The organism is Thermogemmatispora tikiterensis (assembly GCF_003268475.1).
Lineage (GTDB): Bacteria > Chloroflexota > Ktedonobacteria > Ktedonobacterales > Ktedonobacteraceae > Thermogemmatispora > Thermogemmatispora tikiterensis.
Genome location: NZ_MCIF01000002.1, coordinates 288,570 through 346,240, shown reverse-complemented (window position 1 = coordinate 346,240; position 57,671 = coordinate 288,570). Strand labels below are relative to the sequence as shown.

At 60.7% G+C, this 57,671-nt stretch carries 48 protein-coding genes and 3 pseudogenes; 24 read left to right on the top strand and 27 right to left on the bottom strand.

Translation table 11 applies throughout. The annotated features are described in order from the left end of the window. Positions 1-156: 156 nt before the first annotated feature. Complete coding sequence (locus A4R35_RS25190; protein WP_189361206.1) at positions 157-567, top strand: hypothetical protein; 411 nt, start codon at positions 157-159, stop codon at positions 565-567. Positions 568-666: 99 nt separating this feature from the next. On the opposite strand, the gene A4R35_RS01595 is transcribed toward A4R35_RS25190, so the two are convergent. The 8 genes and pseudogenes from A4R35_RS01595 to A4R35_RS01550 form a co-directional block, all read right to left on the bottom strand. Next, positions 667-1,164 (bottom strand): DUF427 domain-containing protein, encoded by a 498-nt coding sequence (locus A4R35_RS01595; protein WP_112425907.1) that lies wholly within the window; start codon positions 1,162-1,164, stop codon positions 667-669. Between the two features lie 265 nt (positions 1,165-1,429). Then, entirely contained in the window at positions 1,430-1,654 is a 225-nt protein-coding gene (locus tag A4R35_RS01590) for a hypothetical protein (RefSeq protein ID WP_112425905.1), read from the bottom strand. A gap of 942 nt (positions 1,655-2,596) precedes the next feature. Further along, positions 2,597-3,691, bottom strand: a complete 1,095-nt coding sequence (locus A4R35_RS01575) for a tellurite resistance/C4-dicarboxylate transporter family protein (RefSeq protein WP_112425899.1) — start codon at positions 3,689-3,691, stop codon at positions 2,597-2,599. Between the two features lie 94 nt (positions 3,692-3,785). After that, entirely contained in the window at positions 3,786-4,145 is a 360-nt protein-coding gene (locus tag A4R35_RS01570) for a hypothetical protein (RefSeq protein WP_112425897.1), read from the bottom strand. After that, a complete protein-coding gene (locus tag A4R35_RS01565) occupies positions 4,142-4,696 on the bottom strand; it encodes a QcrA and Rieske domain-containing protein (RefSeq protein ID WP_112425895.1) in 555 nt (184 codons plus the stop codon). The genes A4R35_RS01570 and A4R35_RS01565 overlap by 4 nt, the downstream gene beginning before the upstream one ends. 303 nt (positions 4,697-4,999) lie before the next feature. Then, positions 5,000-5,500 (bottom strand): annotated as a pseudogene (locus A4R35_RS25185) (4Fe-4S dicluster domain-containing protein); the annotation flags it as partial. 68 nt (positions 5,501-5,568) lie between these two features. Next, positions 5,569-7,857: a molybdopterin oxidoreductase family protein gene (locus A4R35_RS01555; RefSeq protein ID WP_112425893.1), complete on the bottom strand. Its 2,289-nt coding sequence runs from the start codon at positions 7,855-7,857 to the stop codon at positions 5,569-5,571. Between the two features lie 64 nt (positions 7,858-7,921). Next, positions 7,922-9,070, bottom strand: coding sequence for an MFS transporter (locus A4R35_RS01550; protein ID WP_112425891.1), 1,149 nt, complete (start codon positions 9,068-9,070; stop codon positions 7,922-7,924). Between the two features lie 445 nt (positions 9,071-9,515). On the opposite strand from A4R35_RS01550, the gene A4R35_RS01545 reads away from it, so the two are divergent. Continuing rightward, a complete protein-coding gene (locus tag A4R35_RS01545) occupies positions 9,516-10,544 on the top strand; it encodes a universal stress protein (protein WP_112425889.1) in 1,029 nt (342 codons plus the stop codon). A gap of 148 nt (positions 10,545-10,692) precedes the next feature. Here A4R35_RS01545 and A4R35_RS01540 read toward each other — a convergent pair whose 3' ends face one another. Then, entirely contained in the window at positions 10,693-13,488 is a 2,796-nt protein-coding gene (locus tag A4R35_RS01540) for a bifunctional acetate--CoA ligase family protein/GNAT family N-acetyltransferase (protein ID WP_112425887.1), read from the bottom strand. Between the two features lie 328 nt (positions 13,489-13,816). On the opposite strand from A4R35_RS01540, the gene A4R35_RS01535 reads away from it, so the two are divergent. Continuing rightward, positions 13,817-14,089, top strand: coding sequence for an SHOCT domain-containing protein (locus tag A4R35_RS01535; RefSeq protein ID WP_112433928.1), 273 nt, complete (start codon positions 13,817-13,819; stop codon positions 14,087-14,089). 176 nt (positions 14,090-14,265) lie between these two features. On the opposite strand, the gene mgtA is transcribed toward A4R35_RS01535, so the two are convergent. Beyond that, positions 14,266-16,869, bottom strand: a complete 2,604-nt coding sequence (gene mgtA, locus A4R35_RS01530) for a magnesium-translocating P-type ATPase (RefSeq protein WP_112425885.1) — start codon at positions 16,867-16,869, stop codon at positions 14,266-14,268. Positions 16,870-17,167: 298 nt separating this feature from the next. On the opposite strand from mgtA, the gene A4R35_RS01525 reads away from it, so the two are divergent. Both A4R35_RS01525 and A4R35_RS01520 read left to right on the top strand, forming a co-directional pair. Next, complete coding sequence (locus tag A4R35_RS01525) at positions 17,168-19,240, top strand: heavy metal translocating P-type ATPase (RefSeq protein WP_112425883.1); 2,073 nt, start codon at positions 17,168-17,170, stop codon at positions 19,238-19,240. A 280-nt stretch (positions 19,241-19,520) separates the two neighbouring features. Further along, the gene (locus A4R35_RS01520) at positions 19,521-21,308 is read left to right on the top strand and encodes a bifunctional aminoglycoside phosphotransferase/ATP-binding protein (RefSeq protein WP_112425881.1); all 1,788 of its coding nucleotides are present in this window, start codon (positions 19,521-19,523) and stop codon (positions 21,306-21,308) included. 351 nt (positions 21,309-21,659) lie between these two features. On the opposite strand, the gene A4R35_RS01515 is transcribed toward A4R35_RS01520, so the two are convergent. Continuing rightward, a complete protein-coding gene (locus A4R35_RS01515) occupies positions 21,660-22,091 on the bottom strand; it encodes an ester cyclase (RefSeq protein WP_112425879.1) in 432 nt (143 codons plus the stop codon). Between the two features lie 186 nt (positions 22,092-22,277). On the opposite strand from A4R35_RS01515, the gene A4R35_RS01510 reads away from it, so the two are divergent. After that, positions 22,278-23,402 carry a helix-turn-helix transcriptional regulator gene (locus A4R35_RS01510; RefSeq protein WP_223258140.1) on the top strand — a complete coding sequence of 375 codons (1,125 nt, stop codon included), beginning with the start codon at positions 22,278-22,280 and terminating at the stop codon, positions 23,400-23,402. A gap of 112 nt (positions 23,403-23,514) precedes the next feature. Here the strand turns inward: A4R35_RS01510 and A4R35_RS01505 are convergent, their stop codons facing one another. Then, positions 23,515-24,420 carry a universal stress protein gene (locus A4R35_RS01505; RefSeq protein WP_112425877.1) on the bottom strand — a complete coding sequence of 302 codons (906 nt, stop codon included), beginning with the start codon at positions 24,418-24,420 and terminating at the stop codon, positions 23,515-23,517. A gap of 364 nt (positions 24,421-24,784) precedes the next feature. Here A4R35_RS01505 and A4R35_RS01500 point away from each other — a divergent pair, with 364 nt between their 5' ends. The 4 genes from A4R35_RS01500 (at position 24,785) to A4R35_RS01485 (ending at position 27,358) form a co-directional block, all read left to right on the top strand. After that, positions 24,785-25,270, top strand: coding sequence for an OsmC family protein (locus A4R35_RS01500; RefSeq protein ID WP_223258139.1), 486 nt, complete (start codon positions 24,785-24,787; stop codon positions 25,268-25,270). A gap of 93 nt (positions 25,271-25,363) precedes the next feature. Then, positions 25,364-25,780: a DsrE/DsrF/DrsH-like family protein gene (locus A4R35_RS01495; RefSeq protein WP_069802348.1), complete on the top strand. Its 417-nt coding sequence runs from the start codon at positions 25,364-25,366 to the stop codon at positions 25,778-25,780. A gap of 98 nt (positions 25,781-25,878) precedes the next feature. After that, positions 25,879-26,130 (top strand): sulfurtransferase TusA family protein, encoded by a 252-nt coding sequence (locus A4R35_RS01490; protein WP_112425875.1) that lies wholly within the window; start codon positions 25,879-25,881, stop codon positions 26,128-26,130. Between the two features lie 34 nt (positions 26,131-26,164). After that, complete coding sequence (locus tag A4R35_RS01485; protein ID WP_112425873.1) at positions 26,165-27,358, top strand: NAD(P)/FAD-dependent oxidoreductase; 1,194 nt, start codon at positions 26,165-26,167, stop codon at positions 27,356-27,358. A gap of 140 nt (positions 27,359-27,498) precedes the next feature. Here A4R35_RS01485 and A4R35_RS01480 read toward each other — a convergent pair whose 3' ends face one another. Then, complete coding sequence (locus A4R35_RS01480) at positions 27,499-28,569, bottom strand: universal stress protein (protein ID WP_112425871.1); 1,071 nt, start codon at positions 28,567-28,569, stop codon at positions 27,499-27,501. A gap of 427 nt (positions 28,570-28,996) precedes the next feature. Here A4R35_RS01480 and A4R35_RS01475 point away from each other — a divergent pair, with 427 nt between their 5' ends. Then, a complete protein-coding gene (locus A4R35_RS01475; protein WP_112425869.1) occupies positions 28,997-30,160 on the top strand; it encodes a baeRF3 domain-containing protein in 1,164 nt (387 codons plus the stop codon). 192 nt (positions 30,161-30,352) lie between these two features. Here the strand turns inward: A4R35_RS01475 and A4R35_RS01470 are convergent, their stop codons facing one another. Then, complete coding sequence (locus A4R35_RS01470; protein ID WP_112425867.1) at positions 30,353-31,141, bottom strand: phosphate signaling complex PhoU family protein; 789 nt, start codon at positions 31,139-31,141, stop codon at positions 30,353-30,355. Positions 31,142-31,662: 521 nt separating this feature from the next. Between A4R35_RS01470 and A4R35_RS01465 the strand changes: the two genes are divergently transcribed. From A4R35_RS01465 to A4R35_RS01450, 4 genes are all read left to right on the top strand, one after another. Next, entirely contained in the window at positions 31,663-32,715 is a 1,053-nt protein-coding gene (locus tag A4R35_RS01465) for an NAD(P)-dependent alcohol dehydrogenase (protein ID WP_112425865.1), read from the top strand. A 489-nt stretch (positions 32,716-33,204) separates the two neighbouring features. After that, positions 33,205-36,216 carry a helix-turn-helix transcriptional regulator gene (locus tag A4R35_RS01460; protein ID WP_112425863.1) on the top strand — a complete coding sequence of 1,004 codons (3,012 nt, stop codon included), beginning with the start codon at positions 33,205-33,207 and terminating at the stop codon, positions 36,214-36,216. Between the two features lie 289 nt (positions 36,217-36,505). Beyond that, positions 36,506-36,781: a hypothetical protein gene (locus A4R35_RS01455; protein WP_112425861.1), complete on the top strand. Its 276-nt coding sequence runs from the start codon at positions 36,506-36,508 to the stop codon at positions 36,779-36,781. Positions 36,782-36,834: 53 nt separating this feature from the next. Then, positions 36,835-38,049, top strand: coding sequence for an NAD(P)/FAD-dependent oxidoreductase (locus A4R35_RS01450; RefSeq protein WP_112425859.1), 1,215 nt, complete (start codon positions 36,835-36,837; stop codon positions 38,047-38,049). Between the two features lie 128 nt (positions 38,050-38,177). On the opposite strand, the gene A4R35_RS01445 is transcribed toward A4R35_RS01450, so the two are convergent. Further along, a complete protein-coding gene (locus A4R35_RS01445) occupies positions 38,178-39,275 on the bottom strand; it encodes a MarR family winged helix-turn-helix transcriptional regulator (RefSeq protein ID WP_223258138.1) in 1,098 nt (365 codons plus the stop codon). Between the two features lie 197 nt (positions 39,276-39,472). Between A4R35_RS01445 and A4R35_RS01440 the strand changes: the two genes are divergently transcribed. The 9 genes and pseudogenes from A4R35_RS01440 (at position 39,473) to A4R35_RS01400 (ending at position 48,241) form a co-directional block, all read left to right on the top strand. Next, positions 39,473-40,174: an ABC transporter ATP-binding protein gene (locus A4R35_RS01440; protein ID WP_112425855.1), complete on the top strand. Its 702-nt coding sequence runs from the start codon at positions 39,473-39,475 to the stop codon at positions 40,172-40,174. A gap of 59 nt (positions 40,175-40,233) precedes the next feature. Beyond that, positions 40,234-40,962, top strand: a complete 729-nt coding sequence (locus tag A4R35_RS01435) for an ABC transporter permease (RefSeq protein WP_112433922.1) — start codon at positions 40,234-40,236, stop codon at positions 40,960-40,962. A 1,080-nt stretch (positions 40,963-42,042) separates the two neighbouring features. Continuing rightward, positions 42,043-43,362, top strand: a complete 1,320-nt coding sequence (locus A4R35_RS01430; RefSeq protein ID WP_189361204.1) for an aromatic ring-hydroxylating dioxygenase subunit alpha — start codon at positions 42,043-42,045, stop codon at positions 43,360-43,362. A 62-nt stretch (positions 43,363-43,424) separates the two neighbouring features. Then, positions 43,425-43,934 carry a 3-phenylpropionate/cinnamic acid dioxygenase subunit beta gene (locus A4R35_RS01425; protein WP_112425851.1) on the top strand — a complete coding sequence of 170 codons (510 nt, stop codon included), beginning with the start codon at positions 43,425-43,427 and terminating at the stop codon, positions 43,932-43,934. A gap of 325 nt (positions 43,935-44,259) precedes the next feature. Further along, positions 44,260-45,072: a 3-(cis-5,6-dihydroxycyclohexa-1,3-dien-1-yl)propanoate dehydrogenase gene (gene hcaB, locus A4R35_RS01415; protein ID WP_112425849.1), complete on the top strand. Its 813-nt coding sequence runs from the start codon at positions 44,260-44,262 to the stop codon at positions 45,070-45,072. Positions 45,073-45,205: 133 nt separating this feature from the next. After that, positions 45,206-46,192 (top strand): VOC family protein, encoded by a 987-nt coding sequence (locus tag A4R35_RS01410; protein WP_112425847.1) that lies wholly within the window; start codon positions 45,206-45,208, stop codon positions 46,190-46,192. Positions 46,193-46,316: 124 nt separating this feature from the next. After that, positions 46,317-47,198 (top strand): alpha/beta fold hydrolase, encoded by an 882-nt coding sequence (locus A4R35_RS01405; protein ID WP_112425845.1) that lies wholly within the window; start codon positions 46,317-46,319, stop codon positions 47,196-47,198. Positions 47,199-47,443: 245 nt separating this feature from the next. After that, positions 47,444-47,746: pseudogene (locus A4R35_RS25180) on the top strand (GntR family transcriptional regulator); the annotation flags it as partial. A gap of 45 nt (positions 47,747-47,791) precedes the next feature. Then, positions 47,792-48,241 carry a GntR family transcriptional regulator gene (locus tag A4R35_RS01400; RefSeq protein ID WP_223258486.1) on the top strand — a complete coding sequence of 150 codons (450 nt, stop codon included), beginning with the start codon at positions 47,792-47,794 and terminating at the stop codon, positions 48,239-48,241. Positions 48,242-48,388: 147 nt separating this feature from the next. Here the strand turns inward: A4R35_RS01400 and A4R35_RS01395 are convergent, their stop codons facing one another. The 12 genes and pseudogenes from A4R35_RS01395 to A4R35_RS01340 form a co-directional block, all read right to left on the bottom strand. Continuing rightward, positions 48,389-48,640 carry a hypothetical protein gene (locus A4R35_RS01395; RefSeq protein ID WP_112425841.1) on the bottom strand — a complete coding sequence of 84 codons (252 nt, stop codon included), beginning with the start codon at positions 48,638-48,640 and terminating at the stop codon, positions 48,389-48,391. A 280-nt stretch (positions 48,641-48,920) separates the two neighbouring features. After that, positions 48,921-50,243, bottom strand: a complete 1,323-nt coding sequence (locus A4R35_RS01390) for an NAD(P)/FAD-dependent oxidoreductase (protein ID WP_112425839.1) — start codon at positions 50,241-50,243, stop codon at positions 48,921-48,923. A gap of 322 nt (positions 50,244-50,565) precedes the next feature. Beyond that, positions 50,566-51,738, bottom strand: coding sequence for an epoxyqueuosine reductase (locus A4R35_RS01385; protein WP_112425837.1), 1,173 nt, complete (start codon positions 51,736-51,738; stop codon positions 50,566-50,568). Further along, positions 51,689-51,910, bottom strand: coding sequence for a hypothetical protein (locus A4R35_RS25175; RefSeq protein WP_112425835.1), 222 nt, complete (start codon positions 51,908-51,910; stop codon positions 51,689-51,691). Before A4R35_RS25175 ends, A4R35_RS01385 begins: the two co-directional genes overlap by 50 nt. A 33-nt stretch (positions 51,911-51,943) precedes the next feature. Next, entirely contained in the window at positions 51,944-53,017 is a 1,074-nt protein-coding gene (locus A4R35_RS01375) for an alcohol dehydrogenase (RefSeq protein ID WP_223258137.1), read from the bottom strand. A 38-nt stretch (positions 53,018-53,055) separates the two neighbouring features. Further along, positions 53,056-53,643, bottom strand: a complete 588-nt coding sequence (locus tag A4R35_RS01370) for a luciferase domain-containing protein (protein ID WP_146747077.1) — start codon at positions 53,641-53,643, stop codon at positions 53,056-53,058. Positions 53,644-53,694: 51 nt separating this feature from the next. Further along, the gene (locus tag A4R35_RS01365) at positions 53,695-54,720 is read right to left on the bottom strand and encodes an aromatic/alkene monooxygenase hydroxylase subunit beta (RefSeq protein ID WP_112425831.1); all 1,026 of its coding nucleotides are present in this window, start codon (positions 54,718-54,720) and stop codon (positions 53,695-53,697) included. Continuing rightward, positions 54,717-55,016 carry an MmoB/DmpM family protein gene (locus tag A4R35_RS01360; protein WP_223258136.1) on the bottom strand — a complete coding sequence of 100 codons (300 nt, stop codon included), beginning with the start codon at positions 55,014-55,016 and terminating at the stop codon, positions 54,717-54,719. Before A4R35_RS01360 ends, A4R35_RS01365 begins: the two co-directional genes overlap by 4 nt. Positions 55,017-55,022: 6 nt before the next feature. Then, on the bottom strand, positions 55,023-55,403 hold the full coding sequence (locus A4R35_RS01355) for a Rieske 2Fe-2S domain-containing protein (RefSeq protein WP_223258135.1): 381 nt from the start codon (positions 55,401-55,403) through the stop codon (positions 55,023-55,025). Next, positions 55,390-55,641 (bottom strand): toluene-4-monooxygenase system B family protein, encoded by a 252-nt coding sequence (locus A4R35_RS01350; protein WP_112425827.1) that lies wholly within the window; start codon positions 55,639-55,641, stop codon positions 55,390-55,392. The genes A4R35_RS01355 and A4R35_RS01350 overlap by 14 nt, the downstream gene beginning before the upstream one ends. 134 nt (positions 55,642-55,775) lie before the next feature. Next, positions 55,776-57,278 carry an aromatic/alkene/methane monooxygenase hydroxylase/oxygenase subunit alpha gene (locus A4R35_RS01345; protein WP_112425825.1) on the bottom strand — a complete coding sequence of 501 codons (1,503 nt, stop codon included), beginning with the start codon at positions 57,276-57,278 and terminating at the stop codon, positions 55,776-55,778. A gap of 128 nt (positions 57,279-57,406) precedes the next feature. After that, positions 57,407-57,671 (bottom strand): annotated as a pseudogene (locus tag A4R35_RS01340) (catechol 2,3-dioxygenase); the annotation flags it as partial.

The window sequence follows — 57,671 nt, the reverse complement described above, 5'->3', positions numbered from 1 at the left end:
GGAAAGGGCAGGCTTCGCTGCGTCCTGTCCTGCCGCTGACATCAGTGCCCATCTAGCACCACTTTCTACTATCATAATTTTTAATCTATTTGACCGTTTTTTGCTTTGACCAGTGATTCGAGACATCATCTTGCTCTATAACCTGGCAAGATCCTCGTGAACATTGGTCCCCTGCTCTGCATCGCCATCGGGGAGACCTTTGGCCTGCTGGTAGCAGGCATCAATTTCTCCCCGCGAGCGATGATCAGCCTGTCAAGTGTGATGAGCGGCATGCTAATGACGGCCTGTCTTGATTCGAATCTCTTCAGCTTCAACCTCTTCTGGAGAAGATTTCTGAGGCCCCACGGGAGATCTATGACTGGAGCTGCGCTCTCCCTACCTCTAGGCATCAGTGCCATGCTCGCGGGATCGCTGGTTGGCCTACTCAACGGAGCTGCGGTGACGCGTGTGCGCATGCCTCCCTTCATGTTCATCCCAGTGACGATGATCTCTTCTCTGACGCGTTGGCGATCTGACTTACCAAGTCGGAGACGATCAGCTTCCTACCATGCAGTTTCAGGCTGTTAGGTGATGATACGTTGGGTATTGTCCCCTTTCAGAGCTGAGTCACAATAGAGTAGGTCCCGCCCACCGGGGGCAGCTCTCCGGAGCCATGAACGGCTCAGCTTACCACCCAGCCGTTCCTGCTCCCCCCTTGAATGGTCCAATTATCCGGCTGGTGATCCAGCCGCCGTAAAAATCGCCGGGCTGGGCCTGCACCTTCTCACCGTTAACGTAGCAGGCATCCATTTTGCGCGGGTAAAAGGCAACATAGCCGGCCAGCTCCTCGTAGCCTGGGGCTGGGTCAGGATAATACCACGCACAGTCTGGCGCGCTCCTGCCATTCACCGTCAGGGTATAGTAGTTGGCTCTCCCCTTGAACTCGCAGAAGGTATGGCGGTCGCTCGGCTGGAGATACTCCATACGAATATCCTCTGGCGGAATATAGTAGACGGGCGGATGACTGGTCTCGAGGACGCGCCTCGTACGCCGACTCTCAGCAATCGTCACTCCATTGAAGACGACCTGAACGAGATCGTCACATTCCTCCAGGCGTGGCGGTCGCGGATAGTCCCAGACCGATTCCTGTCCCGGAGCAGAGCTCCGATCACGCTGTTGATCCATCGCTCTCTTCTCCTCTCGGATATGACGGGGTTCCTTCTTCGTGAAGACGCAGCGAGCCACTCCTTCGGGTAACATAGAGTATATGATACGCGACTCCAGCGACTCGGGCCACGGCGTACCTTGCTCCAGGCCCGAAGCCGCTGGCCTCCCGTCTGCTTATGCAGGCACGCGATCAAGCTTGCTGGACCTGGGCATTGAAGCACGTCTTGCTGACATCATGATAGAGGCCAGGCTAGCTTGCATCAAGGTAGCTCATCTGCTACATCTACACGTCACCAGCGCTACAGGTGCTCAACACCACGAGCAGGTAGAGCAGCAGCTGCAGATCAGACCCCACCCACGGAGTCAGTTCTCGCCCTTCAAGGGAAGAAATATAGCTCGTGTCTCCAACCCTCCCTCCTCGCCGATGGTTCATCAGAACATCAATCACACTGACGCCGTTCATGTCATCAGTGCGTAGGGTATCGACACTACAGGTAACCCAACGCATCTAGGTGTCTCCTCTCCCATCTTGACCACACACCCGCTGGAGTGCTCCAGATCAGCCATATGGCCAGGTTCATGGGTCGCCAGACGACCGACCGCACCGCACTGGCCAACTGCTCACAGAAGCCTCTGCTCCGATCCAGGTGGAGTCGGCGAGACCCTCCCAGTTGACGTTCCCATTCTCTGCATCCCCCAGGCTGCTCCTTGAGCAACTGACCTGGCTGAAGCAGATAGATCAGCGCAGGGCAATGCGTCCCGCCAATCCGGCCATCCTTCCAGCCGGCCTGCTCTATCGCTCGCATCCCATGCTCCCTGGCACTGGACGCCAGGGCTGGCGCAACAGGTGCCTGGGAGCAGCCTGGCGAAGCCAGATGGCCCCTGCCAGAGAACGGGCGGACACAGGCCAGTCGCAACACCAAGCCCAGCCGGATGCCCTGCCTCCTCCTCCCGCCAGGGACCAGCCTATCCTGCCTCTGGTCGTTGCAGCAACAGAAATCAATGCCGGGAAGTACCAGGGCCTGGGCACGGCCTGGCTCCTCAAACGCGAGCAAGAGCAGAGCCTTGGCCACGTCCACGCGCTCTATAGGAGGAGCAACAGGCAGGGCCAGACACGATCTCGTTCCCTTGCAGCAGGCTCCGCGAGAAGCACGGCCTGTCTCCACGAGAACACAACCATGAAAGGAGCTCCACGATCCAGGGAGTCACGACGAGCAGCAGGCTGCGCCCAGCCCAGCAACAATAAGCAGTGGCACCACGCCCGCGCAAGCCAGCTAGACCAGCATACAGACCAGATAACCTGCCAGACTGATAGGATGATCGGGTTGCCCCAGATTCAGGCAGACGATGAGTGTCACCAGGAGAGACGAGCGCCGCCCTGAACCACCCCTGGCAGGGCCAGCGGCCCTCTCCAGCCTGGCGCAAACGCTGCTCTCGCCCCATGTCCCTGTCAGGAAACAGCTGCTGGCTGCGCTGGCTGCTCCTGGCCCGCCTGCCTTCGACGTACCGCCCGACCAACGGAGAACACCCAGCCTCCCATCACCAGCAGCCAGGCGCTCAAGGCGATCCAGGTACAAGGGGTGGCCAGCGCACGCAAGAAGGCCAGCCCGGGCAACTGCCCCAGCAGGTGCAGCGCCGTCGCATACATCCCCAGCGGAAATACCATGCTCCAGAGCGCTGGCTCATAGCGCACGGGCTGGCGCCTCACCCCGTATTTCCAGATGCCAATGAGCACTAGCAGCGGCAGCCACCACGTACCCCAGGCCCACATCATCAGCGTGAACCCGGTGATGTAGGGCTGGACACTCACCAGGAGCGGAACCGGATGCGGCGCCTGCAACAAACGGACACCGGCTACGGTCGTGATCGCCATTGCTCCCATGTTGATCCAATAGGGAGGCGTCAGATCGGCAGGCTGGATCTTCGCGAAGCAGAACCGATAGACGATGAAGGTGATGAAGATCAGATAGAGCAAGACCCCCAGGGTCCAGAAGGCATACGCGGTCAACTGGAGCAGCGGCGCCTGATCGGGCCAGAAAGCACTCAGCACGATCCAGTTGATTGCCAGCGATTCGGTCCCGACAATGGTAATGAGCCAGCCACCGTTGACCGACTGCTCCAGCGGTCGGTCGTTGCGAAAGAGCAGGACGGCAAAGGCCCAATAGGTCAGGAAGAACCAGATCCCAGCCGCCCACCCTGTCAATATCACAGGAAGCGCTACCCAGTGGCTGAGAGCAGCGCGCGTGGCCAGCACCCCCGGAGCCGCAACTGCTGTGAAATAGCCAAAAAGCTTCCCGGGATCGGTCGCATCCTGGAAAACAGCTCTGGGATAGCGTATCAGCCGCAACCCATAGACAACGAGCAAGAAGAGAAAGAGGCCACCGCCAAGCCAGCCCAGCACTGCTGAGAGGAGGAAGACCTGGCCGAGGAACAAAGCGACCGAGACGATGCCTGTGGCCATCACGCAGGCAAAATAGCCGGGGTAGAGCTGTTTGACCCAGCTCCACCACTGCGCTCGATAGACAGTGAAAGAACGCCGTTGCACGTCCTGTTCTCCTCTGCACAGATGCACTGGTTGCCTTACCAGGTGATCAGCATCCCGCCTGCTGAGATGAAAGGCGCTCCTGACTGCTTCACCGTCATTTCTCAGCCAGCTGACGGCTCGGCCAGAGCGTGATCACGAGTGCCAGAAGGAAGGCCAGCAGGCTCGCGATGGCCAGCCAGAGCAGCAGCCGTGTCCGCCCCGAGAGCAGCTCGTAGAGAGCATCGGTCACCAGCCAGAGCTGTACCATGACAATGAGCGCGACGAGCAAGACCTGTGCCTGGACGATGGCCGCCCGCCCCGGAATACTCAGATAGCGTGGACCAGGCAGCAGGCCATGCCGCCCGCGCGGAGGGGGCTGAACTGGTGGGTCATCTGGATTGGCGCGGGCCGGTCTGAATGAACGATCCAGCGGAAGTCCTGTCGGCTCTCCCCATTCGTTCGCTGTCTGACTCATCGCAGCACCATCCTCACAGCGTAGATGGTTCCCTGCCGCTCCTCCAACTCGATGATAGGCAGTGGGCGCGTAGGAGGCCCGGCCAGCACATCACCCGTGGCGGCATCAAAGAGACCCTCATGGCAGGGACAATACAGTCGACGGCTCTCCGGCTGGTAGGTCACCGCACAGGAGAGATGTGTGCAGACATCGCTGTAAGCCACCAGTCCCTTACCCGGCAGATTGATCAGAATGCCTTGCGCGTATTCGTCCGGGTAAGCAAACACTTTCCAGCCATTCTCTACCAGCTCGTCTACACGGGCAATGGGGACAACCTTTGCGGGACTTCCCTCCGAAACTGCTCCCACGAGCGCCAGGGTGCCCGTTGCCAGACAAAGGGCGCCAGAGCCTGCCAGCAGGAAGAAGAGGGTATCGCGCCGCGTGACTACCTCATCTTCGCTCCAGACATATGGGAACTCCTGGCGCCATTCGACGGCAGGTTCAGGAGGGTGAGGCGCCGACCCGGGCTGACCCTGGCGCCGGACCCGAAAGCGATGTGTTGCTGATTCCATAGGCAGAATCTCCTTCCGTCTGCGTTACTGGCATGGTCGACAGGCAGGTTATCTGGCTGCATCCCTTCCGGCAGGCCCTGCCGGACTGGCTGGTACCGGAGCAGGGGCCGGCTCACGTGGCGTCCAGGGCTGAGCAGGCGCAGCCCGCTCAGGGAGGCCAGCCGTTCGAGCATCCACCCAGTCAGCAGCGTTGCGGCTCGCTGTTGCTGCGGGGGCCTCCTGTCCGAGACCCAGCGAGGCCTTGTCCAGGAGTGCGAGCAGATCGAGAGCCTCGTCATCCTCGGTGAGCACCACGTAGTTGCGGGTTCGCACACGCTGGCGACCAAAATAGAAGACATTGACAGGTTTCGCCCCCTGTTGTCCCCGGCCTGCCGCCAGCCACTCCTCATAGGTGCCATAGAAAATGGCCTGGGTCGGACAGACCGTGGCACACATAGGACCTTTGCCCTGGCTGGTTCGGTCGTAGCAGAGGTTGCATTTGCGCATATAGTGCCCTTGAATATCAAACTTGGGTACCCCGAAGGGGCAGGCGTAGCCACAGTTTCGGCAATAGATGCAGCGCGTTTCATCAGCCTGATGCACCACCCCATCGGGACTTACAAGAATAGCTTGGGCCGGGCAGACCTGGGCGCAGGGCGCCAGCGGGTCCTCGCAATGCATACAGACGGTCGGCGAGGAGGCCACCGTGTTAGCGCGCTCGATGTAATCGATGTAGATCATGCTCTCGCCCCGATGGGTATCACACTCACGGCAGGCGGCTACACAGGAGCGGCAGCCGATGCAGCGCGAAGGATCGAGGAACATTTGCTTGATGGTCACCGTTTCAGGCACGCTCTTTCTCCTCCTTCCTTCTCTTCTTCGCTTGCTCGCTCCTAGCGCGGTTGCGGCGTGGCCCGGCGGGCCGCGGCAGGTAGCTCACGTCGCCGTTCTTGTGCCCGGGCGAGGTCTTCTTGATTGAGCGCCTGGGCCCACTCCGGTGGTCCCGGGGCCTTCTCGATAGCCGCTGCGCAGACCTTGAACTCCGGGATCTTCATCATTGGCTCTAGCACCGGGTTCGTGAGCTGGTTGACCGCCTGGCTCTGTCCATAATGGTAGGGGATAAAGAGCGTGTCGGGGCGGATCGTGCGCACGACCAGGGCCGGGGCCGTCATCTCGCCACGGCGTGTGCGCACCGTCACCCAGTCCCCGTCGGCGACTCCCAGACGCTGAGCCGTCTGCTCGTGCAGCTCAACCCAGGGATAGGGCGCCATTTCACGCAGGAAGGGAATGCGCCGTGTCTGGTTCCCCGAGAGATAGTGGTAGATCACCCGCCCCGTGGTCAGGACAAAGGGATAGGTCTCGTCCGGCTCTTCCGCTGGCGGAATGTAGGGCACCGCATGGAAGCGCGCTCGCCCATCAGGGAAGCCAAAGCGCTCCTCGTAGAGGCGCGGCGTCCCCGGATGCTCCTCATCCGGACAGGGCCAAAAGACGCCTCCCTGTTCCTCGATCTTCTCGTAGCTGATTCCCCAGTAGTCGGACTTGGCCCCGCGCGTGCAGAGGCGCAGCTCATCAAAAATGTCGCGCGGCGAGCGATAGGCAAAATACTGGCCCTTGCCCAGGCGCCTCGCCAGCTCGCAGATCGTTTGCCAGTCCTGCCATCCCCCAGGTGGATCGACCGCCTGATTGTACTTGATGACGCGTCCTTCGAGCGAGGTTGTGGTGCCCTCTTCTTCGGCCCACAGGTTGCCCGGCAGCACCACATCGGCCAGCTCAGCAGTCTCTGAGAGAAAGGGATCGATAACGACAAAGAAATCCAGGCTGCGGAAAGCTCGCTCGGCGGTATGCAGGTCGGGTAACGAGACGAGCGGATTCGAGCAGATCAGCAAACAGGCGCGGATCTCTCCCCGCAGCATCGCCGGGATCATCAGGGTGGCAGGATAGCCAGCATGAGGCAGCTCATCCTCGCGAATGCCCCAGACCGAGCAGATATAGGCCCGATCCTCGGGATCTTCAATCTCACGGCACCCTGGCAGTTGCGTGGCCTTCTGACCGACTTCCCTTCCTCCCTGGCCATTGCCCTGGCCCGTCAGCGTGCAGTATCCGGCACCTGGCCGGCCAAAGTTGCCGGTGGCCAGGGCCAGATTGATTGCCGCCAGCCCGTTATCGACTCCTTTGCTCTGGTGCTCCAGCCCGCGCGCCGTATAAATCAGGGCTGCTCGCGCTCGCCCGTAGAGACGCGCCGCCTCGACGATGGCATCCGCTCGCAGGCCGCAGACGCGCGCCACTCGCTCTGGGGGATATAGCTCAGCGAGCGCCCGCGTTTCTTCCCAGCCGACCGTGCGCTCGCGGATGAACGCCTCGTTGCTCAGCCCTTCTTTGATGAGGACATGCAGCATGCCAGTGAGCAAAGCCAGGTCCGTTCCAGGACGCAGCGGCAGGAACATATCGGCGGTGCGGGCAATTGGCGTCTGGCGCGGGTCGGCCACAATAAGCTTGCAACCACGATCACGCGCCTGCCAGAGATAGCTCGTGATGATAGGGAAACATTCGCCCACGTTGGCCCCGATGACGAAGATACAATCAGCGTGGAGCATGTCGCTGATCGGGTTGGCTGCCCGATCTATACCCAGCGCGCGCTCGTTGGCGCCGGTGGCAGAAGACATGCACAGTCGCCCGTTGTAATCGATATGGCGAGTCCCCAAGGCGACACGCGCGAATTTCCCCATTAGATAGCATTTCTCATTGGTCATCGTCGAGCCGCTGAAGACAGCTACAGCGTCCCTGCCATAGGCCCGCTGCACCTCCTGGAAACGCTGGACGATAGTATCAAGCGCCTCTTCCCAGCTTACAGGCTCCAGCGAACTCTTTTTTCCCCCCTTGCGCATCAGCGGCTGCCTCAGCCGATCGGGATGGTGTACGAGCTGATAGGCATTGGTCCCCTTGGGGCAGAGCATGCCATGATTGAGGGGAAAATCCTCCCGTGGCTCGACCCCGACCACTTTGCCATTCGCCACCTTCAGATACATCCCGCACTGTACCCCGCAGAAACAGCAGTGCGTGGGAACATAGCGTTCGACGTCGAGGCTGGTTTCCCAGGCCGTTGGGACACTGGTCGCAGCATGGAAATCGAAGGTCTCTTTCTGGCGCTGCCGTCGCCGAAAGATGCTCTTATCGACAGACATAGCGAACCCCTCTTTCAACAACGCAGTGGAGCCAATCTTGCTCCATTTGGCCTGGCCTGACAACTTACAGAAAGCGATTGCCCTCGGGATCAATGGCGGCTAGCGTTGCCTGCCCACGCGCGATACGCTTGCACGCGGGGCAAAGATCCTGCCACCAGAGCGCCTGCTCCGGCCTCGAGGCAGAGCTATCGCGATGCAGCCTATAGTCCTCGCCTACCTCCAGCAGCGTTTTCTTAAGATCCTCGATGAAGCGAGCCGGGGCAAAAGCCTCTCCACAGCGTGCACAGCGCTGCCACGCTGTCCCTTCACCAGTTTTCCAGTACAGCTCGATCCCCACCGTGGCCGGACGCTCGATCAGATGGAAGAATTTGCCAAACGGCAGAGAGATGAGCCAGAGCACCACCACGACCTCATGGCTCAGCGAAAGATACCAGTAGTAGGCTCCTCCTAGCCAGGCACTATCGGCGGTGAGCGCCAGCCCGCTGACCACAATGGCCAGCAACAACGCCAGAGGGACGATGTCAAAGCCAAAGCGTTGGATACTGATCAGAGCCAGGTCGTGAAAGCGACGGTGAAGAGCCAGAACCAGCCCAACCAGCAGCAGCAAGGCTGTGATATCGAGCGCATGATAAATAAGGAATCCGAGGACCGACTCCGGGCGAAACGAAAAGAGGGGAAAGCCAAAGAACCAGAGGAGGTGCTCGCCCGTCGGCGTCAGCGTCATACGAATCCAGCCAAAGGTGAGTGGGAAGGTGATGCAGCAGGACAGCAGCACTCCCCAGAAGATGCACTGATGCATGATCCAGCGATAGATGCTGCGACGGCGGATAAATTGCTGGGAGAAGAGATCAAGGATTGATAGCGGTATCAGCGTCGTGTAGCGTCGGAAGTTCTCGTAGGAGAAGAAGAGCCGCCAGCTGCGTCGCCAGTAGCGTCCAGTCGGGGGACGAGCCAGCCAGAAGCTGTACTTATAAGTCACGGCAGCAGTGGCGAAGATGGTGGCCACCACGTAGCCGATGAGAGCCGCGTCAAACCAGTGAAAGCCGCGCGATCCAAGGGCGATCAGGCCAGTCAAGGCGGCAGCGGCCAGCACCCCGTACAGGATGCAGCGGGTGCGCAATCCCGGCTGAAAACGAGAGCGGACCACCGTGGTCTGCGGATGGGAAGGGCCAGGCTCCGGAGGATGCTGCTGCAGAGGAGCGGCCTGACTCACGATCTTCTCCTTTCTTATTGCGTTGCCTGCTCCAGAGAGACTCGAGCCAGCGCGAGGACGACAACGGATGAAAGAGCTGCTTCCTGTGATACGGCTCAGCCACGAGCGACCGGACCGGGCGTCTTTCTCTCTTGTCTTTGTAAGACAACTATAACACGCCGTTCGGGTCTGAGACGCGGGGAGAACGTCACGCTTCCGTCACACTTGCATCCTGCCAGTGGATGGGCGGTGGATGCGCCGCTCTTCTCCCTCTGGCCTCATCCTTCGGAGAGAGTAAGATCGGCAGTGGCCAGAGGGAGCGAGGGCTGTGATCCTGCTGTGAGCCCCACCGTCACGGTTGAGACCGCTTTGTGTGCTCGTTCTGCGATACTGCAGGCAAGAGACAATAGGCTGGGCGAGCTGGCTGAGCAAGGGCCAGCGCCCTGTGAGAAACAGGAGGTCATGGATGTTTCACCGTATTCTTGTCCCGCTGGATGGCTCGCAGCGCGCAGAGCAGGCCCTCCCGGTGGCGGCCCGGCTGGCACGTGCCAGTGGAGGCAGCCTGATTCTGGCCCGCATTGTGCAGACTGGTACTGCGCTGCTCTGGGCCCCGACCGCGCTTGATCCAGTGACAATGCACTCATGGCTGGAGAGCGCCACGGAAGCGGCAGAGGCCTATTTGCAGCACGTTGCCGCCCTGCCGATTCTCCATGACGTGCCCACAGAAAAGATCGTGCGTTCGGGGCTCCCCGCCGATCAGCTGCTGCGTCTTGGGCCAGAGGTAGGCGCCGACCTCCTGGTGCTTTGCAGTCATGGCTATCGAGGTCTGCAGCGCTGGGCCCTGGGTAGCGTGGCGCTCAGGCTGATTCGTCACGCACTTATCCCTGTCCTGGTGCTCCGTGCTCACGGTGAGATGCTGGCCGGTCCGCAACCGGGATACGAGCGCCCCTTTCGGGCCGTGGTACCGCTTGATGGTTCCGTTCGGGCCAAGGCTGCCCTGGAGCCAGCTGCGGCTCTGATCCATGCGCTGGCTGCTCCGGCCCCTGCCGCTCTGCATCTGCTAGCGGTTGTGGAGGCCGATGAGGAAGAGCCTGCTGATGAGGCGGCCCAACACGAGCGCGAACGGCGCCTGGCCCGGGCCCGACGCTATCTGGCGACCACCGTGGAACAGATCCGCGCCGGGCTTGTCGCCCCCCAGGTCGCTGGCCTGCAGCTTGAGCTCACCTGGTCGGTGCATACCGGCTCTGATGTAGCGCAAACCATCCTTGATGTGGCTGAGCAGGGCCAGGACCTGGCAGACACGCCTCTGTCCCGGGGCTGTGATCTGCTGGCCATGTCCACCCACGGCAGAGAGGGTCTGCAGCGCTGGCTCCTGGGGAGCGTGACCGAGCGGGTGCTGGCCCGGACCCGCCTGCCGCTGCTGATCGTTCGTCCCCAGGGAATCGAAGAGGCGCCGCGCACACCCTGGGGCACGCTGCAGGACGACCTTGACTGAGCGGTCGCCAGCTGCAGCGACAACTGACGCAAGGGAGCTCCAGCCCCTGGCCCCGGTGGGCCAGTACAGACTTTGCGAGGCCGATCCGCTGCCAGCTCCCTTGCGCGCGCTTTCTTCCCTTCCTCACGGGAAGCGTTCTCTGCCCTGATCAGCTCCCTTCTGGCAATAGGGAGGTTGCCTGCATCAGCTGCTCCTCGCGATTGTAGGTCAGCTGGAAGCCAAGCTTGCGACAGATCCGCAGCATGGCCTGGTTCTCTGGCAGTATGCGGCCCTGCAAGCGTCGCAAGCCCTCCTGCCGGGCGATCTCCAGCAAGCGCCGCAGCAGCTCGGTTCCCAGTCCCTGCCCCTGCACCTGATCGGCAATCAGCAGCGCAAACTCGGCCTCCTCTCCCCCGGGCAGCTTGATCAGACGCCCGACCCCCAGCAGAGTCTCTGCCGTCCCTGTGCCAGCGCCCGACGGCTCCTCCCGAGCCACGGCTACCAGGGCCAGCTCTCGATCGTAGTCGATGAAGCAGCGATCTACCAGCCGCTCATGGGCGATGCGTTGACTCAGACCAAGGACATGCAGCCAGCGCAGATAGACACTGCGCTCCGAGAGCCGTTCGTGGAAGCGCACCATCAGCGGCTCGTCTTCCGGGCGAATCGGGCGGATCGTCACCGGTGTGCCATCAGGGAGCTGCCAGCTCCCGATGTAGTGGCTTGGGTAGGGACGAATCGCCGGGCGCGGCAGTGCTATTTCGGGCACATCAATCGAATGCAGCACGATCCGGGCATCGAGCGCAAGCAGATGATCGCCTGCCGCCAGCACGGGGTTGATGTCGCACTCCCTGATCAGCGGCTGCTCGACCAGGAGCAGGCTGAAACGCACGAGCAGGCGTTCGAGTGCCGTCAGATCCACCGCTGGCAGGCCAGCAGCCCCATGTTGGAGGGCGGCAAAGATGCGCGTGCGCTCCAGCAGGCGTCGCGCCAGCGTCGTGGTCAGCGGCGGCAGCGCCAGAGCGGTATCGCGTTGCACCTCGACCAGGCGTCCGCCGCTGCCAAAGAGCAGGACCGGCCCAAACTGGGGGTCGCAGAAGCTGCCCACGATCAGCTCGTAGCCCTCCAGCGTGACCATCGGCTGCACCGTAACCCCCTGCATCTGCCCGGCTCCCGCCTGGCGCTCTGCAGCCTCGGCGATGGCCCGGTAGGCCTGCCGTACCTCCTCAGCCGTGCGTAGGGCGAGGCGGACGCCCCCCATACGGCTCTTGTGGGTGATCGTAGGGGAGAGTAGCTTCAGGACCACCGGGTAGCCGAGCTGCTCCGCCTGCTGGACCACCTCGTCTTCGGTGAGCGCGATGCGGGTCTCGACGGTCGGTATGCCGTATGCCTGAAGGACCGCTTTCGCCTCCGGCTCGCTGAGCAGCGTGTGCCCGGCCTGGCGGGCCGCCGTTAGCCAGCCGGCGACCTGCGCGCGCCGACCGGCGCTCTCCTCGGGATCGTCCACCACACTGGGCGTCTCGTAGAGGCCCTGTAGATGCTTGCTGGCGCGCCACATGGCGCAGAAAGCGCGGGCCGCCGTATCCGGGGAAGCAAATGTCGGAATGCCGGCGCGCGTCAGAATCTCGTGGCCCGCTGCCACGCTGCTGCCTCCCATCCAGCTTGCCAGCACGGGCCGGGTGCTACCTGCCACGGCCTTAACTACGCGCTCGGCGGTACGGGTGGGGTCGCTCATGGCCTGGGGGGTCAGAATGACCAGCAAGCCATCGCTGGCCGGCTCACGAGAGAGGATGGCGATGGCCCGGGCATAGCGTTCGGGATCGGCATCCCCCAGGATGTCTACCGGGTTCTGGCGACTCCAGTAGGGGGGGAGCAGCGCATCGAGGGCGGCCCGTGTCTCCGAGGAGAGCGGGGTCAGCGTCCCCCCGGCTTTCGCCAGCGCATCGGCAGCCAGCACACCGGCACCGCCCGCGTTGGTCACGATGGTGAAGTGTGGCCCCTGGGGGCGGGGCTGCCGCGCCAACACCTCTGCCATCGCGAACAGCTCGTCGATGCTCTCCACCTGCAGCAGGCCGCAGCGACTACAGGCTGCCTCGAAGATCTCCTGGCGCACGGCGATGGCCCCCGTGTGGGAGATGGCAGCTTGCAAAGCCTCGGGAGTTTGACCCCCTTTCAAGAGGATCACGGGTTTGCGCCGTGCCACGGCCCGGGCCGCGGAGAGGAAGGCCCGAGCGTCGCCCACGGTCTCCAGATAGAGGAGAATGCAGCCGGTATGCGGATCATCCCCCAGGTAGTCGAGCAACTCCCCCCAGCCGAGGTCGAGCATCGAACCGACCGAGACAAAGGCGCTGAAGCCGATGTGCTCCTGCAGGCTCCAATCGAGAATGGCGCTGCATAAGGCCCCGCTCTGGCTCAGGAAGGCGATCTGTCCCGGCAGGGCCATCCCGCTGGCGAAGGTCGCATTCAGCCCCAGGCGCGGGTTCATCAGGCCCAGACAGTTGGGTCCCAGAAGCCGCAGTCCGCCGCGTCGCGCCTCTTCGAGGACCTGGCGCTCCAGGGCCTGGCCAGCTGGACCTCGCTCGCGAAAACCAGCAGTGAGAATGATCGCCCCTTCGACCCCGGCGGCCACGCAGTCGGCAATCACCGAAGGGACGGTCTCCGCCGGCGTAGCAATCACGACCAGATCCACCGGCGCTGGAAGATCCGTGACGCGCGGGTAGGCGCGCCTGCCGAGCACACTGGAGCGATGGAGATTGACCGGAAAGACGGAGCCGCCAAAAGGAGCAGTGGTCAGATTCGCGAGCACGGCTCGCCCGACGCTGCCTGGGCGCTCAGTGGCTCCAACGACGGCGATACTGCGAGGCGCAAAGAAGACACGCAGGGGGTGCGAAAAGGGCAGGTCAAAGAGTGTGGTCGGCTGCCCCTTCGACGCTGCTGACCCCCCCGGCAGGGGTCGGGGCTGGGGCATGGCGGTTGCTCCTTTCCTCAGCATGTGAGAGCGTACTTGTATCCTGTTGGTCTCGACCACCAGCCTAGCGCGTCCAGCTCACGATCCGCTCTCTTCCCTGGCCGCCTTCCTCTCAGTTCTATCACGACGGGCCGCCAGAGGGGCAAGAGACAGCGCGCCGCATGCTTCTCCTCAACTCACCGGCATCCTGTGAGGGCATTGTGAGTCAATTGGGCGGCGCAGTGAACAGGTTGAGAGCGTGGGAGCGGATTATAGTATCTGAAGCAAGGCAACGAGTGCGCCTGGCTTGTTCAAGGAGAGGAAACGCTCAAGAAATGAGGTGATCCTGATGATGTGGGGCTTTGGCTGCGGAGGCATGCTTTGGATGTGGCTCGGGGCCGTTCTCTGGCTGATCTTGCTGGCGGCCCTGGCCTGGACCCTGTTCCGTCTGGCCAGAGGGAAAGGCTGGTTCTCAGGAGGACCGTCTCGCCTGTATCCCTCGGGGCCGAATCGCTCTCCCTTGCAGATTCTGCAGGAGCGCTACGCGCGCGGAGAAATCGACGCCGCGACCTTTGACGAAATGCTAGCCCGTCTGCGCTCTTCTGAGGAGAGCCGGCAATGATCCCGGAGGAAGAACCAGCAACGGCGAAGCACAGACGTTTATCGGGCAGGCATCTTGTCTTGGACACTGCAGATAGCTGGTCCGCCCGTGCGCCGCCGTCAGCTTTGCAGAAGATTCCATCGCTGCCTCTGCAGAGCTGACGGCGTTTGATTCTGGTCAGGAGCCGCTGGCGCCGCTCAGGGTTGCGCCTGACCCGGTAGGCCAGTTTGCTGGCCGGTTGGCAACAGGCGCCCCTTTACCAGCTCGACCAGTGCCAGGTAGGTCAGGGTGGCCACTGCCAGGAAGAGGAAGTAGCCGGCAGGCAACGGCACAAAGCCCAGTGGAGCGGCCAGCGGCGTCCAGGGCAGCAGCAGCCCGCAGCCGACCACTGCCAGGGTGGTGAGCGTCAACGGCAGGCTGGGACGACTGCGCAGTGGATGACCAGCGGTACGGATCACGAAGATCACCAGGGTCTGCGTCGCCAGGGACTCGATGAACCAGCCGGTGTGAAAGAGGGCCTCGGAGGCATGAAAGACCGCAAGCATGACAAAAAAGGTCAAGAAATCGTAGAGCGAACTGATGGGTCCGACCAGCAGCATGAAGTTGCGGATCAGGCCGATGTTCCAGCGCTGCGGCTTGAGCATCAGGCTGGCATCGACGTGGTCGGTGGGAATGGTGACCTGCGCCAGGTCGTAGAGAAAATTATTGAGCAGAATCTGGGCCGGCAGCATCGGCAGAAAAGGCAAGAGGAGAAAGGCTCCGGCCATGCTGAAGACGTTCCCAAAGTTGGAGCTGGTACCCATCAGAAGGTATTTCATCACGTTGCCGAAGGCCCTGCGCCCCTCCAGAATGCCTGCGTGGAGCACCTGCAGGCTCTGCTCCAGGAGGAGAATGCTGGCGGCCTCCCTGGCGATGTCGACGGCACCGGCGACCGAGATCCCTACATCTGCCGCGTGCAGCGAGGGCGCGTCATTGATGCCATCGCCCAGGAAGCCCACGACATGACCACGGCGTTTGAGGGCCAGCAAAATGCGACTTTTCTGTGCAGGTGAGACACGAGCGAAGAGCGTGACATGTTCCACTGCGCCAAGTAAGGCGGCATCGCTCATGCGTTCTAGCTGGCTGCCTACCAGCACGCGCGCTGGATCTAGCCCTACCTGGCGACAGATATGACGAGCTACCAGCTCGTTATCGCCTGTGACGATCTTGACCTGAACGCCGTCCTGGGCCAGGGCGTCAATGGCCTCAGCGACACCGGCCTGGGGTGGATCGACAAAGGTCAGCAACCCCAACAAGGTCAGGCCCTGCTCGTCCGCCTGGCTATAGCGCTCCTGCTGAGGCAGTTCCCGATAGGCCACGGCGAGCACGCGCAGCCCTTCCTGACTGAAGCGCTGATGGAGAGCTTCAGCCTCACCTCGCAGGGCAGCTGTCAGCGGCTGGGCTACGCCATCCAGCTCGCAGCTAGTGCAGAGCGGAAGAATATGCTCGGGGGCCCCCTTGATAATGAGGAGCCGTCTGGCGGTGTTGGTCCGCTCGACGATGATGGAGAGGCGGCGCCGCTCAAAATCAAAGGGGATCTCGCCACACTTGCGATAGGCGGCCAGCGAGAAAGCGCCGCTGCGTTGGATCGCTTGATCAAGCGGGCTGTTGAAACCGGTCTGGAGGGCACTGTTGAGGTAAGCGAAGAAGAGGGTACGCTCGGAGGCCTGCCCCCCTAGATCACAGGCCTCTTGTAGCGTCATCTCTCCCCTGGTCAGAGTACCGGTTTTATCCGTGCACAGGATATCAATGCTGCCAAAGTTCTGGATCGCCTCCAAATGCTTGACAATGACCTTGCGCCTGGCCATGCGCACGGCTCCCTGTCCCAGGGTAATGGTGACGATCATCGGCAGGAACTCAGGCGTTAGCCCAACTGCCAGAGCCAGAGCGAAGAGTACGGACTCGAAAAGCGGGTGACGCAGAAGGACACCGGTGAGAAACACAAAGAGCGTTAGAAAGAAGACTGTTTCCAGAATGAGGAAGCTGAAGCGGCGGAGGCCGCGCTCAAACTCGGTTTCAGGCGGACGCTGAGCCAGACGAATGGCCACATCCCCGAAGGCTGTCCGTGGACCTGTGGCTACCACGAGGGCAAGGGCGCTGCCACTCACCACGGAGGTGCCGAGGAAGACCCAGCTGGGGGCTTCGGCGGGATGGGCCGGCGTGATTGCTGTCTCCTCGGCCCATTTAGCGACCGGCAGCGATTCACCTGTGAGCGCGGCCTGTTGTACATGGAGATCCAGGGCCTCTATCAGACGAGCATCTGCTGGCACCAGGTCACCGGCGGCCAGGCGAATGACATCGCCGGGAACCAGCAGCCGGCGGGGGAGATCTTGCCAGCGGCCATCGCGCAAGACGTGAGCCACAGGGGCGACAGACGAACGCAGGCGCTCGACGGCCCGCTGAGAGCGATAGCTCTGCAAGAAGTTCAGCACCAGGCTCAGGAGGACGATAATCGCAATGATGAGAGCGTTGGTCAGCTCGCCGAGCAAGGCGGAGACCAGGCTCGCCAGCAGCAAAACGGCGACTAACGGGTTGAGGAAGAGCCGTACGAGCTGGACCACCCCCGAGCTGGTCCGCTCAGCCGCGACCTCGTTGGGACCGAATTGGCGCAAGCGGCGACGCGCTTCTTCCTCGGCCAGTCCTTGCTCTGAGGAGCGCACTTCGGCCAGCAGCTGGCTGAGCGATTGGCTGTAGCGTGGACTAACGGCAGCTATTGTGGTCGTGATCGGCTCCCTCTGGGAGGAGGGCGGTAGACCGGGCATAAACGTTTCTCCTTCTTCTTCCCTTGATAGTCTGGTAGTAACAGAATCACCTCGAATCTAGCAGGCCGTCATCACGGTTGGCTCACGGCCATCTCAAGGATGGTTACAGCGCTATCACAATGCCCCTCTGAGGCGGGTCAGCGAAGCCGGGCCAGACAGGGTGGAAAGCGCTCCGTGAGATAGGACTGGCAGGCTGTGATGGACGTGTGACCACTGGCATGTATCCTGGTGGTGAGAAGCAACGTCCATCGGAGTGGAACATTGCCCCTCCACTACAGGAGAAAAAGGATATCCAACTATGCCAGTAGTCCATCGGCGTCAGCCTGCCCTTCAGCAGTCTCAGCCTGTCCCAGACCCAGAGCGCGGGAAGAGAGCGACGACTCCCGTGCAGCCACTCCTTGCCCAGGCGGCATCGGTTCAACCGCCGCCGCGCTTCAGCTTCAAAGCCCTGGGGGAGTTGTCGCGTCATTATCCTCTGCCTTCCGCAGCGCTCTTGCTGCTCCTCGTCGCACTCCTCTGCTGGCTGAGCGGACGCGCCGACCTTGCGCGCTGGGTGCTCCTGGTGATCACGGTGATGGGAGGCATTCCCCTGAGCTGGCAGATGCTGCGACAGCTCAGCCGTCGGGAACTGAGCGTCGACCTCATCGCGATTCTCGCCATCATCGGGGCGCTCCTGGCGGGGGAATATCTGGCTGGAGCTTTTGTCGTGCTGATGCTCTCTGGGGGCGAAGCCCTGGAGGCGTATGCGCTCCGGCAGGCTCGTCGCTCTCTATCAGCCCTGGCCGAGCGCGCGCCGCGCATCAGCCATATCTGGCGTGGGCAGGAGCTGGTCGATCTACCCGCTGAGGACATTGAAGTGGGCATGGTGGTAGTGGTCAAGCCCGGCGAGCTGATTCCTGTAGATGGCGAGGTAGTAGCTGGTTCTTCGTACGTGAGTGAGGCCGATCTAACGGGCGAGCCACTGCCGCAACCGAAGGCCGTGGGGGCGACCGTGCTCTCCGGCAGCCTCAATCTCGATCGCCCGCTCGAAGTGCGTGCTACCCGACGCAGCATTGAGAGCAAATACGCTCAGATTGTGCGCCTGGTCGCCGCGGCTCAAGAGCAGAAAGCTCCTCTTCACCGCCTGGCTGATCGCTACAGCGTCCTCTTTACCGCTGTAAGCCTGTCGCTCGCTGCACTGACCTGGCTGCTTACCGGGAGCGGTATCACGGCCCTGGCTGTGCTCGTGGTAGCCACGCCCTGCCCTCTGATTCTGGCCACGCCGATTGCCATCATGTCCGGCATCGACCGAGCGGCCCGGGCTGGCCTCATTGTCAAAAGCGGCGCGACTGTGGAAGCTCTCGGTGAGGTACAGGTGGCCGTGTTTGATAAGACCGGGACCTTGACCCTGGGGATGCCTTCCGTCTCCAGGCTCTGGCGAGCACCGGCGTCGGAAGTGCCTGCTGAGGCTCCCATCCTCGATGAGGCGACCTTGCTGCGCCTGGCGGCCTCAGTGGAACAGCTTTCCTCGCATATTCTGGCGCGGGCCATTGTCGAATCCGCCCGCGCGCAAGGGCTGGTTCCTGGACTAACTGAGCAGTTCCAGGAGGTCTTTGGCAAAGGTGTCGCGGGGCACGTCCATCTGACTGCGGCGCCGGAGGAGCCGGTCTATGAGGTCACAGTGGGCAACCGTACCTTTCTGCGTCAGCGCGGAATCCCGCTCCCGCCGGTCCTCTTGCAGGCCCGCGAGCAGTGGACGGCAGCCGGCCAGATCGCCAGCTTTCTGGCCGTTAATGGTTACTGCCTGGCGCTGATCGTTCTGGAGGATCGACCCCGGGCTGATCTTGCCCAACTCATGGCTGATCTCAAGCAAGCAGGTATCGAGGAAACAGTGCTTCTGACCGGCGACGGCGAGGAGGTGGCCCAGCGGATCAGAGCGCTCGCCGGCATGGACCGCGTGGTAGCGCACTGCTTACCGGAAGAGAAAGTCCAGGTCATCCGCGATTACCTCAACAAAGGGCGCAAAGTATTGATGGTCGGCGATGGGGTCAACGATGCGCCCGCGCTGGCCACCGCCACCGTGGGGATTGCCATGGGACAGCAGGGGCTGACCGCAGCGGCCAGCGTCGCGGATGCCGTGCTCCTCTCCGAGGATGTACGGCGCATTGCCACCGCTGTACGGCTTGGGCGCGGTGTCATGGGCATCGCCCGCCAGGGAATCTGGGTGGGCATGGGATTGAGTGCGACAGCGATGCTGCTGGCGGCCTTTGGCTGGATACCGCCGGCTGTAGGCGCCATTCTGCAAGAGGGCATTGATGTTCTGGTCATTTTCAATGCCTTGCGCGTGAGCCGCATCCCGCTAGAAACCGGGCAGGACAGGCGGGTACTGTGAGCGCCCTGTGAGCATTTGCCGAAGCCTGGAGAGGTAGCCGTGCAGTGCAGGTGCTATGGTTCTATTGGCAGGAGCAGAACGAATGGCCTTGCTCCTCTTGTCTCGGGTTGGAAGGCGCTGCCAGCTGGCTTCTACCGGCGGAGTGGCTCAGGACCGGTGCGACGATGGAGCCGTAGCGACCAGGTAGGAGGGATAGTCTGGCAGCGACCTTCCTGCCTCCTGTCAGTCAGGTTGCCGTCTTGAGGACATCGTGTTGCTGAGCCATCTGAGGAGAAGCACCATGCCAGCGCCATCGGTCATGCAGGCAGCAGAGGCCATGATCACCACTATTCTGGCCGGGAAGGTGCCAGCGCCTGCCGCAGGCGCCCAGCCCCAGTCGATGCCCGCCGCTTCAGCTCCTCAGCTAGTGCAGACTCACGCTTCCATAGTTGTGCTCCTTCCTGATCTGGTCTATAAACTGAAGAAGCCGGTGAATCTGGGCTTTCTCGATTACTCGACGCCGATGCTGCGCCGCCAGTGGTGTCGGGAGGAAGTCCTTGTGAATGCCCCGCTGGCGCCCGGCGTCTATCTGGGCGTAGCCCCCATCGTGCGTACCCGGCGAGAGGAGATGCATATCGGCCCGATCTTCTCGCCGGAGAGCGTACCAGAGCCTGCCTCTTCCCTCGAAGGCGGCACGGTTGTTGACTATGCGGTAGTGATGCGCCATCTCCCCGAGACAGCAACCCTGGCCGGCTGGCTCCAGAGCGGTCGCCTCTCGGCGGCGATGCTCGAAGCGGTCGCTCGACGTCTGGCCGCCTTCCACGCCGAGGCCCGCGCAGATGACGAAGTACGCCGCTATGGCCAGCCGGAGCTGTTAGCTTTCAACTGGCAGGAGACTCTGACCCAGCTTCAGCCCTACCTTGGTCGCACCCTGGATCGCTCAACCTACGAGCAGATTCAACGCTACGTCGAGCAGTTTCTTGCGCAGCGCCGGGCGCTGTTGCTAGGGCGCATTGCCCAGGGGCGCATCCGCGATGGGCACGGAGACCTCCGCCTCCAGCACGTCTACTGGCTGGAGTCTCCCCCCGAGGCCGGGCAGCAGGAGCCACAGCTTCTTTTTCTGGACCGGATCGAGTTCAATACCCGCTTTCGTTATGCTGACGTCGCCGCCGAGGTAGCTTTCCTGGCAATGGAGCTGGAGTACAGCGCACGAGTGGACCTGGCGGATGCTTTTGTCGATGCCTATGTCAGGGCCACAGAAGATGAGAGCTTACGTGAGGTGCTGCCCTTCTATCTGTGCTATCGCGCCTGCGTGCGTGGCAAAGTGGCCTCGCTGCTGCTGGATGAACCCGAGGTCCCTCTAGAGGAGCGCGATCAGGCTCAGCAGCAGGCGAGCGCCTTATTGGCTCTGGCCGCTCATTATGCCAGCCGACCTGCCGGGGCAACGCTGGTCATGATCGGCGGCTTGATGGGTACGGGCAAAAGCACGCTGGCGCGAGCCCTCCACCAAACGACTGGGGCGGCGCTCTTCTCGTCCGATGTGATCCGCAAGCGCCTGGCGGGCCTCGCTCCCGGTGAGACACGAGCTGAGGCTTTTGGGGAGGGAATCTATGCCCCGGCCTGGGGAACACGTACCTATCAGGCGCTCCATGCCCTGGCCATCCTGGCCTTGCAAGAAGGGCGCTCGGTGATTCTGGATGCCTCCTTTCTGCGCCGCGAAGATCGGCAGATCATGGCCCAGGCCGCTGCCACTCAGGGCATTCCCACTTTCTTCATCGAGTGCTTTTGTCCAAAGGAAGAAGCTTTAGCACGGCTCCGCCATCGCTGGGGCCAGCGCCAGCGAGTCGCCACCTCAGGCTCAAGCAGCAGCAGCGGCGAGGCATCGCTGCAATCGAGCACCGTCGAGGCCTCTGATGGGCGGCCAGACCTCTACGATGCCCAGTGTGCTCACTGGCAGCCATGCCTTCCGGCGACGGAAAAGATCACAGGGGTGCCATTCCGTACCGACCGCCCGCTGCCAGTGCTGCTTGCTCAGTTGCTCGACATCCTGGGGCAGCCACGCCTGGCCTGTCGACTCGTGCAACCCTAGGCACATGGCGCGTGCTCGCAGAATCGCAGCCGTTGGTCTCTTCTCGTGCCAACGGCTGCGATTCTGTCAGGCGGCAGGTGGCATCTCTCTGATTGGGGACGGCCCGGCTCGCTGCTTACTCGTTGATCACTGGCCCATCTGCGGCGGTGCCTGAGCGGCGCCGTCGAGGATCTGTCTTAAGGCTCGGGGGGAACAAGCAAGATGGGGAGGCGCACTAAATAAACCGGCGAAACAACTGCGGGAAATTAGTGCAGTTAGCGTACTCAAAAGTGCCAGAATTATCCGCAGTAATTACGCCGCTCTATTTAGAGAACCTCGACAAACCTGTGGATACCAGCAACGATGGATCGATCAGGCTTCAGCTTGTTCAGGTGGCGGTATGGCACCAAGCTGGTGAAGCATGCTCAACCCATCGAACAGCCCGCGGAACTCCACGATCTTGCCAGAAGTGAGGCGGTAAAAGACGAAACCGGGCACCGTGACCTGCCTGCCGGTCGGTGGGACCCCCAGGAACTCGCCTCGGTGGGTGCCCCGTCCTGTCCAGCGCTCGCCGACCCGATCATCTTCGGCGATCAGCTCTTCCTGGGTGGAATACCAGTCGGGGAATGCGCTGCGCAAGGTCACAGCGAACGCTTTGAAGCTCTCCTTGCTCACTTGTCCTCTTCCAGGAAGAACGATCGTCGCATCGGCAGTCATGAGTTCATCTGCCGCAGCTATGTTCCCCTGGCTCCAAAACTCCTCGACAAAACGGCTCACGACCGCCTTGTTCTCATCCTGTGTCATGGGAGGTTCTCCTTTGCTTTGCTTTTCTCTTCATTTGTGGAACCAGCTCCACTGCACGAAGCATACTGGAAGCCGTGTCGTGGGGCAATCCCAGAAAACTGGGATGATGTTGCGCATGCGCAGCGTGTATAATGGGGTGTGAAAAGGAATCGCGAGCAGGAACAGGCGAGCGGAGGGAGCAGGACAATGCAGAGGCAAAGCGCAGAGCGGGTCAGGCGTGAGATCATCCGGTTATGTCATGCCGGGCTTGATTCCCGCACGCTGCGGCTCGAACTGATCAAGCAACTGCGCAAGGTGATCCCCATCGACGTGTTCTTCTTCACGACCGCTGATCCGGCAACGCTGCTCTTCACGGGGGCGGTGGTGGACGAGATTCTGGAGCGCGCCACGCCCCAATTCCTCCAGAACGAATTCCTGCAGGACGATGTCAACAAATTCTCCTGGCTGGCCAGAAGCGCCACGCCGATTGGTGGGCTGATCCAGGCTACTCGAAGCGAATTGGAGCAGAGTCCACGCTACCGGGATATCCTGGCTCCCCTGGCCTTAGGCGACGAATTGCGCGCGGCCTTGATCACAGGGGGTACCTGCTGGGGCTTCATGTGTTTGCATCGCGATCGGTCGAGTCCCCATTTCACCACCGCCGAGGCGGCTTTCCTCGGACGGCTCACACCCCACATGGCTGAGGGACTGCGCACGGCCCTCTTGCTCAAGAGTACAGCACGATCACACGTCCCGGACGAGCCGGGTTTGCTCTTGCTGGCCGAGGACCTGTCGGTGGTGGCAATCACCCCGGCTGCCGAGCGGTGGCTCGTGGAGGTCGCCGAGGTGGATTGGCCACGCAAGCAGGCCCTCCCCTCTGCTGTCTCTGCCGTGGTGGCTCGCTTGCAAGCGATTGAGCAGGGGATGGATGCCGAGGGGACTTTGATGCCCAGGGTGCGCCTGCGCACCGTTTCTGGCCACTGGCTGGTGCTCCATGCGTCGCGGTTGTCGGGGCCGAGCATGCCAGGACCGATCGCCGTGATCTTTGAGGTGGCACGACCAGTGGAAATTGCACCGCTGATCGCGCAGGCGTATGATCTCTCCCGGCGCGAGGGGGAGATCATGCAGAGTGTGTTGCGCGGGTGGTCAACGGCAGAGATCGCCAACGCCTTCCACATCTCGTCCGATACGGTGCAGGACCACCTCAAGGCGATCTTCGAGAAAGTCGGCGTGCGCAGCCGGAGAGAGCTGGTCGGGCAACTCTTTGCCCAGCAGTACCAGCCACGGATCCTGTCGAGCCGCGACCTGGGTGCGGATGGTTGGTTCACCTAGCCTGTCAGGCCGGGAGAGTGGCGACGGCTTGATCTTCTGCGCCTCATTCTGTGGGTTTGCGTCGTCGGCTGTGCAAGTGGGTACATCGAATTCGGAATGCATTCCATCTTGCTCATAGTTTAGCCGCTTTTCGCGTTGCGGGGTTATTCGGATAGGCTCTTAAGAGCAGCAAGTCGGGTGTGCCCGTGCTATCCTGGCCAGGAAACGGCTCATCGGGATGGACCGCTTGTCCAATAGCATGCACCACGTCAGGATCAACAGCGACGGACCAGGTGAGCGCCGGAGGCTGCACTGTGGCCGCGCTGCGTCTCCAGAGCCGTTCCAGCTCCTTGCCTGCCTGCGACAAAGCCTCCTCAGCCTGGCGAAGACGCTGCTGCTGCAGCCAGCGCGCTCCTTCCTGTTCACCCTGGACAGGGACAGGCACGACGACACGCAACAGATGCACCGAGATTTCGGCCCGGGTGGCCAGCGCTCGCATCAAGGCGATCGCCGGTACCAGAGCAGCCCCTGCCCAGAGTGACCCATCGAGGGGAGCCAAAAGCCGCCAGCGACGTCTGGTCTGCATATCAGCCTGACCGAGGCACGGGCTATCTTCGCGCCATATCAGGAGAGGAACGGGAGCGTGGCGTATCAGCTGGGCTGTGACACTACCCACTGCCCAGGGATTGGGACCATGACAGGCCAACACCAGCAAGTCGGCCTGCGTCGCTTCAGCTTCACGCAGGATGGTAGAAGCCGCTTTCCCGGCCCTGGCCCGTGTCTCCACAGGCAGGCCTGTGAGTGCAGGGTCGCGAGCCTGCTGCTCAAGGTACGCTTGCGCTTGAGCAACGGCGGTGAACGTGGCAGCCTCCAGCACCTGGTGACTACGGAAAAACACAGGCCATCGCTCAGGCTGCAGATCAACTGCCTGAAACAGCAGAACGCTTCCGTGAGCCGCAGCCGCCAGATGCGCTGCGATGCCTATGGCTTGCTCAGCGCGCCGCGAGCCATCGAGAGGAACGAAAATGCGCTGAAACATGCTCTCTTCCTTCCACCCCTGCTAGCGGCCTTCCCCATGTCGTGAAGGAAGCCACAGGGGTTCGATTCGACCTTTCTTCCCTTTCCCTCATAGCATGACTGCTCCCCTTCTCAGGACTCTCTCAACTCCTCCCTCTGCTCCTCACAGACAGCGCTCACTCCTGGACCACTCCAGGACCCTTCCCCTTGCCTGGCTGGAAAGGAAGGGAGCCAGCGCGGGCAAAGATACCAGTGGCTCCTCTGCTGGCCGTTGTGACCGCCTTGAGAAGGCTGGCCAGACCCTCGTGATGGCCTGGTGAGCTACGGCGCCTATACTGCTCTAGCGAGAGAAGGCTAAGACCTCTCTCAAGGGAGGAAGAAGACCAATGGCAGAACGAATGACGGCCCAGATCAAACTCGTCGAGGGCCTGAGCTTTGAAGCCGAAGCTGGCTCCGGCCACCATCTCAGGCTAGATACTGCGCCGGAGCACGGTGGCCACGATGCAGGCTTTCGTCCGATGGAGCTGCTGCTCATCGGATTGGCCGGCTGCAGCGGGATGGACGTGCTCTCCATCTTGCGCAAGCAACGTCAGCAAGTGATCTCCTACGAGATCGTCGTCGAGGGGATTCGCTCAGCCACCCATCCGAAAGTCTTTAGAGAGATCAGAGTGGAGCATCTCCTCACGGGAAGGCAGCTCCAGGCCGAGGCAGTGGCCCGAGCACTCGATCTTTCAATACAGCGCTATTGCAGCGCCGAGGCCATGCTGAACAAAGTCGCGCGCATTACCCATACCTTTCGGCTGCTTGACGTGGACACGGGACGAGAGGTCGTCGCGGAGGCAGCCGCTAACAAGAATACCACGGCACAGTGAGTATGCAGCCCACGCGGCCCACCTGGCTGACCTGAATGCTCGTCCCTGGTCGGGACAAGCGAGATAAGTAAGAAGGAAGGAGTCACAGGCATCATGGAAAATCGCATGTCGCTGATCGTCTTCTCTGGAACAGCGGACAAGCTCATGGCCGTTGCCACATTGACCAGTGGAGCTGTCGCGATGGGGCTGGAGGTCGAGCTGTTCCTCACGACGTGGGGATTGCAGGCCTTCCGTAAGGGAGCAGCCCAGGCCACTGTGAGCGTTAGCAAAGACGCCGGCGATCTCGGGCCTGTCCTGCTGGAGCAGATGCGTAAAAAGCAGGTTCCTGGCTGGCTAGAGACACTACAGCAGGCGCGCGAGTTGGGTCAGGTGCATGTCTATGCCTGCGCTATGACCCTGGAGCTGCTCGACATGAAGCTGGAAGATCTCGAGCCGATAGTCGAAGAGGTTGTCGGTGTAGCGAGCTTCATCGAACGTGCCAGCGAGAGCCGCATCACCCTGTTCATCTGAGGCCTGCCTGTCTGTCTGCCTGCCCCACTTCCTTTACCCTGCCTGAGCGGAGGCAGCGGGCAGAATAGCAGCAGATGAGAGCCAGAAAGGAGGATACCATGCTAGAGAAGCCGGGAGAAATCCAGGTTGATAAAGAAATCGATGCGCGGGGCAGCTTCTGCCCCGGCCCCCTCATGGAGCTGATACGGGGGATCAGAGCCATCCCGGTCGGAGGAACACTGGCGCTCCTCTCCAGCGATCCAGGCTCGGCCCGCGATGTTCCGGCCTGGGTACAGAAGGCCGGCCACGAATTGCTGGGGGCTTTCCCGGAGCAGGGATATACCCGTTTCGTTGTCCGCAGAAAACGCTAACGCCAGGCAGACCGAGAGAGAGGAGGGCCTACCTATGCCTCGACAGATTATCATCATCGGTGGAGGAGTCGGAGGGACGATCACGGCCAATATGCTGGCGCGGCAGTTACGCCCGCATGAAGCCGAGATCACCCTCATTGATAGCACGGGAAGGCATGTCTACATGCCTTTCTGGCTCTATATGCCCTTCAACGACAGCGATCCGCAGAGCCAATTGCTGGTCCGTGATGAGCGGACATTGTTGCACCAGCGCGTTCACCTGCTGATCGGGCAGGTGGAACAGATCGATGTGGCCAATCATCAGGTGCACGTCTCCCAGAGCAGCGCCCTCGAACCAGCCAGCGGAAAGAGGGAGAGCGTCCTTGTCTACGACGATCTGGTGCTGGCCACAGGGGCGCGGCTCGCCTTCGCCGATCTGCCAGGATTGGAAGAGGGGCCGGGGGTATGGCATCATTTCTACGATACCGAGGGAGCGCTGCGGCTTCGTCAGGCCCTGAGCACTTTTCCCGGCGGGCGCATCGTGATTGCAGTAGCCGGTATCCCCTACCGCTGTCCTCCTGCCCCCCTGGAATTCACCTTTCTGCTCGACGACTGGCTTCGCCAGCATTGCCTCCGGGAGCACACCGTCATCGAGTACCTCTATCCGCTCCCGCGCGTCTTTACCATCGAGCGGGTGGCGGAAATGGTGGCTCCTTTGCTGGAAGAGCGTGAGATCGCCACACGGGTCTTCTTTACGCCGGAGGCTATCGACCAGCAGCGCCGGGTGATTCGCTCGCTGGAAGGCGAAGAGGTCCCCTTCGACCTGCTGATCCTGGTCCCTCCGCATCGTGGGGCGCAGGTCATCGAGGCATCCGGTTTGGGAGATAGCCAGGGATGGATTCCGACCGATCGCCACACCCTGCAGGTCAAAGGACAGGAGCATGTGTACGCTCTCGGGGATGCCACCGATCTGCCCGTGCCTAAAAGTGGTTCCACCGCTCACTTTGAAGCCCGCGTCCTGGCCAGGCGCCTGGTGGCAGCGATCCGTGGAGAGGCACTTGAGGGGGATGAGGGTCTCTACGATGGAGAGGTGATGTGTTTCCTGGAGACAGGGAACCGCCAGGCCACGCAGCTGGTGTTTAACTACGAGCACCCGCCCGAGCCTCCGCGCCCAAGTCTCTTCTACCACCTGGAGAAGCAGTTGCTGAACCATGCCTACTGGCACCTGATCCCCCAGGGTCTCATTTAGGCTGAAGCTGGTGCAAAGGACCAGCCGGGGAGCGAGCTGGTCAGGTCTACCGGTAATCAACGAGAGAGGCGTGCCCGGAAAGATGGCACGCCTCTCAGCGTCAAAGCTGGACGCGCCAGCCCCAGCCGGTCGAGGTCAGATCAGAGGAGGCCCGTCCAGCTGGCGGCCCCTGAGTCGTCAGCTGCTGGCGGCTTGTGCTCCTCAGCCTGGCCGGCTGGCTCTTCTTGCGCGCCATCGCCCTCATGCAACATCCCAGGACGAACAATGAACAGGGGGAGCTTACTGCTGGTCAGCAATTGCTCAGTGACGCTGCCGAGCAGGAGACGGGCCAGGCCACTGCGTCCGTGGGTGGCCAGCGCGATCAGATCGAAGGGCTGGGCCGGGTCCTGCGCATCCTCAGCCGCGGCATGCTTGAGAATGGCCCCCGGGACATTGCTGCTGGCGATCACCGTGGACGTGATCGTCACAGCAGGGTCGGCCAGCTGCTCCTGGCGTATGCGCTGCATCACTCCCTCCAGGTAGCTCCTGGCTTCCTCCTGGAGCTGCTCACGCAGGCCCGGGTCTGGGATACGCAGTCCCCCTAGCGACCCATAGCCAGGAACATCGATGATACTCAACAACTGCACCAGGCTCAGCGCAGGTGGAGCAAGCAGCGCCAGGAGCTGGAAGGCCGGTTTGAGGGCGGCCTCCGCGGTCAGCGAGCCATCCAGCGGCAGCAGCAACCGCAGCGGGCGCCCTGGCCGTGGGAACGGCAGCAGCGGCCCCTGCTCATGGAAGACCAGCAGGGGGGCCGGGCTGCGTCTGACAGCCTGCTGCGCCATACTGCCAACAAGCCACCGTTTGAGCCGACTGGCGGCGTGGGTACACAGGATGATGAGATCCGTTTGCTCCAGGCGCGCTGCCGAAAACACCGTCGAGGCCGGAGGGCCAAAGGCCACCTCCTGCTCGACTGGCAGATGCTCAAGGGCCTGCGCGTAGTTCTGGACAGTCTCGTTGAGGTAGTGCGTGGCCCTGGCAATCTCGTGCTCTGCCAGGCTGCTGGAAGGGTCGAAGAGCGTGCTGCTATCGGCGAGCATCCCCGGGGGAGGCCATTCGATCACGCGCAACACCGTCACCGATCCCTGGGCCGCGCGAGCCAAATGGGCAGCGATCAGCAAGGCTCGCTCAGCGGCAGGGGTGCCATCCAGGGGCACAAGCATGCGGCGAAACATGGTAGGCTGCTCCTTTCTGCTCTCTGAAGCCAGAGGGGCTCATAGGCCTTCTGCTCGCTTAGCCCAACGGCACCGCCCTGGCCTCACCTCGTAGCGCACCAGGCGAACTGGCTGGATGCCACAGGCCATCATCGCCTTGTCTGGCTGTGGCCATACCGTCTGCCTGTCTCCTCCTTGTTTCCGAGCATACCTGATCCATCTCACGAGAGCGTTACAAGAGTGCGTCCCTCGATCACAAACAGCTCTCTTGAGAGCAAGAGGACAGAAGGGAGCAGCCATGCCCCCCGATGAAGCGAGCGCTGTCGCGCCTGCATCCTGTAACTAGGCTGTGAAGACGACAGAGCCTCCTGAGAGCGGCTCGTGAGCGGTCCGTTCTAGGCTTTTATCAAGAAGAGAAAGCCACTGTCGGTTGTCAGGGAGATGCCCTATGCAGCAGAACCGATACTATCAGGAAATCAAGACGGTGCTATCGAGCGAAGATACTCCATGCCTCTCGCTCTATCTGCCCACGCCCAGCAAAGGTCAGGGCTATTACCTTGGCCCACGGCTGCTGAAACGCTTGCTCCACGAGGCGCGTGCGCGCCTGGCGCAAACGCAGCTCAGTGTGGCCGGGCAGCGGAGTCTCCTCGCGCCCATCGAGGCCCTGCCCACTGAGGCTTCACTGTGGAACACAGTCTCGCCCGGGCTGGCGGTCTTCCGTTCAGCGACCCTCTATCGGATCTATCATCTCTCGTATGCCCCTCGTCCCCAGGTAGTGGTTGGAGCGCACTTTTTCATCAAGCCGCTGTTACCACTATTGAGCCACAATGAACACTTCTATCTCCTCGTGCTGAGCCGCAAGCAGGTGCGGCTGCTGGTCTGTCACCCCTTCGGTCAGCAGGAGATACCTTTGCCCGAGAGCCTCGCCAGTCCCCCAGGCTCCTGGCGGGAGCGTTGGTCACGAGTCCATGCGCTTCAATACCATAGCGGTAGCCCAGTGACTCACCACGGAAGGCGTGGGGCCGTGATGTATCACGGCCAGGGTGCAGGAGAACAGGAGGAGCAGGCGGATGAGTTACGGTATATCCGGCAGATCGACCATGCGGTGCATGCCCTCCTGCGCAGCCAGCAAGCTCCACTGGTGCTGGCCGCCGTTTCCTCACTCCAGGCGCTCTATCGCCATGTCAACACCTATCCGTTCCTTCTCAAAGAGGGCCTGGAGGGGAATTTTGATGAGGTGAGCGCCACCCTGCTCCGTCAGCGAGCCTGGCCGCTGGTCGTCTCTTCCTTGCGGCAGGCGCAACAGGAGACCCTGGCCCGCTTTCGCGAGCGTGAGGGCACCGGACAAGCGTCTGCTGACCTGGACGAGATCGCTCGGGCGGCCTGCAGTGGGCGCATCCAGCTCCTCTTCATCGCCGAGGAGGCCACCATCTGGGGCCGGTTGGATTCCGTGACACAGACCATCGACGTCCACGCCGAAGCACAGCCCGGCGATGAAGACCTGGTCGATCAGCTGGCGGCCCAGACGATCCTCCACGACGGCCTGGTTTCCGTGGTCGCCACGGAGCATATGCCCACCCCAGGCCCGCTGGCGGCCATCTTCCGCTACTGAGCCGGGTCAGGGCCGGTGCTGGGTTGATTGACTGGCTGGTTTAGCGGATCATCGCCTTCCCTGTGAAAGGCAGAGGAGGGCGGTATCGCCCACCCGGCGAAATCAGCTGAGGCTGAGAGAGCGCGTGAGGAGAGGAAAGGCCCAGGCACAGAATGGCAGACTCAGAGACTCCTCCCCTCCCATTGCGCTCCCTCACTGAGCTGGTTCATGGCAGCGGTCGACCAGCAGGCGAGCCTCCAGACGTTGCAGCATCCGCATGCTGCGGACTCCTTCAACCATAAAGATGAGCCGTTCGCAGAGCGTGGCGACCTGGGAACTGATGCGTTTCAAGAGCAGGGCCAGGGCGGACAGATAGGCGATCCAGGGCTGTGCCGGGGCATTGGTCCCCGTGGAAGAGAGCGCGCCGGCTGGCATGGTCAGGAGCAAGCTGCGTTGCAGCCTGGCCAGCTCATGCTGAAGACGGCGTTGTTGACGCCACAGGCGCTGCGCTCCCTGGGTATCCTGTTCTGCCAGCGCCAGAGCCACCGCCATCGCCGAGGCGCTGACCTGACGCCCGAAGGACATGAGTTGCTCCCCCAGCCCGGCCAGGGTAGGAGGCCATTGTCTCGCCTCCCCATTTGCTTGACCAGCCTGCGCGGCGGAGGAGCCGAGCCAGACGACCAGCCTGGCCAGCTCTTGCGCCTCCTCGCTCAGCAGGCGCAGCTCGCTGCCCAGCACAGGCAATGACACCAGGAAACGCAGCGCGCTGTCTCCCATCTCCTCCGCTTCGAGCAAGAAGACGCGCACTTCGTCCTCGATCGTGGCCTGCAGGCTGGCAATCGTCGGGTCAGCCGGCAAGACCGTCTGTGCCAGCGCTGGATCGAACAGCTCTACGGCCTTCAGCGCGCGCGTCAGTCGCTCGCCGGTCAGAATGCCCAGGCGTACCAGTTTGTCCTGAAGCTCCCGCAGAGAGCGAGAGTCTTCAGCCGCTCGTTTGCACATGACTGCTCTCCTTCTTTCCGTTTCCCGACTGGCTCGGAGGCCCCGGCCCCTGCTTACCAGCGGTGGAGCATACGATCATTCCCCCAATTTCCTTACTCATGGGGAATATATACCCCCGGCGCCTCACAGGGCCTGCACAAGAACAGGCTCGCGCATCACAGGATGTTCTCGCGGCACCGCTCTGGTCACTGGTCGCTCTCCTGAGAGAAATCAAGATCAAAGGAAAAGCCAGGCCCATGCCTGGCACGGTCTTTCCTTTTCCTGCAGGGCCAGCGCCGCATCTGGGGAACGCTGAGCGGAGCGGAGCCGGGCTCCTTTCCTCGGGAGTGAACCGTGATAAGACAGGGGACCGCCGTGAAGGACCTGTGACAGGAATAGCCTATCCTCCTCGAAGGAGAGCAGCAGCGCAGCGATCTGCCAGCGCAGGAGCTAAACCGCAGTGCTCTCTACGACGCGAATGAGTGTTGCTCTGCCAGTGTACTCGCTAGCGAGCGAGTCTAGTAAAGACAGGAGTGACGATCATGAAAGCCTTTGTGATGAAGGCCATTGGTCAAGTGGGTTTCATGGAGAAGCCTGTGCCTGAGCCAGGCCCGAACGATGCCGTTGTGCGCACGACGCGGGCGCTCATCTGTACCTCGGACTCGCATACTGTGCGGGGAGCCATCGGCCCGCGCACCAATCTGACGCTCGGCCATGAGGCGGTGGGCATCGTGCACACTGTGGGCAGCCAGGTGCGCCAGTTCCGTCCAGGCGACCGGGTGGTCGTTGGAGCTATTACCCCAGATTGGGGTGATCTCGCCTCCCAGGCTGGCCATCCTTCTCAGTCAGGTGGACCATTGGGAGGATGGAAATTCTCCAATACCAAGGACGGCGTCTTCGCGGAGTACTTTCACGTGAATGAGGCCGATGCCAACATGGCGCTGATTCCCCCGGATGTCTCTGACGAGATGGCGGTCTACTGCGCAGATATGCTCTCGACCGGGTTCATGGGAGCGGAACAGGGGCGTATCCCGCTCGGTGGGACAGTGGCTGTCTTTGGGCAGGGACCCGTCGGGCTGATGGCCACGGCTGGGGCCAGATTGCTGGGAGCGGGCCTGATCATCGCCGTGGAGGCGGTGCCCCGGCGGCAGGAGCTGGCTCGCCTCTACGGGGCGGATGTCATCGTCGACTTCTCCCGCGAGGATGTGGTCAGGCGTATCCTGGAACTGACCGCTGGGCAGGGGGTGGATACGGCCATCGAAGCGCTGGGCAGCGATGTCACCTTCCAGAACGCCGTGAAGGTGACCAAAGCGGGTGGCACCATCTCGAACATCGGCTACCACGGACACGGCGAGTTTGTCCATATCCCACGTCTGGACTGGGGGGTGGGCATGGCAGAAAAGACGATCACTACGGGACTCTGCCCAGGTGGGCGCCTGCGCCTGGAGCGTCTGCTCCGTCTGCTCCAGCAGAAGCGCGTTGACCCAACACTGCTGACCACCCACACCTTTCCGTTCGAAGAGATGGAGCGAGCCTTTGAGATGATGGACCAGAAGCGAGATGGCATCATCAAACCGCTCATTGTCTTCACCTGAGCCGTCAGCCGCGGCGATGGCGGGGCAGGACCCAGACCCGCCCATGTCTTATGAGTGAGAAAGGAGGCATTGACCAGGTCTGTGGCCGGCTGTCTCCCCTTGCCTGCCGAGGGAGGGCAGCCGCCTGGCTGATGCCGCCTGCTTGATAGACGAAACATCTTCCTGGCTGGACTCGTACCTGGAGAGGAATTCGTCACTGCAACTGGTGCTATCTCTGGCCAGCGTGTGGTATCCTCTGGATATGGTGTCAAAGCAGTCTACCGGGCGGGCCGGCGTGAGCTGATAAGACGAAGATAGCCTGGCTGGTGGAAGCAAAGTCGAGTCGGCGCCTTTCAGCGAAAGGGCATGCGCTGATCACCCAGACAACCAGCAACACGCTGCCTGGGGTGGAGATGGATACGGTATGCAAGTACCTGTCAGAGGGCAGCGGTGTCTTTCGCGCGTGCCCGCTGCCTGAGCTTTCATCTATGTAGGGAAAGGCGACTATTCATGAGGCCGCTCAGATCCAACCAGCCGATCCGCTCTCCCGTCCTGATTGGCCGGGAGAGAGAAAGCGCCCTCTTAGGGGCGCTCATCGAGCGGGTAAAGCAGAGGCATGGCCAGACGCTTCTTCTCAGTGGCGAGGCAGGCATTGGCAAGTCACGCCTGCTTGCTGAAGGGAAAAGACAGGCTGACGAGCAGGGGTTTCTTGTGCTCCAGGGTGCCTGCTTTCCTCCTGACCGCACCTCTCCCTATGCCCCACTGCTCGATCTGCTTTCCTCTTCCCACATTCAGAAACGACTCTCGCTCTCCGCTCCTCATGCGGGCCTACTGACCCATGAGCTGGCCCGTCTTTTCCCGGGATTCCTGGAGCACACAGCGGGCTTCCCCCCTTCGCCTGCACCGACCATCGAGCCAGAACGGGAAAAACGTCGCCTCTTCATAGCGCTCAGCCAATTCTTCATGGGCGAGGCCTCCACCCGACCAGTGCTGCTCACCATCGAGGATGTACACTGGAGCGATGAAACCAGCCTGGAATTCCTGCACTATCTGGCGCGAAGCTCAGTGGCGCATCCACTGCTACTTGTGGTGACGTACAGGAATGACGAGATGCATCCAGGCTTGAACCGCTGGCTGGCGCAGCTGGACCGCGAGCGCCTGGCGCAGGAATGCCTCTTGCCACCTCTTTCGAAAGTCGAGGTTGAGGCAATGCTGCGAGCCATCTTTGACCAGCAACAGGTGATGCCTGCTTCAGCCATCGAAGCGATCTATGGACTGACCGAGGGCAATCCTTTCTTCATTGAAGAGATTCTGAAATCGCTCATCCTGGTCGATGCCAGTGATTCCCCACGGTGGGAGAATCAGCCTCTCCAGAAACTGCCTGTCCCTCGTAGTGTCCAGGAAACAGTCGCGCTTCGGCTTGGGCAACTCAGCGACGCTGCACGGCATGTGGTGACTCTGGCAGCCGTGGCTGGGAGACGCTTCGATTTCGCCGTCCTTCAACAGATTACCCGCCTTGCTGAGTCGGAGCTGCTTTCGCTGATGAAAGAGCTGATCGCAGCTCAGTTGGTTGTAGAGGAATCTGAGGAGCAGTTTGCTTTCCGTCACGCGCTCACGCGTCAGGCCATTTATAGACAGTTGTTGCTCCGTGAACGCGAGGCCTTGCATCGTACGCTTGCGGAAACAGAGGAGCACCTCTTTGCAGAGACGCTGGAGGCCCACCTCACCGAGGTCGCGTATCACTTTTATGAAGCCAGAGTCTGGGAGAAAGCCTTCGCGTATGCGAAGTTAGCCGGGGAAAGAGCGCTGATCCTGTACGCGCCGCGCGTCGCCATTGAACAATTCACCCGGGCCTTGAAAGCGACCCATTACATGGAAGCCACGTCCTCTGCTCCTCTCTATCGCTTACGCGGGCAGGCTTACGAGACCCTTGGTGAATTCGAGCATGCCAGGGCTGACTACGAGCGTGCCCTCACGACCGCGCATGACGCTGGTCAAGGAGAGGTGGAATGGCAGGCGGTCATAGACCTGGGCTTTCTGTGGGCGGGGCGTGATTACGAACGGGCAGGCTCGTTCTTTCGAGAGGCAGTGCAGCGAGCTGCGGCGCTCTCTCAGCCGACCTTGTACGCACACAGCCTCAATCGCCTGGGCAACTGGTTGGTTAACACCGGTCAGACTGTCGAGGGGCTGGCGGCCCATCAACAGGCTTTGGAGGTATTCCGTAGGCAGCAGGATCGAGCGGGCATGGCCCAGACCCTCGACCTGCTGGGGATGGCGCTGGTCTGGACAGGCAATTTTGTGGAGGGGAGGCAGCAACAGGAACAAGCGATTGCCCTCTTCCGGCTCCTTGGCGACAAGAAGGGCCTCAGCTCAATCCTGTCAAACGCCAGTCTCGGCATTGCTCCTGCCACGGCTGAAACGGCGTTCGTACTCGTGCGTTCACCCGAGGAGTGCGAACGCGATACGGCAGAGGCGGCGGAGCTGGCGCGCCAGATCGACTGGCCGGCAGGGGAAGCCTACGCAGAACTCACCGCCGGGATACTGCTTGCCAGCTTCGGGCAATTAGGGAAAGCGCTTGCACATGTGCGCAAAGGATTCCATATAGCTCAGGAGATCGAACACCAGCAGTGGATCGTCGCGGCCTATAGCCACTTTGGACAGATCTCCCTGCTCCTGCTCGACCCTGCGCTGGCCCTGCACTATCTGGAGTCCGGGTTGAGACTGGCCAAGACCCTCGGCTCGGCGTGGTGGATGGACGCGATCCTCTCCTCCCAGGCCCTGGCCTTCCTGCAGCTTGGGCAGCTGAAGCAAGCCGAGGCGGCGCTCCAACTTGCACTGGCACGAGAGCAGGAGCCATGCACTCTGTCACAGCGGCGCGTTCGTTGGGCCTGGGGAGAGCTGGTCCTGGCACAGGGTGAAGCCCAGGGCGCCCTGCAGATCGCAGAGCACCTGATCGCCTCCGCCCCGGGGAATCTGACTGCCCAGCCGATTCCTCGGCTCTGGAAGCTCAAGGGGGAGGCGCTGGCCGCCTTGAGACGCCTGGAAGAGGCAGTCGAGGCCCTGGAGGAGGCAAAACGTGGTGCGCTCTTACGCTACGAGACCCCGCTGCTCTGGCGCATTCACGGCGCGCTTGGGCGAGTCTATCGCTTGCTCAAGCGCGAGCAGGAGGCGAGTGAGGCGCTGATGGCCGCGCGGGAAGGGGTGGAGTTGCTGGCACAGACAATTGATGATGCTGAGCTGCGTGAGCAGTTTTCGCAAAGGGCACTGGCCTCCCTGCCACGAGCCAGGCCGAGTGCGCTCAGACGGGTTGCAGCCGCCAGCTTTGGCGGCCTGACTGAACGTGAACGGGAAGTTGCAGCCCTCATTGCCCAGGGCGCCACGAACCGAGAAATTGCTGATCTGCTGGTGATCAGCGAGCGCACCGCCGAAGGACACGTAAACGCTATTTTGAGGAAGTTAGGCTTTACCTCACGAGTCCAAATTGCAGTATGGGCCGTCGAGCGGAGGCTGACGAACCGCTAAACTGCTACGTACCTTAAGCGAACACCTCTTACCGAATCCAGGTACTCCTCATTTGATCATCCAGGTACTTTCCCCGTTAGCAGCGCCGGGCCTTCCGACTATACTCCTTTTGTTGTGGTGCAGCATAGAGGGGAGTGGGTGGCCCGCTCATCAGCAGAGTCAAAGGGATACCACGAGAGGAACTGTCCTGGTCTGATCATACCTTCGATGTGGAGGCTGGCTTCAATGCCTTCCAATACGCAGCTTCCTCGCTGAATGCCCGGCGGCTGGCCAGACCAGGGAGATGATAATGGCAATCTGGGAACGCCAGGAGGACTGCGAGTCTGTCACCATTGTGGCCACCCTGGGCACGTTCCTGCCGCTGTCGCCTCCTGGAATGCCCGACCCTTTCGTCCTCTCTGCACCTGGGCGTGTCGAGACACTGCTGGAGCAGGCAAGGCTGGCCCTGCTGGAAAGCTTCGAGGTAGGCTGCTCCTTGTGGCCCGGTAAGCAATCGTCAGTGCTCTGGCCCCATTTCGGACGCCTGCGGACGGTTACCGCCCGCGCAACTGTTTCCGCTGTGTGATGGCTGCAGCCTGAAAGGTGATCACACGTGAACGATGATGAAAGGAGCCAACGATGTACGATGTGATTGTGATCGGCGCACGCTGTGCCGGGTCGCCGACGGCGATGCTTCTGGCTCGCAAGGGCTATCGAGTCTTGCTCGTGGACAAAGCCAGCTTTCCCAGTGACCATCTTTCCACTCACTGGATTCACCAGCCCGGAGTGGCCTGCCTTGCCCGCTGGGGGCTACGGGAGCGCCTGGCTGCCACCGGCTGCCCCCCGATTACTTCAATGACCGTGGACCTGGGACCTTTCGCCCTTCGGGGTACCCTGCCGTCGGCTGGGGCCATCGCGGAGGGCTACTGTCCCCGACGGACGGTGCTCGACAAGCTGCTGGTTGATGCGGCTGTCGAGGCAGGTGCCGAGCTGCGTGAACATTGCTCGCTTCAAGACCTCCTGTGGGATGGCGAGCGTGTCAGCGGCATTGCCGCTCGATCCGCTGCCGGTACGCCCATTCGGGAGCAGGCCCGGATCGTGATTGGGGCCGACGGGGTTCACTCGCTCGTAGCCCGGCAGGTCCAGGCGCCTGTCTACAACGCCAGGCCAGCTTTCCAATGTGCCTACTACAGTTACTGGAGCGGCGTCGAGCTTTCCGGCACTGAGTTCTACCCCCGCGAGCGTCGCGGCTTCGGGGTCCTGCCTACCCATCAAGGACTCACCTGTATTGTCGTTGGCTGGCCACACGAGGAGTTTCATACCTACCGCGCCGATGTCGAAGGGAACTTCCTCAAAACGCTTGATCTTGCCCCTGCGTTGGCGGAGCGCGTACGCCAGGGGAGGCGGGAGGAGCGCTTCAGTGGCACCGCCGAGCTGTACAACTTCTTCCGCAGACCCTATGGCCCCGGCTGGGCACTGGTCGGGGACGCTGGCTATCACAAGGACCCGATCACGGCACAAGGCATCAGCGATGCCTTCCGCGATGCAGAGTTGGTGGCTGAGGCGGTGGATGCTGGCCTCACCGGCTCGCAGCCGCTGGAGGAAGCGCTAGCCAGCTATGAGCAGCGCCGCAATGAGGCCGCTATGCCGCTCTACGAGTTCACCTGTCAGCTCGCCCAGCTTGAGCCACCATCACCAGCGATGCAGCAGCTCTTTGCCGCCCTGCGTCACAATCAGGAGCAAACCAACCGCTTCCTCGGTACCCTCGCAGGAACCGTGCCCGTCCCGGAGTTCTTCGCGCCGGAAAACCTGGGGCAGATTATGGGAGCGGCGGCCCGATCCGAGACCTTCTAGGGGTGAGCCCCTTCCCGATGGAGATCCGCCGGCGACATGAATTGCTCAGAGAAGAAAGAAGAGCAAAGAGAGCACCCGACCGCTCTGGTGGGTGCTCTTAGATGAGCAGAACGAGCAGGAAAAAAGCCTCAATGAGAGGTGATCGTGACCTGGCTTCCAGAGCTGACCACTTCGATGCTGTAATAGCAGGGAGCTGTCGGCTCAAAGCCGGCGCTTTGCAGCCACAGGTTATTGCCGAAATGGGTCTGGCCGTCAAAGGCGCAGGCAGATCCCCAACCTTTGAGATGCGCCTGGACGGCAACGCCAGCAGGCCGCCGCACCACAATCTCTGCCCCTCCTCCACCCAGCCGGACGGGAATCATCCCCGAGGGCACAGGAAGCTCCACGTGGATTCTGCTGCCGACTCCCCCGATCTCACAGGAGGCCAGTTCAAGGTCACCCAGTTCGGCAATGATGTCTGAACCCCCGCTTTGGACCGTGATATGCCAGGGAATGGTGCGGTTCAGCGTGATCACCGCCTGGCGCTGCTCCCCAGTCAGCATCAGAAAGCGTCGCGGATAGCGGATCGTGACCACGCCGTCTTGAACCGTCACGTTGGGCACCGCTCCCTCAAAACGGGCCTGATAGAGGTCGGTCAAGCCTTCCTCTGTCCGTAAGACCAGCCGGAGACCGGCGGAGACAACAACCAGTCGGCCACGTGAGAGATCAGCCAGGGGAGCAGAGAAGATGTTGCCCTTGTCTGGTGCCACTGCTTGCAACTCGGCCAGTTTCTGACGAGCCAGGGTGTTGCTGCGCTGGAGAAACGCTAAGAGGAGGGCAAGCTCTTCCTCGTCATAACTCGAGACGGCCTCATCCCACATCTCCTCAAGTGAGGCCAGGATCGCGCGAACCTTGTCCAGTGCCTCCTGACCTTGGGCAAGCCGGACAATGACTCTGCGCCCATCGCTCTTGTCACGTTCCCGTTGCACCAGCCCGGACGCCTCCAGACGGTTGAGAACCTTAGCGATGGCCCCACTGGTCATGCCCATCAGCTCGGCCAGCTGACCGGCAGAAGCCTCGCCGGTCAGGTCGAGCAGGTCCAGGACCTGGATGTCTGTGTCAGCCGCCATACCCGTCTGTGTGGCAGCCACCCGGAAGAAAGAGGCGCCCAAACTGCTGCTCTTCCTCAATTCGCGCTTGAGGGCCGCGAACATCTCCGCACGCTTTCCCTGAGAGCCACTTGACACGGTCGGTTCCTCCGTGGTACCTGCTATTGAGATGACTAAGTCACTTAAATTATTTGAGACTGAGTGACTCATTCTTGAAAATGATGCGAATGACCACTGATTTGGTCAGTGGTCAAGCATACCATAGGCCGGTCTTCCCTGTCATGCGGACGGTGCAAACGCCATAGTGGGTCAACTTACGGCGGCAGCTCGCAGTCTTGCGAGGCGTAGAGTCAGCCGTCGAGCCGGGGCGCATTTTCGCTCTGCTTGACTCCAATGGGGCGGGCAAGACGACGCTCATCACGATCCTCAGCACGCTCCTGAGACCCGACAGGGGCACAACCATTGTCTGCGGCTTTGATGTGGTTTCCCAACCAGCCCAGGTGCGGCAATCCATCAGTCTGACCGGGCAGTTTGCCGCTGTCGATGAGCTGTTGACCGGGCGAGAAAACCTGATCATGATCGCCCGGCTTCGGCATCTCCAGCAGCCGCGCCAGGTGGCCGACGAGTTGCTGGCACGCTTCGACCTCAGCGAAGCGGCTAACTGCCAGGTGGCGACCTGTGCAGGAGGAATGCGCCTCCGACTGGACCTGGCCATAAGCCTGGTGGGCACCCCTCCGATCATGTTCCTTGACGAGCCAACCACCGGGCTTGATCCCGAGGGGCGCCTGGAAGTATGGAAAGTGGTCAAAGAGCTGGCTGATGGCGGAAGAACCATCTTCTTGACGACGCAGTACCTGGATGAGGCGGAACAGCTGGCCGACCAGATCGCCATTCTCCACCAGGGCAAGATCATCGCCTGCGGGACGCTCATGGAGCTGAAGCAGCTCTTTCCCCCGGCAAAGGTGGAGTATGTGGAGAAACAACCAACGCTGGAAGAGATCTTTCTCACCATCATTGGCAAAAAGGAGGCCTATTAGATGGAAATGGTATACAAGCAGAATGTCTCGCAGTGCTACTTTTTAGTGATTTAAGCGTGATGCTCGGTCGTTCCCTGTGGTATATCTTCCGCAGTATGGACACGATCATCACGGCAACGGTTACGCCCATCGGACCCTTGTTACTATTCGTCTACGTGTTTGGGGGCACGATTCAAAGCGGGACGGCCAATTATGTCAACTACGTATTGCCACGGATCTTCCTGGTAGCGATTGCGAGCGGGACCTCCTATACCTCTTTGCGTTTGTTCACCGATGTGCAGCGGGGGATCATGGAGCGCTTTCGCTCCATGCCGATTGCCTCCTCCACGCTGTTGTGGGGTCATGTGCTGGCCTCGCTGGTCTTCAATGCGATGTCACTGCTGGTGATCATTCTCGTTGCGCTCCTGATGGGCTTCCGCTCGTCGGTAGGCCTGCTGTCCAGGCTGGCTGTCGTCGCCATCCTGGCCCTGGTGACGCTGGCGTTAACCTGGCTGGCGGTGATTCCGGGATTGACGGCTCGCTCGATCGATGGGGCCGCCGCCTTTGCTTATCCGCTGATCTGCCTGCCGTTTATCAGTTCGGCGCTTGTGCCCACCCGCTCGATGCCACCGGTCGTGCGCGCTTTCGCTGAGAATCAGCCAGGGACGGCGATCGTCAATACGATCCGCGCCTTGCTGGCTGGGACACCTGTCCCTCGTGAGATCTGGCTTGCGCTGGTCTGGTGTGTCGCTCTTCTGTTGGTGGCCTACTTCTTTGCGCTGAGGGTCTACAACAAGCGCGTGCCATAGGCTGCCCGGCTGGTGTGTTCTACGCTTCAGAATAACGACTGTGCTCGTTGCCTGATGAGGACGTCTGTAGAAGTAGCTCCGCTTGAAGGACAAAGGCCTTCTTCCTCAAGAAGGCCCTTTGTGTTCCTCGCGAAGGTGTTTCCGGGGCGGAGGTTCACCGCTGTGCTGGGTGATATAGGCAAGCCAGGCCGCTGCTGAGGCAGTCGGCTGTGGACGCAAGAAGGTCCTCGATGGTGCGGCGGCGCTCGCCGGTTATGCTCTCGATCTCGATAGCGAGCACCTATCTGCTTGTCCGCCCTTCATCTTCTCCTGGCTCTCCTCTCTCTAGCTCCTCTTTTGCTACAACCTGCATGGTGTCTGCTGAGCGGCTGTGCTGATCTGTTCGCTGGCCAGTTCCCGGATCTGCCCGGATCTGCCAGGTACTGCCTGGCGCGGGGGGGTGAACTCCAGGTAGGTCAGCCTGGCATTGCTTGTCTCCCAAAGCGCGTTAAGAGCGCCTGCCTCCGCGCACAGCGTCGCCAGCCTGCTCCTCGCGTGGCTGCCCGTCTCTCAGGCGCGCACAGGGTCTCCTGGGACCCTGTGCATCGTGTTGCTTCCGTTGTAGCATGTAGCAGCTAGCGGTTGCAGCAGGAAGGAAGAAGCCGGGTGGGCACCTGCCTCTGGTTGACATGGGTGATCCTCGGGAAGCTGGCCCCTGGCGCTGTGCTCTTGCCCTGACCAGCTTCCTTGCTCCCAAGATCAGATCCCGGTCGGCCAGCCGAGTCCCCGACGCCTGAACTAAACCCCTACCTGGCACAAGCAGAATCTGGCCAAAGGGATTATACGGATCAGACCAGACTATGGCGAAGCCCTCGCTTGAGGCCTTGACAGGCGAATGCTAAAATGTTAGTATACTAATATGCTAGTATGTGAGAGAGGTGGCCCTGTGGCCCCAAGGGAGCGAATGGGGACTGACCCACCAGCTGCCGGCTGCTGATCGTTGTCGCCAGCTTTGCCGCTGATGCTGGAGTCAGCCGCTCGGCAGACGGAACGCCTTAGTGCTAAGGGCTTCCAATGAAGCTCGGAACCGGAGGTGCTGCCATGACAGTAACCGCGCAGCGAGTGCAAGGACCAGAAGAGTATCTGGCAGCTGCCCAGGAGAAGTTCCTGCAGCGTGCCTATTTGCTTGCCGGTCTCTTCAGCGATCCAGAGATCTTCCGACTGGAAAAGGAGCGCATCTATGCCCGAGCCTGGCATTTTGTCGCGCATGAGTCGGAGATTCCCAGGCCGGGTGACTACGTCGTGCGCTACGTGGCCGATGATCCACTGATCATCGTACGGACGGAGAGCGGTGAAATTCGGGCTCTCTACAACATGTGTCGCCACCGAGGCATGCAGGTCTGTCGGGCAGAAGCGGGCAACGCCGCTTTCTTCCGCTGTCCGTATCATGGCTGGACCTACAAGAACACGGGCGAGCTGATCGGAGTACCCTTCCACCGGGAAGTGTATGGGACCGAGGGACTCCAGCGGGGGGAGTGGCCGCTGATCAGCGTGCGGCTGGAGAGCTATGAGGGGCTCCTCTTCGTCAACCTTGACCCCGAAGCAGTTCCGCTGCGAGAGTATCTAGGAGAAGCGACCTTCTATCTGGACTTCTACCTCAAGAAGAGCACCGCTGGCTTAGAGGTGCGCGGTGCACCCGATCGCTGGATTTTCCCCGCTAACTGGAAACTCGGAGCAGATAACTTCATCGGCGACGCCTACCACACGGCCTTCACTCACCGGAGCACGGTCGAGGTTGGTATCTTGCCAGTCCCCGACGCCAATTTCCACAAGGATGGCCCTCAGGCGATCGTCGGTCCCTGGGCTGGCGGCTACGTTCCCAACCTGCCATATGCGGCACTTTATCCGCATCTGATCGGAGCAATGCGCGCCAATCTCACGCCTGCCCACCATGCCATTATGGATCACGACCTTTGGCAAAGTCACTCTACGCTCTTTCCTAATTTGAGTTTCCTGAACGCGCCGGGCATTATGCCGGGTACACCACCAGTAGCCTACTTCACTATCCGGGTATGGCGACCTCTGGGGCCAGACCGGATGGAAATCTGGAGCTGGTACCTTGTGGAGCGGGATGCCCCAGAGGAGTGGAAAGAAGCCTCGTACCGGGCTTATGTGCTCCAGTTCGGAACCTCTGGTACCCTCGAGCAGGATGACACCGAGAACTGGTCGAGTATCACGAAGGTGGCCAAAGGACAACTAGCCCGGACGATCCCTCTAAATTACCGCATGGGCCTGGACCATCTGCAACCGCTCACCGATTGGCCAGGACCCGGGCAGGCCTATCCGGTAGACTATACGGAGTATGCCCAGCGGCACTTCTGGACGACCTACTTCGAGTGGATGTGTTCCAATAGTCGCTAAGTAGCGGTACACTAGTGAACTCCCCTCTGCAGCGCGGAAGAATGAGCGATAAGGAGAGCATTATGACTGCCGTGACGGAGCCTATCCACCGTGAGATCGAGGCGTTTCTCTACCGTGAAGCTGAACTCCTGGACGCGAGGCAGTACCACGATTGGCTCGCGCTGCTCTCCGAGGATGTGCAGTATGAACTGCCGCAACGGGTAACACGTGAACGCTCCCAGGGGGAGGGGATCCTTGACGGAACTGGCCACTTCTTGGAGAACCAGTGGTCGCTCCGCAAGCGCATCGAACGCCTCGCGACCGAGTACGCCTGGGCTGAAGACCCTCCTTCGCGGACGCGCCATTTCGTCACGAATATCCGCGTCTCCCCTGGAGAGCAGCAGGATGAATTTCTCGTACGCTCCAATGTGCTCGTCTATCGCACACGTGGCGATGACCCGACCTACGATATTCTCAGCGCCGAGCGCTACGACGTGCTCCGCAGGGTTGAAGGCTCTCTGCGCCTTGCCAGGCGGCGGGTTCTCCTCGACCATTCCATTGTGCTGACACGCAACCTGGCGATTTTCCTGTGAGGTGTCCTCATGCCAGCCCATCGCCCTACTGCAGTTACTCCCGTTCCAGACTGGGGGGACCGCGATATTCTCACCGCTGACCCGCCAACGGAGATCGGAAACGAATTTGCGTCTGTCCTGGTGCGCCGCGTCTATACCCGCAATGGGGTCCGGCTCCAAATCATTTCCCCACGTCTCGGGTTCGAAATTCGGCTGGATCCGCTAGAACTGGAAAGTCTGACATGGCAAACACCTGAAACGTTCGCACGGCTTCTCGAACACCCCTATGGCCCTCCGGGCGCCCCACAAGCTACGGGCCATGCGGGTAATGGATTGGAGGATACTCATGGGCCTTCTTGAGGGAAGAACCACCCTCGTTACAGGTGGTGGCTCGGGTATCGGACGGGCCGTCGTCGATGCTTTTGTCCACGAGGGAGCCCGGGCCGTCGTTCTCGATGTGGTGGCAGAACGCATTTCTGACCTGGAACAGGCGCACGGCGATCAGGTGGCAGGGGTGGTCGGCGACGCCACCACCTGGAGCGCAAATCAGAGCGCTGTAGCGCTGGCTCTCGAACGCTACGGTCGGCTTGATTGCCTCGTCTGCTGCGTCGGCATATGGGATTATTTTGCATCAATCCAGACACTGGAACCTGATCAGCTTGATGCAGCTTTTCAGGAGATCATGGATGTCAATGTGAAGAGCTACATGCTTGCAACCAAAGCAGCCTGGGACGCTTTGGTTGAGAGCAATGGTAGCGTCATCTACACATTGTCAAATTCGTCCTTCTACCCGAACGGGGGTGGCCCTCTCTACATAGCCTCCAAGTGGGCAACGCGGGGGCTGGTGATCGAAATGGCCTTCGAGCTGGCCCCGCGGGTCCGAGTAAATGGCGTGGCGCCGGGGGGAACGCTCACCAACTTACGCGGTCTCCGCTCGCTTGGCCAGGAAGGACTACGTCTCCGAGAGACGCCCGGGATTGAGGACTTGATGCGCCAGGGGAACCCGCTGCAGTTGGTTCTCAATCCTGAAGATCATGCTGGGGCCTATCTCTATCTGGCCTCGCCGGAGCTGTCAAGGGGGGTGACAGGAACTGTCATTAATTCGGACGGAGGCCTTGGGGTGCGGGGGATCGCCAGGTTGGCGGGGCTCCTCACGTAAGCGGGGAAGCCTCACTGTACCACCGCCCCATGCCACCACCGGACAGGGCCATGTCAAGTCTCCTTCCCCTGCCTCCAGCAGGGGCCTTCTGGCCGCTGACGTGTAAAAAGGCTAATAAGCCAGGAGAGGAAGCATGAGTTACGCACATCGCCAGGGTATCGCGAAACTGGGGCACATCCATCTCGTGACGCCGGATCTTGACAAGTCGCTCTGGTTCTGGAGCGAAATCGTCGGACTGGAGGAGATTGCTCGCAGCGAGAACGAGGTCTACCTCAGAGCATACGGTGAGTGGGAACACCACAGCCTTGTTCTGAGCAAAGGAGAACAGGCGCGTGTCGATCATGTCGCCTGGCGGACCGAGCGATCTGAAGATGTCGATGCCTATCAGCGTCTTCTTGAAGAGCAGGGGATCAGCTGCCAGGTTGTCAGGCCAGGTGATGAGTTAGGCCAGGGACGTGCCCTGCGCTTCCAGGTGCCGCATGCCGGTCATACCTACGAGCTTTACTTTGACATAGAGAAGCCACAGGCGCCACCTGAGACTCGCTCGACTATGAAAAACATGCCCCACAAGGCCTGGCGGAAAGGGATCTCCCCCGTTCGCATTGATCATGTAAACCTGCAGACGACCCATCAGACCGTCAGCCAGGGGATTCAGTTCCATCTCGATATGCTCGGCTTCCGCCTGCGAGAACATATCCGTCTCCAGGGTCCGGGCACCATCTATGCATGGATGAGTGTCACACCCCTGGTTCATGACGTAGCCCTCGGTGTCGTCTTCGAGCCTCCTGCTGATCCTGTCCCCGCTCGCCTGCACCATGTTGCCTACTGGCTCGATAGCTGGCAGGATGTGCTGCGAGCGAATGATATCCTCGCGGAACACAATATTAAGATCGACCTGGGTCCAGGTCGTCACGGCATCTCTCGCGCTTTCTTTACCTATGTCCGCGATCCAGGCAGTGGCCATCGACTCGAAATCTTTTCCGGGAGCTATCTGATTTTCGATCCAGACTGGCAGTCTATTGAATGGACCGAAGAGGACTACATCGACGGACTGATCTGGTGGGGTGAGCAGCGCCCGATCAATCAGATGGGGTCTATGGCGCTCACTACTCCGGCTTAGGGGGAACGGCGTGTACGACCGGGATGATGAGCGCAGTAAACACAACACGGTTGGGATGCTCACCATCCGCCTTTTGATCTGATTCGCTATACAGCTGGAAGCTGGAAGAAAGGAGAGCCAGAATATGCCGGTTCAGGAGCAGTGGATCCAGACTGGCGCGATCACAACCCACTCTTGGATTGGGGGCGATCCGGCTAACCCGGCCCTTGTCCTCTTGCATGGGGCCGGTCCGGGAGCCTCGGCTGCCGCCAATTGGGAGCGTATTCTTCCCGATCTCGCCGGCGATTTTTACGTCATCGCGCCCGACCTGGTGGGGTTCGGCGAAACGTCGCTTCCACGTCGCCCCTGGCCCCGCGGTTGGACAGCCTGGATGGGGCTGCGTGTTGAGCAGGTCTTGGGACTCCTCGACGCTCTCCAGGTTCATAACGCGCACCTCATCGGTAACTCGATGGGGGGGTATTTGGCTCTGCAGCTGCTGATCGAGGTGCCAGAACGCTTCGGCCCGTCCCTGCTCATGGGCCCAGCTGGGGGGGCATTCACACCTGGGCCGGAACTGGCCCTGATGCGCTCCTTCTCAACGGATCTGCGGCCAGCACGCCTCAAGCAGGTCTTCCGGGCCTTCTTGTACTCGGACGAGGCTATTCCTGACCTGGATGAACTCGTGGAGCGCCGCTATGCTCTGGCAGCACAGCCGGAGGCCCTGGAGGCCTACGAGGCGATGATGGTTGACGGCCCAACCCCACTACCTCCTGCCCTGCTCAGCCGAATCCGGCATCCGATTCTGATTTTGCATGGACGCTTTGACCGCATCGTGCCGCTCGAAAGCAGTATCTGGCTCCTCCAGCACCTGCAAGCTGCCGAACTCAAGGTTTACGATCGTTGCGGACATTGGATACAGCTGGAACGCTGGGAGGCTATGCAGGCTGACATCCGGGCCTTCTTGCAACACCCCATGACGGCAGCTCGCCGGCATGAGGCGGAACGAACAGAAGCCAGCCCGGCATAGTAGCACCGCTCACAAGACTGGCTCATAGTTCGCCAGCGCTCGGCTCAGGAGTGCAGCGCGCTGGGCCCTTCGAGGGGAATAACACATCAGTCTCCGGCAGCTGAGGCAACACCAGGAACCCGCTGCTGACCCCGGGTCCTCTATCCCGGAGGCGGGGCGGGTTCCTCGTCGCTCTTGGTTAGCCCTGGCAGAAATACTAATGTTCGGGTTGCAGCCCGTCTTTGCTCACCTGCCCGAATCATCCTATGATGGCAACAACTCAGCTCTGCTCATTTGCTAGAATGCTTATGATACTCGCGAAAGCTGGAGGATGTATGCAGAGGATGCGCCAGCCACAGGAACAACCACAATCTGTGAATTCCCGTAGCCGGAAACGCGATCGGGCCTATCAGTTTCTTAAGCAGCTGCTCCTCGAAGGTGAACTTCAACCCGGCGTTGCCCTCGATGTGAACGCAATTGCCTCAGAACTGGCAATGAGCCGAACTCCCGTTCTGGAGGCGATCTCACTCCTTGAGCGCGAAGGCTTCCTTTCTGTCGTCCCCCAGGTTGGGGTGTTCGTTCGAATCACTCCATCGGAAGAGACATATCAGCGTATGATTGCAAGAGCTGCCCTTGAGGGAGTTCTCGCAGCTCGCGCGGCCCAACAGATCGATCCGAGGACGCTGGCCGAGCTTCAATCGCTCCTGGAGCAGATGGATGAACAATCATCCGACTCACTCACCTATGGTGCACTCAATCGCGATTTCCACCGACTCATCCACCAGGCAGCCTGCCTGCCTGTGATCAGAGACTTGATCGACCAGCTTTGGGATACGCTCGAATATACAGGTTACTCGAAACAGCTCTTCACAAGCCGCCAGGCCTCCCAGCGGGAACACAAGGCCATCTTTGCTGCGCTCTGTGCTCATGATCCGCACCGCGCACGGACACTTATGGAGCAGCATGTGCTGCGTGTTGCCGAGCTTTTCGCTCCCACGGAGCCTCTAGCCTCCTCGAAACCAGCCACCCAGCAGCTCACGAGACAGACTCGTCACCCAGACTGACCCCGCGTTGCATCGCCGGTGGCAACCGTGCTGATCAGTCCGCAGACAGTAAGCCGCTGCGGGATTTTGGCGACACAGACCAGGGCATAGGGGCTGCCAGCGGAGAAGCCTGCCCCGCCAAGCCCTTGAGGTTCTGGTGATCAGCGACTACAATGACATCATCAGGCCAGGCGAGCAGGCGATAGCCAGGTTGTGGGTCGGAGCAACCGCACCAGGTCGGTCGAGGGCGATCAGTCTCACCCCTGCCTGCTCCGCTTGGGTGACCAGCAGGCCCACGTCCAGGCGTGAACTGCCCGAGCCATGACAAGATATGATGGGAAAGGCATCGTCCCGCCCAACCACAGCAATGCCCACGCGGTGCCCATCGCACAGCTGAACAGTGAAATCCCTGAACCTCACGGCGTCCCCTTTGTTCCCGCCTCTCGCCCGCGAATCGCTCGGGGGGAGCGCTGATCGTTATGCCCCCTCTCATCGCGAGAGATTCCTCAGAAAGAAAGCATCTCGGGGGGCACCCTCTCTGCTCCATGCTACTTACAAGCGGGGCGCTCAGCAAGCCAGCTGATCTGGTCCGCTCTGCAACGCCGCGGCTGCTCAGCTGGCTGAGCAGCCGCGGCGTCCCTGGTTACTGCGCTTCGCATCCTCCGTGCTCGTCATACATCAGGTGTTAGAAATTGCTGCCCTACGGCTGGAGCTGTCCCTTCTCAGTTTCAGAGGCCGAGGGTAGCTCGGAGAAGCTGCCTCCGTGATTAAGGGAGCGACGCAAGTGCACAGCTCTCGGCTGCAGCGAGCGGAGATCTGTGGCTTCGTCTTGCAGCTTGAGCGGATCTACGGGGATCTGCGCCCGTATTAGTGGTATAGTTCGCAAAATATCCTTTCCTCTGTTGATACTAATCACTGCCATAACCTTGCCTTCTTGCATATAGAAGGCAGTAAATTTGTGCTCGTTGAGCTTTCCTCGCACCACGAGCTGATCCCAGGCACAGGGGAAGCCAGCGTACTGCACATTATACTTGTACTGGTCAGACCAGAACCAGTGGACCTCCTGATAGGGTTCCCGCCTGCCTAACATGTTTAGAGCAGCGGCTCTGCCCTGAGAGATGGCATTCTGCCAGTGCTCCACCCGCATCTTTTTACCTACCACGGGGTGGAAGTGATTAGCGACATCACCGGCAGCGTAGATGTCTGGCACCTGAGTCTGGCAATATTGATTAACAACGATACCGTTTTCTATCTGTACTTCGCTTCCTTCCACCAGCTCTGTGACAGGTTCAACCCCCACGCCGATAATGACAAAGTCACAGTCGATCCGCCGGCCACTGCTGGTGACGACACACTGCACTCGCTGAGATGCCTCGAAAGCGACAATTGTCTCTTCAAAGAGAAAGCGCACGCCATGTTCGCGATGAATCTCTTCAAATACTTTCCCTATTTTCTCACCGACGACGCGGTACAAAGGGGTCTTATAGGCTTCTATGGCTACGACCTCGATACCGCTTTGGCGCAGCGATGCCGCTACTTCGCAGCCAATGAAGCCCATACCAACCAGCACTGCGCGCTGACCGCTGCGGCAGGCTTGACGGATAGCATCAGCCTCTTCTATGGTGCGGAGGTAGTAGATCCCTTCAAGTGTAGCCCCGGGGACCCTCAGCTTCCGATTGCGCACACCGGTGGCAATGAGCAATTTATCATAGGCAATCGTGGGTCGAACGCAGTTCGCTCGCGCCAGCTCCACGACCTTTTCGTAGGGATTTACTCGTACAGCTTTCACCCCAAGCAGTGTTTGAATGTGATTTTCAACATAGAACCTGCTATTGTGTATAAATAGATCATCAATAGGTTTTTGGCCGAGCAAATAATCTTTTGATAGAGGTGGTCGTTCATAGGGTAGATGAGATTCGGCCCCGATCAGCATGATCTCCCCATCGAAGCCCTCATGTCTGAGAGTCACTGCTGCAGAGACCCCTGCCTGGCCCGCTCCTATGATGAGAAATCGCTGTTTCATTGACGATTGCCTCCTTCCAACTTCTGTTCCAAAGGGGTTATCACATACTTGTCTTTCAGAGAAAGCGCCTTTCTGCTTTCCTCGTCTCCCCAGACAGATGGACAGGCTGGCGGCAAAGCCCTTCCCTCAATCGAGCCTGTCTCGTGGCAGAGGCTCCTTGGAGGGCTCCTTGTCTGATGCTTGAGCTAGCGAACGAACGAACAAGTACGTAGGGCAAGCAGAACCAGACGTGTGTGGTTCTCCTGGTTCTCTCCAGGGTTGCAAGAGCTGCGCATGATCCTGCAGCTCTTGCAACGAGATCAATAAGGGCTGTCGGTTTTCACTATTGAAAGTGCTCCAGTGCCTCTCTTGTCTCTGCTCTGACCAGGTCCGAGGGATCACGCAGCAACTTTTCTGCCTCGCCTCTCTGTCCGAGGCGGAGCAGGGCCCAGGATGCAGTAGCACGGATCACAGGGGCCGGATCAGCTGCTGCCTGTTTGACCAGCGGTGCATAGACCTGCTCCCCAGTGTTGGCCAGGACGATCAAAGCATTACGGGCAATTTGCACGCGCCCGAGGCGCTCAAACGCGCTCTGCCTGTACTTGAGGGCAAAGTCCCGTGTCGAAAGGAGCAGGGCATCACAAAGGTCTGGGTGAGCCAGCTCTGGGTCCACGCTGAATCCCTTCCACCATTGGGGGAGCCGCTCGGTCTTCCAATTCCACGGGCAAACGTCCTGACAGACGTCGCAGCCAAGCAGCCAGTTGCCGATAGCAGGCCGGAATGCCAGCGGGATGACCCCCTGGTAGCTTGTTGTCCAGTAGGAGATACAGAGCCGCAAGTCAACGCGCCGGTCTCCCAGGAGAGCCCCAGTCGGGCACGAACTGAGGCACCTGCGGCACTCTCCGCACCGGTCGGGGTGCGAGGGAGGAGGGAAGCGATCCAGAGCAATGTCGGTAAGCAGGCAGGTGAGCGTCACGCGCGTCCCAAAGTCTGTACTATTGGGCATCGCATTATATCCCCTCCAGAAGCGGCCAGAGAGAACAGCATAGAGGTTCAAGGGCAAAGGTCCTTGCTCGACATAGTCGCGAACACGCACCCCTAACCGGCTGGCTACTTCCTTCAGGGCTGCAATGTGAGGCTCTAGCAGGCGCTTGAGCAGAAAAGGATCTGGCTCGCGCACCCAGAACTTGCGTGCCACCTGCCCGATCCGTACTCCCCCCGAGGGGGGGCCGGGATCGGGGTAGGTATGAGGGGCGGCCAGGATCATCACGCTGCTGGCCCAGGCGAAGCGGAGACGCGGGTCTAGACGCACCTCCAGCGCCCGGGCAAGCTGCCCAAGGCCCGCGTGGCGCCCTTCAGCCACCCACTGCTGGTAGCTCTGCTTCCACTCTCCCGGCAGCTCGATCGGAGCCCAGGCCACGAGAAAGCCACGGGCCTCTGCTGCCATCTGCAACTCAAGAGCGCGCCTATCCGTCAGATAAGCCCAGGGCGCGCTCACTGCGGGGGACAGGTCCATCTCTTGAAGCACCCTCCTTTAGACCTTCTGCTGAGAGGTCAAAGAAAAAGAGGCGCAGGCGACCGCGAGGAGTTCCCAGGACCTGCTGAAAGATCGTCTCGGCTGCATCTGCGAAGGCTCGCCTCTGCTCAGCCGAAAGAGCTTTTTGGCCCGCATAGAGCACTTCAAGCATTGGCATGGTCTCTCCTCCCTCCCTTCCTCTCTCTCAAGGAGCGATGAGTACTTTAAGTACTTCCTGCTCTTTATTGTTGAAAATTCTAAAAGCGTCGCTGACCTCATCCAGCCGGAAGCGATGAGAGAACAGTCTGGAGGGGTCAATTACTCCTGTCAGGATTAATCGCTGAGCTTCCCACATAAAGGGTTGCACGTTAGCAAAGCCATTCATGTGGAGCGAGAGGTCTCGTAAGAACACATCGGCGAGATTCAAATTGAACTGGTTGTCTGGGAAAACGCCGATAGCGGCGATCGTTCCGCCGGGGCGGGCCAGGTCGAGTGAGAGCTGCAGGCTTGCTGGCGTGCCGACCACCTCAATCACCTTGTCTACTCCTCTCCCGTCGGTGGCCTCCTTGACCTGTTGGAGTCCTTGCTCGTCGGGCGACAGGGAAGTGACGCCATATGTTTTCTGCGCGTAGGCCCGTCGGTAGGGCACAGGATCAAAGGCAAAGACGAGTCCGGGGCCACGTTTTAAAGCCAGCTCAAGGCTCATCAGGCCCGTTGGACCCAGGCCCACCACCGCCAGGCTTTCGCCGGGTTGGAGATCCGCTAACCGATTGGCTATGACTGCCGAGGGGAGATTGCATGAGAGCGTCAGTGCCTGCTCGTCGGAAAGCCCGGGGGCTACCTTCATCGCGTGGGCATCTGCAAAAGGAATCAGTAGATATTCAGCCTGGCAGCCGTTGAGATCGCCGAAGGCCGTGCCGAAACCATAGACCGCTTTCTGCGTTGTCAGGCAGTGCGCTGTCTGTCCTACGCGACACATGTAGCACTCTCCACAGGAAGCGGAGTAAGCCATAGTCACCCGATCTCCCGGCTTGAAGGCCCCCACAGCCGAGCCTACCTCGACGACCTCTCCCGAGAGTTCATGGCCGAGCCGGGAACTGCCCCGCTTCATAATGCCGTCAAGTGTTCCTCGCCAGATATGGAGGTCAGAGCCGCATATGGAAGTGGCGCGCACACGGACCACCATAGCGTGAGGATCGGTGAGGGCCGGTCGAGGGACCTCGTCTATCCGAACATCCTGTGGACCATAATAGACAGCAGCCTTCATAGTCGCTGACATTGTCAAACCCTCCTTGTCACTCGTAGCGTTGCCCAGGGCTACCAGGCCGTATCTGGCAAGATCTGCGTTCCAATGCGCCCGCAGGCGAAGCTGTACGCTGCCAGAATGATCCGTCTCAGGACTGCCAGATCGCGCTGATCACGGGGAGCGTAAAGGATCAGGCTCTGAGGCGGAATAGCTCCAGCCATATACCGGGCCAGGGGGTGAACACTTCCCCAGCCCTTGTCCAGCACTTTTTGGCCCCACGCTGGTTCCAGCAGAAGATGGACACTGCCATCCGCACGAACAATGGCGAATGTTTTCCCGCGGATAAATGCCTCTGGCTTTCCTTTGGCCAGATGTTCTGCCAGTACGAGGGCCTGGGCAGCTGGCGGTAAGTCCGATGACTCTAACGAGACCCCTTCCAGCTTTGCCAGCCATCGCAAGAACTGCTCCCGTATCCTGGGTGGGGCCCAATGATTATCCTGCAGGCAAGGATAGCGCGGATTAATCAATGGCCTTTCGCCCTGCCTGACGGGGAGGCGACGCAGGCTTGGGGGAAGATAGCCATAGCTGCTCTTCATGTCCGTCACCACCGGGCTGCTCTGGTCCTCCTGTGAGGGAGTTACCTGGCAGTTCGCTCGCATACACGGGTCCCCTTTGGCGCAGAGTGCGAGCGAACTGCCAAGACCCAGCGCTTACAGCGAGAGCTGACACTCCTTCAGGAAGTCCTGGAGACGCTGACCAACGGCCTGTACCACTGCCTTCTTTTCCAGCGGGTGCGGGGCCCAGCTGAAGAATGTGGCGAGGCCTTCCACGGCCCGGTGAGCGGCAGGGGCCCACTTTGCCACCCAGCCATTGAGGGTGGTGCGCAGCTCTGGCTTCCGCTCAAGAGCGTAGAGTACGAGGGCCCGCGCGGTGTCCTGGTGACGCTTCTGATCCAGCGCGAAATCATCAGCCATGAGGGCCAGCAGGTCATCGCCGTTGAGACGGGCCAGCGTCCCAAGCTGCTCATTAAAGAAGGCATCATAGACCGGCTTTGTCACCAGGGCCAGGGCGGTGAAAGCCTCACCCCAGTCGTAGGCGATCAGCAGCTTTTCGAGTAGCTCGCGTGCAGGCTGCCAGGCGGGGGTCGTTTCCCAAATTGCTCTGGTTTTCTGGCTATCAGCGAGCTCCTGATAGTGGGCCAGAGAGAGCGCTTTCGCGACATAGGCCGAGCGCTGGACACGGCGCATCTCATCGGCCCCTTGGAAGTGAAAGGCTACTGTAATATAGGAGGAAGGAGCCATCTGGCTGACGTAGAGAGAGACCATCTGCAGCACGTGACCAGCGAAACGGCTGGGGAGATACAGGTGTTCCAGAAAGCACACCCAATCAGGCTTCAGTAAAGCAAAGTGATCTCTGCGCTCAAATTCATCGATAAGGTTATCCAGGTACAGTTCACGCTCGCGCTGTCGCTGGATGTAGGCCCGATAAGTCAGGCGCGCAGGGTCTCTGAAGCCCTCCCAGTCGTCTACCTGGAACGGGGAGCCTTCTCGATAGCGAAGATACCAGCGATTGAGGGGCATGTCAGGGTCCAGCTCAAACGGGGCTGGCGCGCGCCGAAAATGATAATTCAGACGATGAGTGACGATTTCATACTCGCTGGGCTTACGCTGCTCGGTGTAGAGGCTCCAGCTCCTCTGACGTCTCTGCTGTCTGGTGGATGGCGATGAGGATGTCATGGCTCAGCTCCTCGCTCAAGGTAGAAAATCAACTCTTCCTCTCCGACTATTTGCATGCGCCCGCCAAAGCTAGAAAGGTATGGCTCCAGCTCTGCCAGTCTGAACGGTCTTCCCAGTACTTCCTCCAGGCTTTTTCGGCTCAGGCGGAGTCGCTGAGGGGCAGCGATGCGAAAATAGCCCTCGCGGTCCTCTGTCTGGAGCGCTACGCCAGGATTGTCAATCTCTGCTGCTTCCAGGACCGTTTCGAACATAGCCCGGTCGTTGAGCACTGGGCCTACGAGGTGTTCGCGACTCACCAATTTTTACTCCTCTCTGCAGCGATGGTAACGCTGCCTGCTCTCGCTGCCTGTCGGATAGCCGATGAGAATCGTTGAGCCGTCCAACCTGACGCTGTAGCGGTAGAGGGTACATCCCTCGGGATTAATCCCGCAACCACTTCGAGCGTGGAACTGCCAATGGTGACCGGAGCAGGTTAACGTCTCGGTGTCAAGATCCAGCTCCCCTTCGACAAGCGGATATTCCTGATGGGGGCAGACGCCCTGGAATGCTACGATTTCGCCACCAGAGAGATGCATCAGAAGAACAGGCTGCCCATCTACCTCTACCTCTAGCATCTCTCCCTCCCAAAGCTCATCGAGGGTTGCCACCTCGATCCAGGTCAGCGTCGCCTCATCCATCGGCATAGCGTACCTCCACAAAATCCATTGGGCTGAGGGGGACGTCTGCCACCTTCTTCTCCGGGTCCAGGACCTTGCCCTGAAAGATCACCTGCATGGGGGACTGGCGTGGGGCCACGCGCAGCCCTACAGCGTGCGCTGCCACTTTCTGAGCCACGGTTGCGATGGTATCGCTATCCTCAACTGGCACAAGCTGCACCACAAAATCTTCACGAAACGCTGCTGTGAGTGGAATCAGAGCCACAGTATCGCTCTCCTTTCTACTCTACTACCAGCCAGCTGAACGTAGATCTATCTGATGAAGGGGTGGGGAGAGGGTGGGCGGCTGGCTGAGACCATACCATGCCACCCTCCCCCTTGGAGGACAGGAGGAGAACACTAGCGTGTTCCTGCCAGCACTGGATCGCGGGCCCAGGCGAAATCGTCGGCGTCTCGCCCTCCCACGAGGTGAGGCCCGCCCATGTAGGCCAGCGCTCCTTCCAGGGTGGGAGGTTGAATCTCGCCTGCCAGAAAACGATCTACCACCGTCTTGTGCCCGGCATAGCGGCCCGGGTTCTGGTCAAAGATCCATTTGCACGGCTCGGAACAGAAGAGATAGCGTCTGCCGCCATACTCAGTGACGTAGGGATCCAGCTCCTGCTGTCTTCCAGGATTAGCGGGGGTAATAATAGGAATCTGGCAGAGGTTGCAGATGATCGGCAAGGTCTGGGGCAGGGTCTTGGTGATTTCCCCCTTCCTGGCATTCTCGGTAATCACGTCCCACCGCTTGCCCCAGGTGTCGTTCCAGCCAGGATACTTGGCCTCCAGCCAGTCGCGCTCAGCCGGCCCTACACCGGCATCAGGATTCCACCAGACCGTCGGACGCCAGAACCAGACTCCCAGGTGGAGACCATGATGGTACCAGTCTAGCTCGTCAATAAAAGTATTCCAGTACCAGGGGGTATCCATGCCCAGGTCACGGAACTGGTCCATGAATTGCTTGATAATCCACTCCTCCATGAACTCCTTAAAGGACATGGAGCGATGCTCCAACGGCGTGTAGTAATCCATGGAGAGGCCAGTGAGCAGGCAGAAGATACGCCAGCTGCGCCAGAACATGACGTCGACCAGGCGCTGGGCCTCGGCCTTCTTGCCGTTCCTGACCAGGATCTTGAGGGTAGGCTCACCTTGCTGCGCGTGACGAGCCTCATCGGTCTGAATGCTGGAGATCAGGGCCCCGAACTCCACATCGCCGACATGCATGGCGTCGGCTGCCATGCCCAGAAATTGGAGATTGGTAAACCCTGTCTCGAAGGTGAAGGTGAGCTGGATCGCCGTACCGAGAGCGTGATTGGCTGTGAACATATCGTCGAAGAGATGACGCGCGGCGATAGCTCCCCACTCGTTGGTGTGGAAAGCCTTGTGTGCCCAGTCAAACTGGGGGTTTTTCCCCAGTAGCTCATGCGGGAAAAAGAGCTGGATCTGGCCGTGGCGGGTCTCGTCCAGCGTGCCAAACGTTGCCATGTTTCTCCAGGCGGCTGCGCGGCCAAAGCGGGCCATGCGCGCTTCCCCGAAAGATGCCTGGTACTCGGGAATCGCAATGGCTCCATAGTGAGCAGCGATGGCTGCCTTCCAGCCCGCATCTACCTGGTCAAAGAGATGCGAGCGAGCGATCGCGCTTTTGACAGAGTAGGACATCGTGTCCTTCTCTGCCTGGTTCTGCATATACTCGCGGTAAGTGAGCTTGTATGGCTCATCCCACTTCCACCATTCAGCTGGCGGAATGCCGTAGTCGTCCCCAGCCAGCTCTGGCGGAAAAGCCTCCTTCTCGCTGACGTAGGTGAGACGCCAGTTCATATCTCTGGTCAGGTCATAGTAGTCTGGACGACTCAATTTGGGCATCGTTCCTTACCTCCTTGGTCTCCTCATGGGGCAAGATCAGCCTCGAATGTGCCAGGTCTGGGGGTAGCTCAGGGGGATGAGGAGAGGGATAGGTCCCCCTGAGCTATGGATTCGAACAAGATAAGGCTCTAGCTGGCGGCCTGGCTCAGGGCAGCTGCCACTTCTGGCGACGGAGTGCCATAGAGGAAGTACTCAGCGGGCAGCGGGGAGCCATACCAGATGATCCCCTTGGCCAGATCCTTCTCATGCCAGGTGATCGGCTTCCAGGCCGGGTCAAAGATCAGGTAGCCCGCATCCCCAAACAGCTCCACCCGATTGCCCCCCGGCTCGAAGACATACATAAAGTAGGCCTGGCTGATGCCATGCTTGCCCGGCCCGGCCTCGATCTGGATG

Excerpts from the sequence above, each read along its gene's own strand:
- A4R35_RS01595 (WP_112425907.1), bottom strand. The coding sequence starts at position 1,164 with ATGGATCAACAGCGTGATCGGAGCTCTGCTCCGGGACAGGAATCGGTC.
- A4R35_RS01590 (WP_112425905.1), bottom strand. The coding sequence starts at position 1,654 with ATGCGTTGGGTTACCTGTAGTGTCGATACCCTACGCACTGATGACATG.
- A4R35_RS01570 (WP_112425897.1), bottom strand. The coding sequence starts at position 4,145 with ATGAGTCAGACAGCGAACGAATGGGGAGAGCCGACAGGACTTCCGCTG.
- A4R35_RS01565 (WP_112425895.1), bottom strand. The coding sequence starts at position 4,696 with ATGGAATCAGCAACACATCGCTTTCGGGTCCGGCGCCAGGGTCAGCCC.
- A4R35_RS01555 (WP_112425893.1), bottom strand. The coding sequence starts at position 7,857 with ATGTCTGTCGATAAGAGCATCTTTCGGCGACGGCAGCGCCAGAAAGAG.
- A4R35_RS01545 (WP_112425889.1), top strand. The coding sequence starts at position 9,516 with ATGTTTCACCGTATTCTTGTCCCGCTGGATGGCTCGCAGCGCGCAGAG.
- A4R35_RS01540 (WP_112425887.1), bottom strand. The coding sequence starts at position 13,488 with ATGCCCCAGCCCCGACCCCTGCCGGGGGGGTCAGCAGCGTCGAAGGGG.
- A4R35_RS01535 (WP_112433928.1), top strand. The coding sequence starts at position 13,817 with ATGATGTGGGGCTTTGGCTGCGGAGGCATGCTTTGGATGTGGCTCGGG.
- mgtA (WP_112425885.1), bottom strand. The coding sequence starts at position 16,869 with ATGCCCGGTCTACCGCCCTCCTCCCAGAGGGAGCCGATCACGACCACA.
- A4R35_RS01525 (WP_112425883.1), top strand. The coding sequence starts at position 17,168 with ATGCCAGTAGTCCATCGGCGTCAGCCTGCCCTTCAGCAGTCTCAGCCT.
- A4R35_RS01520 (WP_112425881.1), top strand. The coding sequence starts at position 19,521 with ATGCCAGCGCCATCGGTCATGCAGGCAGCAGAGGCCATGATCACCACT.
- A4R35_RS01515 (WP_112425879.1), bottom strand. The coding sequence starts at position 22,091 with ATGACACAGGATGAGAACAAGGCGGTCGTGAGCCGTTTTGTCGAGGAG.
- A4R35_RS01510 (WP_223258140.1), top strand. The coding sequence starts at position 22,278 with ATGCAGAGGCAAAGCGCAGAGCGGGTCAGGCGTGAGATCATCCGGTTA.
- A4R35_RS01505 (WP_112425877.1), bottom strand. The coding sequence starts at position 24,420 with ATGTTTCAGCGCATTTTCGTTCCTCTCGATGGCTCGCGGCGCGCTGAG.
- A4R35_RS01500 (WP_223258139.1), top strand. The coding sequence starts at position 24,785 with ATGGCAGAACGAATGACGGCCCAGATCAAACTCGTCGAGGGCCTGAGC.
- A4R35_RS01495 (WP_069802348.1), top strand. The coding sequence starts at position 25,364 with ATGGAAAATCGCATGTCGCTGATCGTCTTCTCTGGAACAGCGGACAAG.
- A4R35_RS01490 (WP_112425875.1), top strand. The coding sequence starts at position 25,879 with ATGCTAGAGAAGCCGGGAGAAATCCAGGTTGATAAAGAAATCGATGCG.
- A4R35_RS01485 (WP_112425873.1), top strand. The coding sequence starts at position 26,165 with ATGCCTCGACAGATTATCATCATCGGTGGAGGAGTCGGAGGGACGATC.
- A4R35_RS01480 (WP_112425871.1), bottom strand. The coding sequence starts at position 28,569 with ATGTTTCGCCGCATGCTTGTGCCCCTGGATGGCACCCCTGCCGCTGAG.
- A4R35_RS01475 (WP_112425869.1), top strand. The coding sequence starts at position 28,997 with ATGCAGCAGAACCGATACTATCAGGAAATCAAGACGGTGCTATCGAGC.
- A4R35_RS01470 (WP_112425867.1), bottom strand. The coding sequence starts at position 31,141 with ATGTGCAAACGAGCGGCTGAAGACTCTCGCTCTCTGCGGGAGCTTCAG.
- A4R35_RS01465 (WP_112425865.1), top strand. The coding sequence starts at position 31,663 with ATGAAAGCCTTTGTGATGAAGGCCATTGGTCAAGTGGGTTTCATGGAG.
- A4R35_RS01460 (WP_112425863.1), top strand. The coding sequence starts at position 33,205 with ATGAGGCCGCTCAGATCCAACCAGCCGATCCGCTCTCCCGTCCTGATT.
- A4R35_RS01455 (WP_112425861.1), top strand. The coding sequence starts at position 36,506 with ATGGCAATCTGGGAACGCCAGGAGGACTGCGAGTCTGTCACCATTGTG.
- A4R35_RS01450 (WP_112425859.1), top strand. The coding sequence starts at position 36,835 with ATGTACGATGTGATTGTGATCGGCGCACGCTGTGCCGGGTCGCCGACG.
- A4R35_RS01435 (WP_112433922.1), top strand. The coding sequence starts at position 40,234 with ATGCTCGGTCGTTCCCTGTGGTATATCTTCCGCAGTATGGACACGATC.
- A4R35_RS01430 (WP_189361204.1), top strand. The coding sequence starts at position 42,043 with ATGACAGTAACCGCGCAGCGAGTGCAAGGACCAGAAGAGTATCTGGCA.
- A4R35_RS01425 (WP_112425851.1), top strand. The coding sequence starts at position 43,425 with ATGACTGCCGTGACGGAGCCTATCCACCGTGAGATCGAGGCGTTTCTC.
- hcaB (WP_112425849.1), top strand. The coding sequence starts at position 44,260 with ATGGGCCTTCTTGAGGGAAGAACCACCCTCGTTACAGGTGGTGGCTCG.
- A4R35_RS01410 (WP_112425847.1), top strand. The coding sequence starts at position 45,206 with ATGAGTTACGCACATCGCCAGGGTATCGCGAAACTGGGGCACATCCAT.
- A4R35_RS01405 (WP_112425845.1), top strand. The coding sequence starts at position 46,317 with ATGCCGGTTCAGGAGCAGTGGATCCAGACTGGCGCGATCACAACCCAC.
- A4R35_RS01400 (WP_223258486.1), top strand. The coding sequence starts at position 47,792 with ATGATTGCAAGAGCTGCCCTTGAGGGAGTTCTCGCAGCTCGCGCGGCC.
- A4R35_RS01390 (WP_112425839.1), bottom strand. The coding sequence starts at position 50,243 with ATGAAACAGCGATTTCTCATCATAGGAGCGGGCCAGGCAGGGGTCTCT.
- A4R35_RS01385 (WP_112425837.1), bottom strand. The coding sequence starts at position 51,738 with ATGGACCTGTCCCCCGCAGTGAGCGCGCCCTGGGCTTATCTGACGGAT.
- A4R35_RS25175 (WP_112425835.1), bottom strand. The coding sequence starts at position 51,910 with ATGCTTGAAGTGCTCTATGCGGGCCAAAAAGCTCTTTCGGCTGAGCAG.
- A4R35_RS01375 (WP_223258137.1), bottom strand. The coding sequence starts at position 53,017 with ATGTCAGCGACTATGAAGGCTGCTGTCTATTATGGTCCACAGGATGTT.
- A4R35_RS01370 (WP_146747077.1), bottom strand. The coding sequence starts at position 53,643 with ATGCGAGCGAACTGCCAGGTAACTCCCTCACAGGAGGACCAGAGCAGC.
- A4R35_RS01365 (WP_112425831.1), bottom strand. The coding sequence starts at position 54,720 with ATGACATCCTCATCGCCATCCACCAGACAGCAGAGACGTCAGAGGAGC.
- A4R35_RS01355 (WP_223258135.1), bottom strand. The coding sequence starts at position 55,403 with ATGCCGATGGATGAGGCGACGCTGACCTGGATCGAGGTGGCAACCCTC.
- A4R35_RS01345 (WP_112425825.1), bottom strand. The coding sequence starts at position 57,278 with ATGCCCAAATTGAGTCGTCCAGACTACTATGACCTGACCAGAGATATG.